This is a genomic window from Burkholderia sp. Nafp2/4-1b (genome assembly GCF_003635165.1).
GTDB lineage: Bacteria > Pseudomonadota > Gammaproteobacteria > Burkholderiales > Burkholderiaceae > Burkholderia.
Window position 1 is genome coordinate 1 of the sequence record NZ_ML058605.1, and the last position, 57,108, is coordinate 57,108.

The window sequence follows — 57,108 nt, forward strand, 5'->3', positions numbered from 1 at the left end:
GTGCATCGGCGGCGGGATGGGTGTCGCGCTCGCGGTCGAACGCGACTGAGCAGCGTCTGAGGATCGTGTACGCGTGCGGCGCCGGCCTGCGCCGCACACGCGCGAAGCACGCTTCGCGCGGGGCAGGCTCCAACAACAAGCATGATGTCCCGATGTGCTCGGCGTCCGCATAGCGGGCGCCAGCGCATCGCAGCGGTGGGGCCGGCGGCATGTGCGATGTCGCCGCTTCGCATCATTGATCAAATTATTTACCGGTGAATAATAGGATGACTAAGCGAATTGCAGTTGTGACGGGCGGGATGGGCGGTCTGGGCGAAGCGATCAGCATCCGGTTGAACGATGCGGGTTACCAGGTCGTCGTCACGTATTCGCCGAACAATACCGGCGCCGATCGCTGGCTGACCGAGATGCATGCGGCCGGCCGCGAATTCCACGCGTATCCGGTCGACGTGGCCGATTACGATTCGTGCCAGCAATGCATCGAGAAGATCGTCCGGGACGTCGGCCCGGTCGACATCCTGGTGAACAACGCGGGCATCACGCGCGACATGACGCTGCGCAAGCTCGACAAGGTCAACTGGGATGCGGTGATCCGCACGAACCTCGATTCCGTGTTCAACATGACGAAGCCGGTAGCCGAAGGCATGGTCGAGCGCGGCTTTGGACGCATCGTCAACATCGCGTCGGTCAACGGCTCGAAGGGCTCGGTCGGCCAGACCAACTACGCGGCCGCGAAGGCCGGCATGCACGGCTTCACGAAATCGCTCGCGCTCGAAGTCGCGCGCAAGGGCGTGACGGTGAACACGGTGTCGCCGGGCTATCTCGCGACGAAGATGGTGACGGCGATTCCGCAGGACATCCTCGATACGAAGATCCTTCCGCAGATTCCGGCGGGACGGCTCGGTCAACCCGAGGAAGTCGCGGCGCTGGTCGCGTATCTGTGCTCGGAGGAGGCCGGCTTCGTGACGGGCTCCAACATCGCGATCAACGGCGGCCAGCACATGCACTGACGCGCGGCGGCCCGGACGGCGTTCGCGCGTGCGTCCGGGCCGTGCTCCCGCGGTATCCAGCGCCGGGGCAGCGTGCATGCGCGCGGTGACGGAGCACGGACGCAGCAGGTTCGCCGCGCAGGCGGCAGGCCTCATGCGCCCGCGCGCCGGCTACCGTGTCGCCGCACGCACGCCGCACCGGCCTCACATTCCGGAGGAGGCATGGGTGACACCTGGATGGGACTCGCGATCGGCGGCTCGGCACTGACCGTCGCGCTGACGATGGCGATCGCGCTTCACTGGCTCGAGCGGCGCCGCGCGCGGCTGCTGCGAAACTTCGATCATCGCGATTGCTGGCTGGTCGCGTACGGCAGGTGCTTCGCGCGCCGGCCGGCGCGCCGCACGCGCAGCCGCGCGCGATGACGGTGGCGGTGCGGCACCGGCGCGTTCGCGCGTCGTGCCGCATCCCGCGCATGCAATCCGCGGCGTGCGGGACGGCCGCACTCAATCGCTGCTTTTCTCCGAGCTTTCGCTCGAACCATTCTTGTGGAAGATCCGCTTTGTCGTGCGCTTGGTGGCATCCCAGCCCTCGCGCGACGCGTGCGCGATGCCGTGCCCGACCGTCTTCGCGGCGCTCGCGGTCGCATGGCCGAAGCTGCGCGCGGCCTCGCCCGTCTTGTGCGCGGCTGCCTTCGAATCGCGCTTGATGTCCTGCTTCACTTCGGACATGTCCGCATGCGCGATCGGGCTGATCAGCGCAACAACGAACGCGGTACAAATGAACTGACGTGCTTTCACGGCCTGATTTCCTTGAGGCAAATTCATCGAGGGCCCGCGCGGCCCGCAGCCGGCGGAACGAGTGTGCCGGCCGCCGATGCATCGAGCATCACCGCGGCGCGGCCGCTGAGCAGCACGCGCTCGCCGCAGCGCAGCGCGAAGCCGTACAGCACGGAGCGATCGTCGCCGCCGATCCGTTCGGCATCGACGGTGAGCGGCAGCTCGAACGTGTCGAGCCGGTCGACGAACGCGTCGACGTTGCGCACGCTCGCAAGATAGCCGGCGCGCGGTCGAGCAGGGGGCGTCGGCGCCGGTTGCGTATCAAGCAGCGCACCGAGCAACGCGCCATGCACGGCCATCGCCTGCGCCGCATATTCGATCCCGCAGACCGACGCGAGCCGGCCGCGCGAGCGCAGCGGGTTGTGCGGATCGCGGTGGCTCGTCGCGCTGCAGCGGATGCGCACGGCGTCCCAGGCTTCGACGCGATCGAGCACGCACATCGCGCCGTCGTGCGGAATGTGCGCGGCGATCCATGCTCGATCGAGCGTCGGAGTCTGCGTCGGTGTCGGCGGCAACACGAGCGTCTTCATTGCGCGTGCCCCGGGCCGGCATCCGACGGCGCGATATCGACCTGCACACGCGCGTCTTCCAGATAGTCGAGCACGACACGCGTCGCGCGCCGGGCGGCGAGCGCGTCGAGCAGCGGCAACGCCCGCGCGGCTGGATTGCCGGTGCGCAGCGCGTCGAGTTCCGGGTTCGAAAGCGTCGTCGCGGGCGCGTCGGTGAGTTGCACGTCGATGCGCGCGAGCGTGCGTTCGCTCGCGTCGGGTGCGAACACGAGCGCGACGCCGAACGCGTCGACGATCGGCCGCACCGCGCGCAGCGGCTCCGGATAGTCGGTGTCGTACGCGATCAACAGGCTCGGCACGCGATCGACCGCGACCTGGCACAGGCTCTCGAGCAGCCCCGCAGCGAAGCTGCCGTCGTGCGCGCACAGCACGTTCGACGTGGCCATCGCGCGGGTCGCGATGCTCCAGTAGCCGGCCGGCGCGTTGTGCACGGAATTGTGGAAGCGCGTGGGCGACAGCTGGCGATCGTCGCCGGCGAGCGTCTCGCAGATCGCGTGACAGTTCTGGCCGTCGCCGCCGGACGCGCTGAACACCGTCGCGAGCGTCGCGGCATCGCGCCCGCTCGCGGCCGCCGCTGCGAGGCCGACCGCGAGCGCGACGCGCACGACGGGGCCGGTGCGGCGGCGCTCGGCCGGCGGCAGGCCGGTGGGCGGCGGCAGCACGGTGCGTGCGCTCGCATAGGGCGCGCGGCCCGCGAGCACGTCGGCCGCGTGCGGCCAGTCGTTCAGTCCCGGCCCGACGAGGCCGACGCTTTCGATGAAGGCGCTGAGTGTCATGCCGGCTCCCGGCGGTTCGCATGCTCGGCGCGGCCGAGGATCAGGCTGCAATTCGTGCCGCCGAAGCCGAACGAATTGGACAGCACCGCACGCACGCGCGCATCGCGGCTCGCGAGCACGTAGTCGGCGGCCAGCGCCGGATCGGGTTGCGTCGTGTTGACGCCGGCCGGCACGAACTGCTCGCGCAGCGCGAGCGCGGCGACGACCGCTTCGAGTGCGCCGGCAGCGCCGAGCGTGTGCCCGGTCGCACCCTTCGTCGAGCTGCACGGCGTGCGCGCGAGCAACGCGCCCACTGCGCGGCTTTCGGCGGCATCGTTGCTGGGCGTCGCGGTGCCGTGCAGGTTCACGTAGTCGATGTCGGTTGCGGCGAGGCCGGCCATCGCGAGCGCCTGCTCGATCGCGAGGCGTGCGCCGAGCCCCTCCGGATGCGGTGACGACATGTGATGCGCATCGCTCGATTCGCCGATGCCGAGCAGCAGGATTGCGTCGTCGTCGAGCGCGGCGGGCGCATCCGGCATGCGTTCGAGCAGCGCGAATGCCGCCGCTTCGCCGATCGAGATGCCGTCGCGCGCGACGTCGAACGGCCGGCACGGCTGGCGCGACAGCAGTTCGAGCGAATTGAAGCCGTACAGCGTCGTCAGGCACAACGAATCGACGCCGCCGACGACGGCCGCATCGATCAGCCCGGCCTCGATCATCCGGCGCGCGGAGCCGAACACCTTCGCGCCGGACGAGCAGGCGGACGAGATCGCCATCGCCGGCCCGCGCAGCGCGAAATACGCGCGCACGAACGCAGCCGGCGAATACGGGTTGTGCGTGTGCGCGTAGCGGAACCCGGCGGGCAGCGCGCCGCTTGCCGGATCGCGCTGCTCGTACGCGCGTTCGGTCTCCAGGATGCCGGACGTGCTGGTGCCGACGAACACGCCGACGCGCGCGGCGCCGTAGCGCGACACGGCCGCCGCGACGCGCGCGTCGAAACCGTCCTGCATGAGGCCGAGTTGCGCGAGGCGGTTGTTGCGGCACTCGAAGTCGGCGAGCTCCGCGCGCACGGGCTGCGCATCGACACCGTCGACGGCACCGATCCAGGTGTCGAGATCGGCGCGTTCGAAGTCGCACGGCGTGAGCCCGCCGCGCGCGTCGCGCAGCGCGTCGAGCGTCGCGTCGAGGCCGCGGCCGATGCAGCTGGTGGCGGTGAAGTGCGAGAGCAGGAGAGGTTTCACGAGGGTCGTATCCGGTGGCCGGAACGGGCGCCGCAGCGGGGCTGGCGGGCGCGCCGGACGTGGTCAGATTTTATCAAACGGCGGTGCCGGGAGGCCCGGCTCGCCGGGCGGTTCGAACGGCTCGGGCGCGAGCGCGGCGCGCAGCGTGGTCCACTGCAACTGCGCGTCGGCGGCCGCGCGCAGCAGCGCCGGCAGTACCTCGAGCACGACCGGTTCGTCGCGCGCGTCGCGTGCCGCGTGGCCGTCGTGTACGAGCAGGATGTCGCGCGCGGCGAGGCCGTTCAGCAGGCGGCGTGTGACGGTGCGCGCATCGTGCGCACGGGTGTCGAAGCCGCGCCGCGTCCAGCTCGCGAGTTGCAGGCCCAGCTCGCACAGCACCGGCTCGAGAAACGGATTGCGCAGCCCGGCCGGCGCGCGGAAGAAGCGCGGGCGCGTGCCGGCGAGCTCGGTCAGCGTCTGCTGCGCGGCCGCGATTTCGCGCCGCAGCGCGGCCGGCCCGGACAGCGAAAACGTATGCCGGTGCCGCTGGCTGTGATTCTCGACCGCATGCCCGCGTGCGACGATCGCCTCGATCCAGCGCGGATGACGGCGTGCGAGATCGCCGATGCAGAAGAACGTCGCGCGCGCGTCGTGGCGATCGAGCAGGTCGAGCACGCGCGGCGTCACGTCGGGGTCGGGGCCGTCGTCGATGGTCAGCGCGATCCGGCGGCCGGCGTCGGCCGGCAGGCGCGTCCAGTTCGGCCCGAGCAGCGCGCTGCGCGGCCACAGGCCGGCGGCCGTCAGCGCGAGATGCGACGCGACCACGCCACCGGCGGCCCACGGCCACGCGGCTGGCTGCGCGACGACGGCCGCGAGCGCGCCCGCGTGCAGCGCGGCCGTGCCCGCGATCAGCGGCGTCGGTTTCCAGCGGCGCGCGTCGCCGGGCTGGCGCGGCGGAACGGACGACGGTGCGTTCATGCGCGACCTCCTGTCGGATCACGATGCGCATTATTCGCGGGCGCGGCTGCGGCCGCACCACGCGGCGCGAGAATCGCCGCGAACGCGAGCGCGAGCATCGCGCCGGGGCCGACGGTCAGCCCGAAGGTTTCGAGCAGCGGCACGCGCGACAGCGCGAGCAGCCCGAAGCCGGCGACCGTCGCGAGATTCGCGATCAGCAGCGACACGAGCGTGTACGGCGTGACCGGCTGCGCGTCGTCGCGCTTGCAGAAGAACAGCGCGTAGTTCGAGCCGACCGCGACGATCAGCAGCATCCCGACGAGGTGCAGGATCGTCAGCTGCACGCCGGCCAGCGCGAAGCCGGCCGTCACCACCAGCACGGCCGCGACGAGCGGTGCGAGCGCGCGCACGACCCGGCGCGGCGAGCGCAGTGCGATCAGCAGCAGCACGGCGATCGCCGCGAATCCCGCAAGCGACAGCCGGATGTCTTCGTGCACGTAGTTCACGTACAGGCGGTCGGCTTCGGCCTTCATGTCGACGAACAGCGCGTCGGGCACGCCGGCGCGCGCGACGGCCGCGCGGATCGGCTCGGCATCGAGCGCCGGCGTTGCCGCCGACGCGGTGCGTGCGGCGTTCGGCGCGCGCAGCGGCAGCATCGCGCTCCAGCGGCCCGCGCGTTCGGTCAGCAACGCATCGACCGCGAGCGCCATCGACGTGCCGCGCAGGTCCGCGCGCGTGAGCAGCGGTGCGTGGCGCGCGGCTTCGACATCGGCGATGAACGGTGCGAACAGCTCGGGCCTGACCGCGATCGACTGGTTCGCGACGGCCTCGCGCATTCGCGCGGCGAGCGCGTCCGCACTCGGCAGGCTCGCCTGGCGCGCGCGTTGTGCAGCGTCGCTCGGCAGGTAGCGCGCGGGACTTTCGAAGCCCGCGAGCGCGCCGCGCTCGACGAGCGGCTGCAACTGCGCGGCGACTTTCTCCGCGCGTTCGAGCGCGGCCTGTTCGGTCGGCGCGGAAATCACGACGAGGTAGCGCACGTCCGGTGCGCCGACATCGGCGCGCAGGCGCGCATCGAGGGCCTGCGCGCGGGCGGGAACGGGGCTCAGTGCGGCGAGCTCGCGGCTCCACAGGCCGTCGCGATGCAGCGCGAGCGTCGCGCATGCGGCGAGCACGAGCACGGCGAGCGGCCAGCGCAACCGCGGCGCCGCAGCGGCCGCCCGTGCGAGCACCGCGCCGACGCGCGACACGTCGCGAATCGCGACGTGCTCGCCGCGCAGGTGCGGCAGCACGAAGCGCGTGATGAGCGCGGCGGCCGTCAGCCCGGCGATCGAGTACAGCCCGAGCTGAACGAGGCCCGGAAAGCCGGAGAACAGCATCGACGCGAAACCGCACACGGACGTCAGCACGCCGAGCCGGATCGTCGGCCAGTAGGCCGCAACCCATGCACGCGTTGCGTCGGCGGGCCGCATGCCGCCGCGCGAGCCGGCCTGCGCCGATTGCACGAACAGATAGATCGAATAGTCGACGGCCTCGCCGATCAGCGTCGTGCCGAAACCGAGCGTCAGCCCGTGAACCGTGCCGAACGCGACGCTGACCGCCGCGATTCCGGCCGCGATGCCGGTGAGTACCGGCAGCAATCCGAGCGCGAGCGTGCGCGGCGAGCGGTACAGCGTCAGCAGCAGCGCGACGATCAGCACGACGCTCGCGGTCGACAGCCGCTCGACGTCGTGCCGGATCGTGTCGCGCGAGTCGACCGAGAACACGCCGGGGCCGGTCATCGCGAGCGTGTACGCGGCCGGGTTCGGCAGCGTGCGCGTCGCAGCGGAAAACGCGCGGCGCACCGCGTCGATCGCGCGTGCCTGCGCGTCGGTGTCGGAGCCGGCCGCGGCCGTCTGGACGACGAGGACCGCGCGCGCGCCGTCGCGCGACGCCCATACGCCGTCGCGCATCGCGGGCTGCGTACCGCTGTCGAGCTGATCGACGAGCGCCGTCACTTCGCCGGTCGGGTCGCGCGGCAGCATCGCCTTCGCGACGAGCCCCGCCGACGAGCTCAGCAGGTCGAGGCTGTCGCCGAGCGCCTGGTGCAGGCCGTCCGCGCTGAAGCGCCGCGGCGTGACGGCCGGGCTCAGCAGGTAGCGATGGTCGAACACGAACTGCTGGTCGCGCGCGTCGTTCACGGCTTCGCCGTTGTTGATCGCCGAGAATTGCGGATCGGCGCGCAGCGTGCCGGCGACGCGCTTCGACAGTGCGGCCCGCGTCGTTGCATCGCCGCCGTCGATCGCGACGAGGATCAGCCGCGACACGATGCCGTCGCGCAGTTGATCGACGAGCACGCGCTGCCCGGCGCTCGGCGCGCGCGGCAGGAACGCGGACAGGTCGGCCGTGAAGTTCGCGCGCGCAACCGCGATCCCGCATGCGACGAGCGCGAGCAGCCACACGAGCACGGCGCGCTGCCGCCACGCGGGCAGGTGGCGCGTGGCGGCGGCGGGCGGCCGGGTAGGTTGGTCCATCAGTTCGCCGGGACGGGTTGCAGGCGCATCAGCGAATGGTCGCCGTCGGCCTGCCGGATCGCGACGCTGCGCAACACGTCGCGCGTGCCGTCGAGCGTGATCGTGCTGACGACCTTCAGCATCCGCGAGTCGAGCGGCGTGAGCGTCAGGGTCCAGTCGTCGCCGCGCCCGGCGAGCGCGACCTTGTAGACCTGCTCGAGCGCGTAGCGGTTGCCGGCGAGCGTCGCACGGATGCTGTCGATGAACGCGCCGAGTTCCGGATAGCGCGCGAGCGCGAGCGTGTACTTGCGGTTGTTGCGCTCGACGGTGAGCATGTCGCCGTCGACGACCAGGTGTTCGGGCTTCGGGCTCAGCGTGTGCTTCTCGAGATGGTCGGGTGCGACGAACACGAGCTCGCCCGACGATTCGACCGGTTGCGTGGCGATCGACAGCGTCTTCGTCTCGGTGAACGTCGCGCGCCCGGACTTGTGCTGCGCGAGCGTCGACATCAGCCGGTCGAGGGTCCACGCCGAAGCGGTGTCGGCCGCGTGCGCGGGCAGCGCGAGCGCGACGGCGGCCGTGACGGCCAACAGGCGCGCGGCGCGGCGCGGCGCAAGTGCGCGCCGAAGCGTCGGCGGGAACGGCAACAGGAAGCGGCGAATGGCGGTCATGCGTCGGAATCTCTCACGGCGGACAGGTCGGCGCACGCGTGCGCCGCGTCGCGGTGCGTGGCGGCCTCGCCGGTCTGCCAGAAATCGAAATAGTTGAACCAGTTGTACGGTGCCGCGCGACAGTATCGGTCGACCAGCGCGACGTAACGCTTGAGCGCCGCATCGACGGCCGCCGCGCGCGTGTCGCGGCGCACGTCGGAGAAGTCGGCGAGCGTCTCGAAGTGCACATCGTAGCGGTTGCCGTCGCGATAGAGGCCCGTCATGAACAGCACCGGACGCCGCAGCATCGCGGCCATGTACAGCGGCCCGAGCGGGAACGCGGCCGGCGCGCCGAGCAGCGGCAGCCGCCGCAGCGACGCGGCCGCGTCGTCGAGCAGCGTGCGGTCGGCGAGCATCCCGACCATGCAGTTCGCGTCGAGGCGCTCGCGCACCTTCAGCATCGAGTCGACCTGCCCGAGCGGAATCACTTCCGGCTTCGCGGCGGGATTCACCGCGGCGAGCGTCGCGTTGATCTTGCGCGCGTTCTCTTCGAACATCGTGACGACGACGCGCAGGTCCGGACGCGTGCGGCCGATTGCGCGGACGACTTCGAAGCTGCCGAGATGCGCGCCCATCAGGAACACGCCGCGCCCGCCGGCGAGCGCGTCGTCGACGCGCGTCTCGCCGTGCAGCCGGATGTCGAACAGGTCGAAGCGGCCGTTCATCAGGTAGAGGCGGTCGTGGATCGTCGCGGCGAACGTGAACACGTGCCGGTACACGTCGCGCCAGCGCGCGGGACGGCCGAGCACGCGGCGCAGGTAGTCGCGCGACGCCGCGCATGCGACCGGCGAGAACAGCACGAAATAGATCGCAATGGCATGCAGCACGACGCGCGACGGCCGCCGGCCGAACCGCAGCGAGATCCAGGTCATCGCGCGCAGCAACCCCGCGTTGCTGCGTTCCTGGCGCTCGGCCCACGCAGTCCGCTTCATGGCTGCGCGCCGTCCTGCGCGGCAGGCGGCGCGGACAGCACGCCGGTCGCGACGTCGCGCGCGCCGGCGCGCAGCGTGAAGCGGATCGCACCGCCTGCCGCCGCATCGAACGCGAGGTCGAGCGGTTCGCCGGGCGCGACCGGGCTCAGGAATTTCGCGGACGCGAGCCGCCACGTATCGAGCGGGCGCTTCAGCGACGCACCGAGCGCGGCGATCGCATGATCGAGCAGTACGACGCCCGGCACGATCGGATGACCGGGGAAATGGCCGGGCAGCGCCGGATGATCGGCCGGAATCGTGAACGCGAGCGGCGCGTCGGGCGCGGTGTGCTCGCGCGCGTCGGCCGCCGCGGCGCGCGTGTGACGTGCCACCAGCGCGGCGAGCACGTCGCGCGGCAGCTTGCCGGTTTCGTTGCGCGGCAACGCGTCGACGAACACGAGCGGACGCGGCATGAACGCCGGATCGATCCGCTCGCGCAGCGCGCGCTGCAGGTCGGCCGCGGCGAGCGTCGGCGCGACCACCAGCGCGACGAGGCGCGTGACCGGCTCGCGGGTCGCGTCGGCATCGGCCGCCGCCGCTTCGTCCGGCATGAAGAACACGCCGTCGACGACGTCGGCAATCGCGTTCAGCTGATGGTTCAGATACGCGAGCGACGTGCGCTTGCCGGCGATGTTGACGAGGTCCGCCTTGCGGCCGTGCAGCAGGAACCGGCCGTCGCCGAGCAGTTCCAGTGCATCGCCCATCGGCACGGGCGCTTCGACGTGCCCGCCCGACACCCATACGGTCGGACCGCTGTCGTCGTTCGCGGCTTCGTGGTCCGCTGCGTGATCGACGTCATCGGCGTCGCGCGCGTCGAGCCGGATCCCCGGGAACAACTGCCACGCTGCGCCTTGCGACGTGCGGCGCGTGGCGATCTGGCCGGTCTCGGTGCTGCCGTAGATCTCGACGAGCGGTGCGTCGAGCGCGGCCTCGGCTTCGCATGCGAGCTTTTCCGACAGCGGCGCGGTGGCCGACAGCACGAGCGCGGCCGGCGGCAGCGCATGGCCGGCCGACAGCAGCGCGCGCAGGTGGATCGGCGACGTGACGAGCACGCGCGGCTGCGGGATCGCGTCGAGTTCGTCGCGAATGTCGACCGGGTAGAACGGCTGGCGGTTGCCGAACGCGAGGCCGCCGATCAGCGCGAGCAGCACCGTCGATTCGAAGCCGTACATGTGCTGCGCGGGCACGGTGCCGATCAGCGTCGCCGCGCGGCCGTCGAGCAGGCCGAGCCGCTCGGCCGCCGCGCGCACGCAGCCGACCAGGAAGCCCCAGGTCTTGCGGTGCGGCACCGGTGCTCCGGTCGAGCCGGACGTGAACACGTACGCCATGATCCGCGCTGCGTCGATTTGCGGCACGACGCACGGTGCATCGTCGCCGCGGCCGGCTGGTGCGGCCGGTTCAGCGGAGGCCGCGTCCGGATACGCGAAGCGCGGCAGGTCGATCGTGCAGTCCTGCGTGTCGTGCAGGCAGAACGCGTCCGGCGCGAACGTCGCGAGCTGGCGCACCATTTCCGGCGTGTGCGTCGACGGCAGCAGGCTGATCTTGCCGGCGACGAGCGCCGCGCACAGGCTGACCGCGAAGCGGTAGCGGTCGCGGCACACGTTGAACACGTGGCCGCCGGCGGGCAGCAACGCCGCGACGCGCGCGACGTCGGCGACGAACGTGCGCACGGTGACGGGCGTGCCGTCGCGCCAGGCGATCGTCTGGTCCGGCGAGGAGTGGAATACCAGCGGGTGAGTCGGCATAAATCGTTCAAGGCGGAAGGCAAGCGCCGGCGCGGCCGCGATGCGGCGCCGCGCCGGCCATGAATTCATCGTGACGGCTGCGTCGATGCGCGATACGCGCGCACCGCGTCGACCATCCGCGGCCGTGCGTCGTGCGGCAGCGCGAAGCGCCGGCACGCATGTTCGGCGGCGAACATCACGGCGACGAGCGGCAGCGACAGGTAGTTCGCGAACGTGGACCACGTGACGATCGGCGCGGTCGCGAACAACAGCGTCGACACGGCGGCGGTCGCGACGAAGAACAGCGTCCACGCGAGCGTGATTTGCCGCGTGTAGCGCGCGACGGCCGGCGAGATCGTGCCGTGGATCACCGTCGCGAAGCGCGTGCACAACGGCACCTGGCCGGCCGCGAGGGTGCGGCCAAACAGCAGCGCCATCGCGAGGTTGAAGCTCGCATGCTCGAGATACAGGCCCCATTCGAAATGACGCGCGAGCGGAATGCGCGCGGCCCACAGCGCGACGGCCGCGAGCAGCCACGCCGGCACGAGCCATGCACGCCGCGGCGAGCGCAGCGCCGCGCCGAGCGCGAGCAGCAGCGGCGGCACGAGCGCCATCGCGAGGCCGAAGCCGTGCGCGCCGGGCGTCGCGGCCGCGTAGTGCGCGCCAATCTGGTACGCGGCCACCGCAGCGACCGCGCCGGCTCCGCGCGCGATGCCGAGCGGCGAGTTCATCGCGGCGCTCCGGGTGCGGGGCGCCGCTGCGGCCGCGGGCGCTGATGCGGGCACGCGAGGCCGCCGACTGTCGCGGCACGGCGGCAAACGCGCGGACAAACCATAGCGGGACGAATGGACGGAAGCGGCATGGCTGCTGAAAACATCGGGCGAATCGTAGGCCGGACGCGGGGGTCAAGCCGTCAAACATCATATGAATGGTGACCGGGACGCAGTTCCGGCCGGCTGTCGTGCACGCACATTTTAGGGCCCCGACGCGACGGTTCGAGGCGGGCGCGATCGGGTTTTGTAACCGAATGTATGGCAGCGCACCGACGCTTTCGTCGCGGCGATTCATTTCCATCCGAAGCGGCTCAAGCGTCTGGTGCGTTCCGGTCCCGAAACCGGCTGCGGCGGGGGCCCTTCAGTCTGTAACCATTCACGGTATACGCACCGATACCCATCGTCTAGAATCCGCGTAACTTTTACAAATGATCCCCAATAACGCAGGCGGGGACGCCGGCAGACGCCGGAGGGACGGAGATTCGCTCGCGCGTCGCACCCGCCGGGCGTGCACGACAGTGACCGTTTCCGCGCGCCTTCCGCTGCCGTGGGCCGCCTGCCCGCAAGCATGATGAACGCACTCGAACAAGAGCTCGCCACGCTGATCATCGGCGAACTGAATCTCGAAGACGTCCCGCTCGACACGGTGACGGCCGGGACCCCGCTCTATGGCGAGGGCTTCGGGCTCGACTCCATCGACATCCTGGAAATCGCGCTGCTGATCTCGAAGAAGTACGGCTTCGAGCTGCGCTCGGACAATCCGGACAACCAGAAGATCTTCGCGACGCTCGGCGCGCTTGCCGAATACGTCGCCGCGCATCGCACGAAGTGACGGCGCGCATGCGAGTGCGATGCGTCGCGTCGCGTCGCATCGCGTAGAAGAGGAAGGCACGTGGCGGCGGTCGCTGGACGATACGCCGCCGCGTCGATCGAGGTGAAACGCGATGAACGGAGCAATTCGATGCGGGCGCTCGTAACGGGCGGCAGCGGCGCACTCGGGCAGGCGATCTGCACGATGCTCGCGCAGGCCGGCCACGAAGTCTGGGTGCACGCGAACCGGAATCTCGCGCAGGCCGACGCGGTCGCGCAGCAGATCGTCGCGGCCGGCGGCACCGCGCATGCGATCGCGTTCGACGTGACCGATGCGGACGCGACGCGCGCCGCGCTCGCGCCGTTCATCGACGACGCGCCGGTGCAGATCCTCGTCAACAACGCAGGCATTCACGACGACGCGCCGATGGCCGGCATGTCGCGCCAGCAATGGCACAGCGTGATCGACGTGACGCTCAACGGCTTTTTCAACGTCACGCAGCCGCTGTTGCTGCCGATGATCCGCACGCGGCGCGGACGGATCGTCAACATCGCATCGGTCGCCGGCGTGACCGGCAACCGCGGGCAGGTCAACTACGCGGCCGCGAAGGCGGGGCTGATCGGCGCGACGAAGTCGCTGTCGCTCGAACTCGCGTCGCGCGGCATCACCGTGAACGCGGTCGCGCCGGGCATCATCGAATCGCCGATGGCCGAGCACGCGTTTCCCGCGGAACGGATCAAGCAGCTCGTGCCGGCGCAACGCGCGGGCCGGCCCGACGAAGTCGCGGCGATGGTCGCGTATCTGGTATCCGATGCGGCCGCCTATGTGACGGGACAGGTGCTGTCCGTCAACGGCGGGCTCGCATGACGACGACGCGCGCTGCGTCGGCTTGACGCGCAGCGACCACGTGGCTCCCGTGCCGCGAGGCCGCGCAGCATAGTGAGGAAATCGAAGTGTCAGTGCATTCAGTCGACGCCGAACGGCGCGCGTGTTCCCGGTCGTCCGCTACGAGCGCGGTCGCGCACGCACCCATCGACGCCGAACCCGCCGCGGAGCGCGGCAACCATGCGTTGCGACTCGTCCGGATCGATCGCGCGCGGCTGGCGGCGCGGCTGCACGATGCGCAACGCCGCGGCGACGCATTCGACCACGTGTTTCCCGGCGCACTGGGTGCGGTGTGCATCGGCGCGGCCGCTTCGTCGGACGATTCCACGGACGGTTCAACAGACGATTCGCCCGCGGATGCGATCGCGCGGATGCTGGCCGGCGCCGCGCCCGAGCTGCCCATCGCTCCGGTGCAGATGGCGCTGCTCGACGCGGGCAGCCACGCCCACGCAGGCGCGGTCTGCGAGATCTGGCAGTGCGACGCGCGCGATCTGCGCAGCGAACGGCGCGGTGCGCTGCAGTACCGCTACAGCGAAAGGGCCGGGCTCGTGTTCGGCAGCATCGTCGTGCAGGAAGCGGAAGCGCAACAGGCGGCCGATGCGGATCGCGACGGCGGCACGCCGCTCGAACGGGCGACCTACGATGCGTACCGCGCGCTGTTCGACGTGCTCGATACGCTCGGCACGCCGCATCCGCTGCGGATCTGGAACACCGTGCCGGCGATCAACTCGCAGCAGTTCGGGATCGAGCGCTATCGTCAGTTCAATATCGGCAGGCAGCGTGCATTCGACGCGTGCCGCCGCGCGCTGACGGGCGGCGTGCCGGCCGCGTGTGCGCTCGGTTCCGTCGTGCCGGTCGCGGGCGACATGCCGCCGGCCGCGCCGCTCGCGATCCATTTCATCGCGAGCCGCACGCCGGCCGATCCGGTCGAGAATCCGCGCCAGGTCAGCGCGTATCACTACCCGGCCGAGTACGGCCCGCGGGCGCCGACGTTCGCGCGCGCGGCCGCATGGCGCGACGGCGCTGCCGATGAGGCGGCGCTGCTGTTCGTGTCGGGCACCGCCAGCATCGTCGGGCACCGCACCGTGCATCGCGGCGACGTCGTCGCGCAAACGCGCGAGACGATCGCGAACCTGCAAGCCGTGCTCGAACAGGCCGCGCGGCAGGCGCACGGCCCGTTCACGCTCGCGGACCTGAGTTATCGCGTCTACGTGCGCGACGCGGGCGACGCCGCGGCGCTCGCCGCGATCGAGCGCGTGCTGCGCGAGGCGGCCGGCTCCGACGTGCGGTCGCTGTTTGTCCACGCGGACGTGTGCCGCGACGATCTGCTGGTCGAGATCGACGCGAGCGCCGGCCATCCGCTGGAGCAACTGTCGTGAAGCGCACGGGCCTGTCGCTGCGCGAACCGTCGCCGCGTGCGGGCGAGGCCGACGAAGCCTGTCGGCGGTCGCCGGCAGGTCATAAACTTTTGTCAGGATCATCGTCTTCGCAATCGGCCGTTCCCATGTCCAAGCTGCACGCCTCGTCCACCCATCTCGTGCTGATTCCGAGCTACAACCCGGGCGCCAAGGTCGACACGACCGTGCGCAATGCCCGTGCGCAGTGGAATCCGGTGTGGGTCGTCGTCGACGGCAGCACCGACGGCAGTGCCGAGCGGCTGCAGGCGATGGCCGACCGCGACCCGGGGCTGCGCGTGATCGTGCTGCCGGAGAACCGCGGCAAGGGCGCGGCGGTGCTCGCTGGGCTCGACGCGGCGACCGCGGCCGGCTTCACGCACGTGCTGACGATGGATTCCGACGGCCAGCATCCGGCCAACCTGATTCCCGAATTCATGGCCGTGTCCCAGGCGACGCCGGACGCGATGGTGCTGGGCCTGCCGAAGTTCGACGCGAGCGCGCCGCAGCTGCGCGTGCAGGGCCGGCGGCTGTCGAACGGATGGGCCGACCTCGAGACGCTGTGGGCCGGGATCGGCGATTCGCTGTACGGCTTTCGCGTGTATCCGATCGCGCCGCTCGCGGCGATCATGCACCGGCAGCCGTGGATGCGCGGCTTCGACTTCGATCCGGAAGCCGCCGTGCGGCTGTGCTGGGCCGGCGTGCAGCCGTTGCGCATCGAAGCGCCGGTGCGCTACTTCGGCGCGCACGAAGGCGGCGTGTCGCATTTCCACTATGGCCGCGACAACGCGTTGCTCGCATGGATGCACCTGCGGCTTTTCGCCGGTTTCGTGGTGCGGCTGCCGATGCTGGTCGCGCGACGCCTCACGCGCCGGTCGCGTTCCACGTTCAGCCGAGCGCCCGGTCACGGCGATTGATTGCACTTACTGAATCAATCGTGTGAATCGTTTCGCGGCCTGTTCCGGGCTGACGAGTAATCGACCTGTCATACGATGTAAACATCTGGTAATTTTCTGCCGGATTATGCAAAATCTCCGCTCCCAAATACTAACTACCGAGGGATCCGGGATGCATATCAAGAAAGCGGCGGCAGCGTGTGGCATGGCGTTCCTGTTGAGCGCATGCGGCGGCGTGCAGAGTCTCGACGCGAACAGCCTGACGTCGGCGGGGACCAACCTGTTCAAGGCAGCGACGCTGTCGGACAGCGACATCGCGGCACTGTCGAACGACTCGTGCAAGGCGAGCGACGCCGAATCGAAGATCGCCGCGCCGAACAGCGCATACGCGAAGCGCCTGACGAAGGTGATGAAGGGCTTCGGCGACATGACGCTGAACGGCCAGAAGATCAACTCCAAGGTCTACCTGACCAAGGACGTCAACGCGTGGGCGATGGGCAACGGCTGCGTGCGCGTGTACAGCGGCCTGATGGACATGATGAACGACGACGAGCTGCGCGGCGTGATCGGCCATGAGATGGGCCACGTCGCACTCGGTCACTCGAAGAAGGCGATGCAGACCGCCTACGCGGTGAGCGCGGCGCGTACCGCGGCCGGCGCGGCATCGCCGGGCGTCGCGGCACTGACGAGCTCGCAGCTCGGCGACATCACCGAGAAGTTCATCAACGCGCAGTTCTCGCAGACGCAGGAAAGCGCGGCCGACGACTACTCGTTCGACCTGATGAAGCAGAAGAGCATGAGCCAGAAGGGCCTCGTCACCGCGTTCCAGAAGCTTGCGCAGCTCGATGGCGGCAAGAGCTCGATGATGAGCTCGCACCCGTCGTCGGCGAGCCGTGCGCAGCACATCCAGGATCGCATCGCGAAGGGCAGCTGATCGCCGTTCGCGGCGCCTGGGTGATCCGGTGCCCGCGATGACGATGTCCAGGTAGAAACCCCCACGCTCTTGCGGGCGTGGGGGTTTCGTTTTCCAGCGGCCCGGAAAGCGGCCGCACCGCTTTGCTTATGGCACCATCCCCGGCAGCACATAGGCCTGCACGAGCGTGATCACGCCGACGATCACCGCGAACAGCAGGCTGTGGCGCACCGTGAAACGGAACAGTTCCGACTCGTTGCCGACGAGGCCCGTCGCCGCGCACGCGACCGCGATCGACTGCGGCGAGATCATCTTCGCGGTCACGCCGCCCGTGGTATTGGCGGCGACCGCGAGCGTCTCGGGCACGCCGAGCTGGTGCGCGGTCGCCTGCTGCAGCGAGCAGAAGAGGGCGTTCGACGACGTGTCCGAGCCGGTCAGGAACACGCCGAGCCAGCCGAGGAACGGCGAAAAGAACGGGAACGCGGCACCGCTCGCGGCCAGCATCAACGCGAGCGTCGACGACATCCCCGAGTAATTCGCGACGAACGCGAACGCCAGCACGAGACCGATCGACAGGATCGGGCGCGTGAGCTCCTTCAGCGTCTCGCCGAACGTGACCAGCGCGTCGCGCGGCTTCATCCGCAACAGCGCCATCGAGATCAGCGCGGTCACGAGGATCGCGCTTCCCACCGCCGACACGAGGTCGATCTTCAGCACGGCTTCGAGTGCCTTCGGCGTCGCGGCGATCGGCGCGGTCTTCACGACGAGCTGATCGAGCCCGGCCACGTGGAACTTCAGGACCGTCGACGCGAGCGCGCCGTGCGCGGCGAACAGCGCCTTGAACGGCGCGATGCTCCACACGGTGACCACGGCCGTCAGGATCAGGAACGGCGACCACGCGCGCACGGTCTGCGCGAGCGTGTACGGCGACGCCTGGCGGCGCGTGCCCGAACCGTTGCCGCCGGCGCCGAACCCGGCGAGCGCCGCACCGCCGCCCGATGCGACGATGCCGCCGGTCGCCTGCTTCGCGCTGCTCGGCTGCCAGACCTTCAGGAACGCGGCGAGCGACACGAGGCTGACGAGCGACGACGTGATGTCCGGCAGTTCGGGCCCGATGTGGTTCGACGTGAAGTACTGCGTGACCGCGAAGCTGCCGCCCGCGACGAGCGCGGCCTGCCACGTCTGCCGCACGCCGCGCAGCCCGTCCATCATGAACACGAGCCAGAACGGCACCGCGAGCGACAGCAGCGGCAGCTGGCGGCCGGCCATCGCGCCGATGTGGAACGCGTCGATGCCCGTCACCTGTCCGGCGACGATGATCGGAATGCCCATCGCGCCGAACGCGACCGGCGCGGTGTTTGCGATCAGACACAGTCCGGCCGCGTGCAGCGGCTTGAAGCCGAGGCCGACCAGCAGCGCGGCCGTGATCGCGACGGGCGCGCCGAAGCCGGCCGCGCCTTCCAGGAACGCGCCGAACGAGAAGCCGATCAGCAGCATCTGCAGCCGCTGGTCGTCGGTGATCGACAGCACCGATGCGCGAATGATGTCGAACTGGCCGGTCTTTACGACGATCTTGTACAGGAACACCGCCGCGACGATGATCCACGCGATCGGCCACAGGCCGTACGCGAAGCCGAAGCCGGCGGCCGCGAGCGCCTGCGGCACGGGCATCCCGTACGCGAGGATCGCGACGCCGAGCGCCAGCAGCAGCGTGATCGCGGCGGCGACGTGCCCCTTCATCCGCAGCGCGGCGAGCGCGACGAAAAAGAAGATGATCGGAATTGCGGCGACGAACGCCGACAGCCCGAGGCTGCCGAGCGGCGTGTAGATCTGATGCCAAACCTGCATGGTTGTCTCCTCCATGGATTTCTATCGGGACGGGTTTTGAAAGCGGATGGTCTATTCGGGCTGGCCGCGTGCGCGCAGCAGGTCGGACAGGCTGCGCGGCGCCGGCTCGAGCGGCGTGCGGTGCCGGGTCCAGCCCAGCTGCTTCGCGGGCGTCAGCGCGCGCAGCCGCGTCGCGGCCCAGCGGAACGCGCGGTACGCACGCGGATGCGCGAACGCGCCCGACCAGAAGCGCCACACGACGTCTTCCGCGCGGCTGTAGTTCGCGCCCTGGCCGCGCAGCCGATGCGCGACGGGTTCGTCGGGCTTGCGGTTCGCCTCGGTGCGCAGCCGCACGAGCAGCTGCGGAATCGGAATCCGGACCGGACACACTTCGCCGCAGGCGCCGCACAGCGTCGACGCGGTCGGCAGGTCGGCCGTCGCGTCGAGGCCGAGCAGGTGCGGCGAGATGATCTTGCCGATCGGCCCCGGGTAGGTCGTCCCGTATGCGTGACCGCCGATCCGCGTATAGACGGGGCAGTGGTTCATGCACGCGCCGCAGCGGATGCATTGCAGCGTCGCGCGCAGCTGTTCGTCCGCGTACGCCTGCGTGCGGCCGTTGTCGAGCAGCACGAGATGCAGCTCGCGCGGGCCGTCGCGCTCGCCGTCGCGGCGCGGGCCCGAGATCAGGTTGAAGTAGGTTGTGATCGCCTGGCCGGTGGCCGAACGCGTGAGCAGGCTCGACAGCGGCACGATGTGCTCGAGCTTCTCGACGACCTTCTCGATGCCCATGATCGCGACATGCGTATCGGGCACGGTGGTCGACAGCCGGCCGTTGCCCTCGTTCTCGACGAGCCACAGCGTGCCCGTGTCGGCAGCCGCGAAGTTCACGCCGGACAGGCCGATGTCCGCTTCCGCGAACGCGCGGCGCAGCGCGTGCCGGCCGGTCTGGATGAGTTCGTCGACGTCCTCCGTGTAGCGCGTGCCGGGGATGTGTTGCTCGAACAGCTCGGCGATGTCGCCGCGCGTCTTGTGGATCGCCGGCATCACGATGTGCGACGGCTTCTCGCCCGCGAGCTGCACGATGAACTCGCCCATGTCGGACTCGATGCAGTCGACACCGCGCTCCGCGAGGTAATGGTTCAGCTCGATTTCCTCGCTCGCCATCGACTTGCCCTTGATCACGCGGCGCGCGTTCCTTGCCTGCGCGATGCCGAGCACGATGGCATTGGCGTCGGCGGCCGTCTCGGCCCAGTGCACGTGTACGCCGGCCGCGGTCAGCTTCGCCTCCAGCCGCTCGAGCAGCGCGGGTAGTTGCGCGAGCGCGTGCTGCCGCACGGCTTCGCCGAGATCGCGCAGCTGTTGAAGCTCCGTGTCGTCGGGGAACTGGGTCGCGCGCTTGTCCTGCAGGAAGTCCATCGCGCCACGGAAGCTGCGGCGCAGCGCGGGATCGTCGAGCGCGGCGCGCGCACGGGCCTTGAAGTCGCCGGGGGCGACGAATTGCAGCGGTTGGTCGCTCATCGCGGCAGGTCCTCGCAGGCGGTTGCGTTCGGTTCGTCGGCCGGTTCGGTGACGATCACGACCCACAGGTTGCGCGGGCCGTGGGCGCCGTACGCCAGCGTCTGCTGGATATCGGAGGTTTTCGACGGGCCTGACACCAGCACGACGTTGGTCGGCATGCCGGCGTGCCAGCGCTCCGCGTGCACGGCCGCGTGAAGGTCCGCGTGCAGCGTGCTCGCATGCACGAGCGCGATGTGCAGCGGCGGCACCAGCGACACGGTGCGCGGCGTGCCGGGATCGGGCGCGAGCACCACGGTGCCGGTGGCCGCGATGCCCGAGCGCGCGACGGTGAAACCGGCATCGATCGTGTCGAAGAGTTCGGTTTTCCACGTGTCGATCGGCCGGTCGAACGGCACCGGCGCGACGGAGTCGGGCAGTGCTTGCACGAGGGCCGCGGATTCGGCCCGCGTCGGGTCGAGCAGCAGGCGGCGCACGCCGGCGTCGGCCAGACGCGCGGCAAGCTGCGCGGGCCACGCGTCGGCGCTCGCGCACCAGACGTCGGCATGCGATGCGGCGAGCGCGGCCTGCATTTTCTCCGCGAGCACGCAACGATCGAGGGCGTCTTGCGCGCGCCGGGCCGCGTAATGCGTGTCGATGCGCGCATCGAGCGCGGGCGCGGCATGCGTGGCGACACCGGGCGCGGCGGCGCGCAGGCGCGCGAGGATTGCGGCGCGCGCGCTCATTGCGAATCTCCGCGCAGCGAGCCGGCACCGGAGGTGCGACGCCACAGGAAGCTCGCGAGATGCTCGACGGGCAGTGCCGCGCCGGCCTGTGCCGCCGCGTGGCCGATATTCAGCAGACAGCCGCAGTCGGCCGACACGAGCCGGTCGCAGCCCGTTGCGCAGGCCGACGCGACCTTGTCGCGGACCATCGCACCCGAGATGTCGGGGTGCTTCAGCGAGAACGTGCCGCCGAAGCCGCAGCATTCCGATTCGCGTTCGTGTTCGACTCGCGTGACGCCCGGCAGTGCGTCGACCAGCGCGACGCCGTGCACGCGGGTGCCCATCTCGCGACGGGCCGCGCACGACGTGTGCAGCACCACGCGCTCGTCCGGGCCGGCGTTCGCGGCAATGCCGTCGAGCCGCACGTCGAGCACGTTCACGAGGAATTCGGTGAGTTCGTAGGTGCGCTCCGCGATCGCGCGGGCCTTCGGGCCGTGCACCGGATCGTCAGCGAACAGCGCCGGCCAGTGGTGCCGGATCATGCCCGCGCACGAACCTGACGGCACGATCACGGGCCACGCGTCGGCGAACAGGTCGAGCTGCGCGGCCGCGACGCGGCGCGCTTCGTCGGGATTGCCGCTGCTGTAGGCCGGCTGCCCGCAGCAGCTCTGGCCGCGCGGATAGTGGACGGTCAGCCCTTCGCGTTCGAGCAGGCGCACCGCGTCGAGCCCGGCTTCGGGGACGAACAGGTCGACCAGGCAGGTCGCGAACAGATACACGTGCGCGGGGGCGACAGCGGGGTAGTGCCTTTCGTTCATGTCTCGCTCCAGGGACGACGGCCCGGCATGCGAATGCGGGACGACGATTTCGCTGCATAATTCCCGCGTTGGCACCGCAGCTCAAATTGGTTGGGCCAATCGGCACCACGGGCATTCGGATGGAGACACGACGATGGCGGCGATGACGGCACGGGGCCGGACGGAATCGGTGATGCGCAAGATCGAGACGGCGCTGCTCGACGGCACCTGGCCGGCCGGCGCGCGGCTGCCGGCCGAGCGCGTGCTCGCGCAGCAGTACGGCGTGGCGCGCAACACGGTGCGCGAGGCGACCCAGCGGCTCGTTGCGCGCGGGCTGCTGCAGAGCCGGCGCGGCGCGGGCGTGTACGTGACCGACCAGTTGCGCGCGGGCATCGCGTCGCCGTGGGGTCAGCTGGTCGCCGACCACCCGGCGCTGCGCGACGACATTCTCGAATTCCGCCGCGTGCTCGAAGGCGCGACCGCGTATTTCGCCGCGCTGCGCGCCAACGCGATCGACCGGCGCCGGATCCGCACGCTGCTGCGCGAGCTCGAAACCGCGCATGCGAACGACGACGCGGCCGTCGAGGCGTCGACCGACGCGAAGCTGCACGAGGCGATCGCGCTCGCGTCGCACAACACGATGTTCCTGCACCTGCATACGAGCGTGATCGGGATGCTGCGCGAGCACATCTCGATCAACGTCGCCGGGATGACGACGTGCGACGAGCAGGCGTCCGAGCTGCTGTTGCAGCAGCACCGGGTGGTCTGCGACGCGATCTGCGCGCAGCGGCCCGAGGAGGCGCGCACCGCGATGCAGACCCATATCGACTACGTGCGCAGCCATTTCGAGCGAAGCGGCAACGCACCGTGAGATTGGTTGGGCCAGCGCCGCCACCGGCCCGGCGGCCGTTCGCACACCGCGGGCCCTGGTCCGCTGCCTGGGGGCCGTCACCCGCTGCCCGGCGCCCGCACCGGCCACCGGCCGCCCGTCGGCTGTCGGCTGTCGCCCGTCGCCCGCCACCCGCCGCCCCGAGCAACGGCTGCGCGTCGCCGCATGCGCGGCCCCGCGCGATTGACCTGGCCATCGGGCGCCCACTAGAATCGGCCGGAACCGCCCGTCAGCCGCGCGCCGCGGCGATTACGTGCCCATTGATGATCCGACTGTCGAGGAAGCTTCCGTGCTCACGTCCTTGATCCGGCGCGCGCCGGCCGCGCTGTCGTGGCGTGCCGCCTGCCGCCCGGCCCGCGCGCTGATCGTCTGCGCGCTGCTGCCGCTCGTCGCATGCGCGACGCATCCGCCCGCCACCTCGCTCGATCGCCCCGTCTCCCACGCGTTGTCGGCCGATACCGCGACGCCGCTGCGCGATGCGCTGGCCGGGCCGGAAGCCGCGCATCCGGGGCAGTCGGGCTTCCGGCTGCTGGCCGACGGCGCCACCGCGTTGCAGATGCGCATCGCGCTCGCCCGTGCCGCGACGAAGACGCTCGACATGCAGTACTACATCGCGACCGAGGACACGACCGGCAAGCTGCTGCTCGCCGCGGCGCTGTACGCGGCCGATCGCGGCGTGCGCGTGCGGATGCTGGTCGACGACCTGAACTTCCACGATATCGACCGCGTGATGGCCGCGCTGAATACGCACCAGAGCATCGAGATCCGCGTGTTCAACCCGTTCGGCGCGTCGCAGCGCGGCATGGTCGAGCGCACGACCAACTTCTTCACGAGCATCGACAGCTTCACGCGCCGGATGCACAACAAGGCGATGATCGCGGACAACCAGCTCGCGATCGTCGGCGGCCGCAATCTTGGCGACGAATACTTCAGTGCGAGCCCGACGCTGCAGTTTCGCGATCTCGACGTGCTCGCGGCCGGCCCCGTGACCCACGACATCTCCAAGAGCTTCGATGACTACTGGGCGAGCGCGAGCAGCTATCCGCTGCGCGCGCTGAATCATCAGACCTTCGCGCCGAAGGATCTCGACGCGATGCGCGACGAGCTGCGCGAGCACTGGCGCAAGAACGCCGACCCGTACAACGCGAAACCGCTGAACGCGACGCCGCTGGCACGGCAGATCACGCGCGACGAACTCGAGCTCGTATGGGCGCCGGCCGAATTCAAGGTCGATGCGCCGGACAAGGTCGCGCGGCCGACGGGCACTTACGTGAGCCCGCCGATGCAGCGCCTGGCCGACCTGACGCGCGGCGCGCGCAAGGAGTTCCTCGCGTTTTCGCCGTACTTCGTGCCGCACGATGCCGGCGTGAAGGTCCTCGGCGATACGGCCGCGCGCGGCGTGCGCGTCGCGATCGTGACGAATTCGCTCGCGGCGACCGACGCGGTTGCGGTGCAGGCCGGCTATGCGCCGTATCGCGTGCCGTTGCTGCAGCGCGGCGTCGAGCTGTACGAGTTCAAGTCGCAACCCGACCAGGCGCCACCGCGGCTGTTCGGTTCCCGCTCGCGCGCGAGCCTGCATGCGAAGGCGTACGTGATCGACCGGCAAATCCTGGTGATCGGCTCGCTGAACCTCGACCCGCGCTCCGCGAACCTGAACACCGAACTCGCGCTCGTGATCCACAGCCCGGTGCTCGCACAGCAGGCCGCGGCGATCTTCGCGCGCGTCACGCAGCCAGACGAAAGCTATCGGGTGACGCTCGCCAAGCAGGCGGACGGCAGCCCGCCCGCGCTCGAATGGACGAGTGCCGACGGCGGTCAGACCACCACCTACCACGTCGACCCGCATGCCGGGCTGCTGCGCAACGTGATGACGGGCATTTTCACGCTGCTGCCGGTCGACGATCAGTTGTAAGGGCGGGAACGTCTCAGGCCAAACCTGCGATACCGGTGCGCGAGGAAAGGTGATATGGTTGTGTGCGCAACGATATTCGTATCGTGAAGGGTGCCGCCGGACAGCACGCGCAATGCGGGCCGGAGCGGTGCCGAACGAGCGCCGCGCGAGCCGTACGCGCGATCCGCGCTGCCCATGCCGCGCGCGCCGCCAGGAGACGAGGGACGATGCGCGCCGCCGCCCATGCGGCCGCGCCCGCCCGCAACCGGAGTACCCCATGCAACGTGTACCGAACCAGCCGTTCACGCGTCCTGCCCGATTCTCCGAAGCCGAATGGCAGGCGCGCGTGCAGCTCGCGGCTGCCTACCGGATCTTCGACCATCTCGGCTGGACCGAACTGATCTACAACCATATCTCGCTGCGCGTGCCGGGCGGGGACGGCCATTTCCTGATCAACCCGTTCGGGCTTCATTACCGCGAGGTGTGCGCATCGAACCTCGTGAAGATCGACATCGACGGCAACGTGATCGGTCACTCCGACTGGCCGATCAATCCGGCGGGCTTCACGTTCCACAGCGCGATCCATGCGGCGCTCCCGGACGCGCACTGCGTGATGCACGTGCACACGACGCCGACGATGGCCGTGTGCTGCTCGCGTGACGGGCTGTCGTTCTCGAATTTCTATTCGGCGCAGCTGTACGGGAAGATCGCGTATCACGACTTCGAGGGCATTACCGTGCATCTCGAGGAAGGCCGACGCATCGTCGACAGCGCCGGCGGGCGGCCCGTGCTGCTGCTGCGCAACCACGGTCCCGTGACGATCGGCGCGACGCTCGCGCAGACCTTCTCGCTGATGTGGCTGCTCAATCGCGCATGCGAGGTGCAGGTCGCGACGCACGCGATCGGCGATGCGCTCGCGATCGCACCGCCCGTGCTCGAGGGCTGTGTACGCGATTCGTTGAATTTCGATCCGAAGCATGGTGCGGGGCAGGATGCGTTCGACGCGTTGCAGCGCATCGTCGATCGTATCGATCCCGGCTATCGCGCATGAGGGTGCGGTGTCGATGCGCTCTCGGCACGATATCGAATTCGATCGCCATGACGAACATTGATTCGTGATGCTCGGCGGCGGGGAAACAAGCGGAATTTGCCGGCCGCAGGTCGGCATGTCGGCATGCCGATATGTCGGGCGGTGCGGGCAAAAAAAACGCGGCCGGCTGGCCGCGTGAATACTCGCAGACTCCTTCGGACGAAGGAAACAAGCAACTGTGAGACGAAGTGTAGCGAAAGGCCGCGCGCGGATTCAGGGTTTCCGCTGCAAAGGTGTCTTCCAGGTTCAGGCAGGCTGGCGGATGACCGGCGGGCTGCCGGAACGGCGGCGATCGACTACCATCATGAAGCGTCCCCGGCCGGGCGGCGCACCACGTCGTACAAGGAGGATTCATGCCGAAGTTGCGTTTGCTCCAGCTGGCGTTGCTCGCGGGCGTGCTCGCTGCCGGCGGTGCCGCCGCCGAAACGGTGCGCCTGTCCGCCAGCCTGCAACCGTCGAGCGAGGTGCCGCCCACCACGACGAAGGGCTCCGGCGGAGTCGCCGCGACCTACGACACGGCCACCCACATGCTCGAGTGGACGGCGACTTACGAACACCTCACGGGGCCGGCCACTGCCGCGCACTTCCACGGGCCCGCGCCGGTCGGCCAGAACGCCGGCGTGCAGGTGCCGATTCCGAAGGACCAGCTCGCGAGCCCGATCAAGGGTTCGAAGGAGCTCACCGATGCGCAGGTCACCGACCTGATGGGCGGCAAGTGGTACTTCAACGTGCACACGAAGGAGCATCCGTCCGGCGAGATTCGCGGGCAGATGATGCCGGCGAACTGACGCCGGTGAATCGAACGGCCGGCGGCCCGCGCGCCGGCGTTTGATATAGAGGCTCCCGTCGAGCGGCGCGGCGACGATCGCACGTACCATCGTCGCACTGCGATCACGGAGTACGTTCGATGAGTTGGCAAAGCAAGTTCGCGTGCTGGCTGCTGCGCTGGCAGTTTCGCCCCGAGACCACGCGCCCGGTGCTCGATCCTGCGCGTGCGCGCCGCTTCACCGACCTCAGAATGTACGTGCCGCGCCGCGCGCCGTCGGGTTACCGGCTGCGCGAATGCTACGGCGCCGCCGACGCGCCGCTGCGCGGCGAATGGCTCGAACGCACCGATACGGTCGCGTCGCGCGGGCCGGGCCGCACGCTGCTGTATTTCCACGGCGGCGGCTATTACTTCTGTTCGACGAAAACCCATCGGCCGCTCGTGTTCGGGCTCACGAAGCGCGCGGGCGTGCGCTCGTTCTCGCTCGACTACCGGCTCGCACCCGAGAACCGCTTCCCGGCCGCGCTCGACGACGCGCTTGCCGCCTACCGGCAACTGCTCGCGCTCGGCACGCCGCCCGAATCGATCGTGGTCGGCGGCGATTCGGCGGGCGGCGGCCTCGCGCTCGCGACGCTCGTCGCACTGCGCGACCGCGGCGAACCGCTGCCGGCCGGCGCGATCCTGTTCTCGCCGTGGACCGATCTGGCCGGCACCGGCGGCACGATGCGCAGCAACGACGGCCGCGACCCGATGTTCTCGGCCGCGGCGCTGCCGAAGGCGGCGAAGCTGTATCTGGGGGACGCGTCGCCGACGCATCCGTACGCGTCGCCGCTCTATGCGGATTTTGCCGGGCTGCCGCCGCTCTTCATCCAGGCCGGCAGCACCGAGGTGCTGCTCGACGATGCGCGCCGCGTGGCGGACCTTGCGAAGGCGGCCGGCGTGCCGGTCGAGCTCGAGGTGTGGCCCGACATGCCGCACGTGTGGCAGCTGTACACGCCGATGGTGCCGGAGTCACGCGCCGCGCTCGACCGGGCGGCCGCGTTCCTGCGCGGCGTCGCGGTCGAGCGGGCGGTTCAGCGCGCGGGCGAGCCGTCGATCGCCTGATACGCGGCCTTCACGGCGACCGAGCCGTACTTGCGCTCGAGCCGGCGCACGGTGAAGTGGCCGTGCGCCATCTGCTGGAAGTGGTCGATGAACAGCGTGTTGACGGTCGCGCCAAGCACCGCGCCAATCGCCGGGATCGACTTCGCGGCCATCTGCTCGGTGACCTGCACCGAGAAGCGCGATGCGACCGTCTGCACGAGCTTGAACACCGCCGCCGAGCCGTGCGCGGCGATTCCTTTCGTCGTGATGTCCGACGACGCCTTCGAGATCGCCTGCGCGAGCGCGCCGCGCAGCACGAAATAACCGAGATCGGCGTCTTCCGCGTCCTTGTCCGGGGTGCCGCCCATCCCGAGCACGGCGAGGCACTGCAGCTGCGTATCCACCGAAGCGAGATCCTCGCCCTCGCTGCGCGCGATGTCGCACACCGACCGGAAGATCAGCGTCGTCGTCACCGGCAGTTCGACCGGCAGCGCGAGGAAGCCGAACGCACCGCCCGCGGCCCCGGTGGTCGCGACCGCGAGCTTGTGCAGCAGGTTGCTCGGCTTCTCGGGCTCCGCGTCGGGGGTCTGCGGCTTGCCGAGCGTGCGCAGCGCGATGTTCAGGCACTTGCGCAGCGCGAGCTGCGTCGCGTCGTTGATCTTGCCGGTCGCGAAATCGGGCAGCCGCGCGATCATCTTCTCGACCGGCGCGCCCAGCACCTTCGTCAGCTTCATCGTCAACGACGGGCTTTCCAGCACCTGTTTCGCGCGCCGCAGCGCGTCCTGGTCCTCCGGCGACAGCGTCGCGGCAGGCGTGATTGAAATCGGTTCCATCACTCTCCTTTGCGGCCGAAGCGGCCCCAGAATCGGCCCCAAACCGTCGCCAGCCTAGATTACTCCGGCGTGCTAGAATTTTGAGATTGTTTGACTCGTCAAAAGTTGCGTCGACAAAAAATGGCCGTCCATACTGCCGCCCACCATTCGAGCGGGCAACTCCTGCCGTTCCGCGAATCGCTGCTGGCGATGATCGGGATCTCGTTCGTCACCATGCTGGTCGCACTCGACCAGACCGTCGTCGGCACCGCGTTGCCGACTATCGTCGCCGAACTCCGTGGCTTCGACCTGTACGCGTGGGTCGCGACCTCGTACCTGCTCAGTTCGGTGATTACCGTGCCGATCTTCGGCCGCCTCGGCGATTATTACGGCAGAAAGCCGTTCGTCATCGCGTCGATCGTCGTGTTCACCGCCGCGTCGGTGCTGTGCGGGATGGCGAACGACATGCTGTATCTGGTGCTCGCGCGCGGCCTGCAGGGGATCGGCGGCGGGATGCTGGTCGGCACCGCGTTCGCGTGCATTCCCGACCTGTTTCCCGATTCCGTCGTACGGTTGCGCTGGCAGGTGCTGATGAGTTCCGCGTTCGGCATCGCGAACGCGGTCGGACCGTCGCTCGGCGGATTCCTGACCCAGTCGTTCGGCTGGCGCTCGGTGTTCTACGTGAACCTGCCGATCGGCGTCCTGTCGCTGTTCTTCGTGTGGCGCTATCTGCCGCACCTGCGGCACGTCGAACACGAGCGCAAGATGCGGCTCGACTGGCCCGGCGCGCTGCTGATCGCGCTGTCGCTCGGCGCACTGCAGCTGTTCGTCGAATGGCTGCCGAAGTACGGCGTGATGAGCTGGGCGTCGCTGCTGCTGGTCGTCGCGGTCGGCGCCGGCATCGGGCTGTGGCAGTGGGAAAAGCGCTGCGCGCAGCCGATTCTGCCGTTCGACATGTTCGGCAACCGCGCGCTGTCCGCGCTGTTCGTGCTCGCGATCCTCGCCGGCTTCTCGATGTTCTCGCTGCTGTTCTACGCGCCGCTGCTGTTCCAGGGCGGCTTCGGGATGTCGCCGAAGGAGGCCGGGCTCGTGATCACGCCGCTCGTCGTGTTCATCACGATCGGCAGCATCATGAACGGCCGCGTCGTCACGCGCATCCGCAATCCGAACGCGATGCTGCACGTCGGCTTCGTGCTGTTCGCGATCGCGTGCGCGGGAATCGTCGTGTCGACCCACACCACGCCGACCTGGGTGCTGATGGCGCTGATGGTCGCCGGCGGAATCGGCCTCGGCTTCGTGCTGCCGAACCTCACCGTGTTCGCGCAACAGACGGCCGGCCGCGAGCACCTCGGCATTGCCACCGCGCTGCTGCAGTCGCTGCGGATGGTCGGCGGGATGGTCGGCACCGCGCTCACGGGCACGCTCGTCAACCAGCTGTATTCGAGCGGCGTGCGCGATGCGCTGTCGAGCGACCACGCACTGCAGTGGCATGCGCGGCTCGCCGATCCGCAGATCCTGATCGACCGCGCCGCGCAAGGCGGTCTGGTCGCGGAGCTGACCCGCGCCGGGCATAATGGCGCGCTGCTGCTGGAAGCGGCCCGCGAATCGCTGGTCGGCGCGATCCACCTGGGTGTCGCGATGGCGGCCGTCGTCGCCGTGGTGTCGGTGTGGCAGTGCCGCCGCGTGCCGCCGATCGCGCTGCGGCGCAAGATCGAACCGCATGTCGCGGCCGATTGACCGATTCACCGATTGAACGAGTAGAAATCAGCGCATGGAAGAACAGGACCGCGTCGCGATCTTGCAGCAATTCGGACGCACGTATCGCGCGTTCATGACCGCATTCGAAACGCAGGTCGGGCAGCCGATGCCCCGCTGGCGGATCATGGTCGCGCTGGACACGATGGGCGGGCATTCGTCGCAGAAGAAGCTCGTCGAGGTGCTGCGCATCGATCCGGGCGCGCTCACGCGCCAGCTGAAGTCGCTCGATGCGCTCGGCTGGATCGAGCGCGCATCCGATGCCCGCGACAACCGCGTGACCAACGTCACGCTGACCACCGCCGGCCGCGCCGCGTTCGACGCGTGCCTGCCGCGCCGCCAGGCGTTTCTCAACCAGACGGTGGCGCAGTTGCCGGATGACGTACTGAATGCGCTGTCGGGTGCGCTGGCGATGCTGGAATCGCGGATTGCGGATGCCGGCTCGACGCCGGCATCGCACTGAAGCGCGGGAACGGCAGGAAGGGCGGGAAGGCAGGAAGGGCGGGAAGGCAGGAAGGGTGCGACGGGGCACGCCCGTCGGCCGATCGCGACCGGCGGCGCGGGTTGCGGGCTGCTTGAACCCGCTGCCGGCCGCCGCTTCACTTCATCTCATTTCACTTCAACGCGATTCACAGCTCGATGCGCGTGCCGAGCAGCACGAGGAACTGCGCGAGCCATGCAGGATGCGCGGGCCACGCGGGCGCGGTGACGAACGGCGCATCGGTCACGGCTGCATCGACCGGGATGTCCGCATATTCGCCGCCCGCGAGCTTCACTTCGGGTGCGCAGGCCGGGTAGGCCGAGATGCGCTTGCCGCGGATCACGTCGGCGGCCGCGAGCAGCTGCGCCGCGTGGCAGATCGCGGCGATCGGCTTGCCGGCTTCCGCGAACGCGCGCACCAGCGCGATCACCTTTGAATCGAGACGCAGGTATTCGGGTGCGCGGCCGCCGGCGATCGCGAGCGCGTCGTAGCCCGACGCGTCGACGTCGTCGAACGTCGCGTTCAGCGTGAAGTTGTGGCCGGGCTTTTCGGTGTAGGTCTGGTCGCCTTCGAAATCGTGGATCGCGGTCTTGATCTTGTCGCCCGCGCGCTTGCCCGGGCAGACTGCATCGACGTGATGGCCGACAGCTTGCAGCGCCTGGAACGGCACCATCGTTTCGTAGTCTTCGGCGAAATCACCGGTCAGGAACAGGATCTTCTTCGCGGCCATGGCTTTCTCCATTGAACAGCGTTGAGGGTCCGTTCGCGCCGCGAGCGGCAGACGATGCACCGGCGGCGAAGCGGCCCCGAGGACGAATGCGCAGTGTACTCCGGCAGATTGAAGCGCGCGTGACGGCCGCCCCGCGCGGCGGCGGGGCGGCGCGTGCGATGCGTCAGAAGAAGGTTTCGACGACTTCCGTCACGCGGAACTGCGGATCGAGGACGAGCAGCTGGCGCCACTTGTCGAACGTCAGGCACGGGTGCGAGATGTCGAACGCGACCATGTCGCCGACCTTCACGTCCGCACCGGGCGGAATCTGCAGGTACGCGTGCTGGTCCATCATCCCGGTGACGGCCCAGCCTTCGCTCGCGGCGACGTCGCGCGGCGCGCTGTCGCGGCCCGGGCGGAAGTGGCGCGCCGGCTCGGGCAGGCCGGCGTCGAACGCCGCGTCGCGCTTGCCGAGCGCGATGATCGCGCGGTCGGGTTCCGGCACCGACTGCACGTACGCCCACAACTGCAGCGCGGGCAGCAGGCCCTCGCCCATCCTGCGTGCGATCGGGTTGCGCGCGAACACGTCGGTCTGCGCCTTCTTGTAGATGCCGACGTCGTGCGTCAGGTAGCAGCCCGGACGCAGCACGACTTCCGCGAAACCGGCGTCGGACGCCTTCGCGAATTCCTCCGCGACCACGTCGTACCACGCCGAGCCGGCGCCCGACAGGATCGCCGGCGTGCGCGCGAAGCGGCCGGCTTCGGCCAGCTCGCGCGTGAGTGCGACGGCGTCCTGCAGGAACGCGCGGATCTCGCCTTCCTCCTTCAGCACGCCTTCGTACAGTTCGATGCCGGCCAGCTTCAGCGTGTCCGGATAGCGCGCGATCGCGTCGAGCACGGCGGTGCGCTGCGCGGCATCGCGCACGCCCGCTCGGCCGCCCGGCACGCCGAGTTCGATCAGCACGTTCAGCGTCTTTTTCGCGTCGCCGAAGAAGCGGCCGAGCTGGTCGACGCTGTCGGCGGAATCGACGAGACAGAAAAACTCGAATTCGGGATCGGACAGCAGCCCCGCGATGATCGTCATGTTCTGGCGGCCAACCAGCTGGTTCGCGAGCAGCACGCGGCGCACGCCGCCGTGATACGCGGCCTGCGTCTGGTGCGCGGTCGCGAGCGTGATGCCCCAGGCGCCGGCGGCGAGCTGGCGGCGGAACAGTTGCGGCGCCATCGTCGTCTTGCCGTGCGGCGCGAACTGCACGCCGTACTGCTGGACGAACGCCTGCATCCAGTTCAGATTGTGTTCGATGCGATCCGCGTACAGCACCGCTGCCGGCAGGCTGACGTCTTCCGCGAGCAGGCTCCACTCGAGGCGGCCTGCGTCGTCGAGCGGCACGCTCGCGCTCGGCAGGTTGCCGAGACCCTTGCCCAACGGATTGATTGTCGGTTCCTGATAGTTTGTAACTTTCATCTCACTCCGCTCCATCATCACTATGCATTGCACTGAAGTTGACATGCAGATGGTACAGAAAGTAGCATCGGCGCGGTGATGTTATTTAGTAACATGAAGCGCCGCACCCGCTGCCATACCCGGCGCCACACCCTTTTCAGCAGATGAATACGCCCGCCACCCCGTCCGTTCCGTTCGCAGCCGAGCAGGCCCCGGCCGCCCAGCCGGTCCTCGATATCGTCGCGCGGATCGCCGAATGCGCGCCCGAGCTGCGCGAAGCCGAACGCAAGGTCGCCGCGTTCATCCTGGCCGATCTGGCGCGCGCCGCGCATGCGAGCATCGGCGCGCTGGCGCGCGACGCGGAGGTCAGCGTCGCGACGGTCACGCGCTTCGCGAAGGCCGTCGGCTGCCGCGACGTGCGCGAACTGAAGGTGCTGGTCGCGCAGGCAGCGGCCGTCGGTCAGCGCTTCCTCGTGCCGTCCGACGAGCAGGCCGACGACGACGCGAGCCCGGCATCGGTCGTCTACGACGAGATCCGCGTGGCGCTTGCGCACAATCACCAGTTGCTGCGCAACACGTCGTTCGACGCGGCGGCCGATCTCCTTGCCGGCGCGAAGATGATCTATGTGTACGGGCAGGGCGGCGGCTCGACCGCGCTCGCCGACGAACTGCGCTTCCGGCTCGTGCGCTTCGGCCGGCCGGTCGCCAGCTACCAGGACAGCCTGCTGCAGCGAATGGTGTCGGCGACGCTGTCGCGCGATGCCGTGGTCGTCGCGTTGTCGGTGAGCGGCCGCGTGCCCGAGCTGCTCGAGAGCTGCCGCCTCGCGAAGCGCTACGGCGCGCAGCTGATCGCGATCACCGCGCCGGCGTCGCCGCTCGCGAAGCTGGCCGATCACCTGATCCCCGTCGTCGCGTTCGAAACCGATTTCATTTACAAGCCGTCGACCTCGCGCTACGCGATGATGATGGCGATCGACGTGCTCGTCACCGGAGTCGCGCTGCGGCTCGGCGATGCGGGCCGAGAATCGCTGCGCCGCATCAAGCATGCGCTCGATGCGCACCGCGGCGGCGGAGACCGTCAACCGGTAGGAGACTGACCATGCATTCGCATCCCGAAGCCGCCGATACGCTGATCGTCGGTGCGCAGCTGTACGACGGCACCGGCGCGCCGCCCGTCACGCGCGACGTCGCGATCCGCAACGGCGTGATCGCCGCGATCGGCAACCTGTCGAACTGGCTCGCCGAGACCGTCGTCGATGCGAACGGCCGCGCGCTCGCGCCCGGGTTCGTCGACGTGCACACGCACGACGACACGCACGTGATCCGCGCGCCGGAGATGCTGCCGAAAATTTCGCAGGGCGTGACCACCGTGATCGTCGGCAACTGCGGGATCAGCGCATCGCCGGTGACGCTCGCGGGCGACCCGCCCGACCCGATGAACCTGCTCGGCGAGCGCGACGCGTTCCGCTATCCGACCTTCGCCGCCTATGTCGCGGCGGTGAACGATGCGCGCCCGGCGGTGAACGTCGCGGCGCTCGTCGGGCACACCGCGCTGCGCAACAATCAGATGGACCGTCTCGACCGCGCGGCAACTGACGGCGAGATCGCCGGCATGCGCACGCAGCTCGAGGAGGCGCTCGCGAACGGTGCGCTCGGGCTGTCGTCGGGTCTCGCTTACGGCTCCGCGTTCGCGGCGCCGGCGGAGGAAGTGATGGCGCTCGCCGAGCCGCTCGCGAAGGCCGGCGCGCTGTACACGACGCACATGCGCACCGAGTTCGACGCGATCCTCGATGCGATGGACGAGGCGTACCGCGTCGGCCGTCACGCGCAGGTGCCGGTCGTGATCTCGCACCTGAAGTGCGCGGGCCCGTCGAACTGGGGCCGCAGCGCCGAGGTGCTCGCGTCCCTCGAAGGCGCGCGCCGGTACCAGCCGGTCGGCTGCGACTGCTATCCGTACAGCCGCAGTTCGTCGACGCTCGACCTGAAGCAGGTGACGGGCGACATCGACATCACGATCACGTGGTCGGAGCCGCATCCGGAAGTCGCCGGCAAGCTGCTGAAGGCGATCGCGGCCGACTGGGGCGTGACCGAACAGGAGGCCGCGCAGCGGATCCGCCCGGCCGGCGCCGTGTACCACAACATGTCCGAGGACGACGTGCGGCGGATCCTGTCGCACCCGGCGACCATGGTCGGTTCGGACGGCCTGCCGAACGATCCGCTGCCGCACCCGCGGCTGTGGGGCGCGTTCCCGCGCGTGCTGGGTCATTACGTGCGCGACACGAACCTGCTGCCGCTCGAGGAAGCGATCCGCAAGATGACGTCGCTGTCCGCGCGCCGCTACGGGATCGCGCGGCGCGGCGAAGTGCACGTCGGTTATCACGCGGATCTCGTGCTGTTCGATCCGGCACGCGTGATCGACGCGGCGACGTTCGACAAGCCGCAGCAGCCCGCGCACGGGATCGACGCCGTGTGGGTGAACGGCGTGCTGACTTACGAAAACGGTCAGCCGACCGGCGAGCGTGCGGGCGGTTTCGTCGCGCGCGGCGAACGCGTGCCGGCGAGTGCCGAAGCGGCGTTCTGAGCGCACGGCGTCCGCCGATATTCCGCGTGCGCCGCGTCCGGCGCGCGCATTCGCAACGAAACGGAACTGAAACAGGAGTGAATACGATGAAGCGATATGGCGTGGGCGAAGCGAAGGGCACCGGCGGCCAGGTGATGCCGTTTGCGCGTGCGGTCGAGGCCGACGGCTGGCTGTACGTGTCGGGCCAGACGCCGATGGTGAACGGCGAGGTGGTCGAAGGCGGGATCGTCACGCAGTCGAAGCAGACGATCGAGAACGTGATCGCGATCCTGAAGGAAGCCGGCTACGGGCTCGAGCACGTCGTGCGCTGCGGCGTGTGGCTCGACGACGCGCGCGATTTCGCGTCGTTCAACAAGGTGTTCGTGTCGTACTTCGGCGAGCATCCGCCGGCGCGTGCCTGTGTTCAGTCGAGCATGGTCATCGACTGCAAGGTCGAGGTCGATTGCATCGCTTACAAGGCGCCGGCGAAGTAACGCGCCCGCGCATCCTCTGCGCACAGTGAAACAGCCCCGTCGGCGCGAGCCGGCGGGGCTGTTTCGTTTCGGGCGGGCCGCGGCCGCTGGCCGCTATCGTCTGCTTGCGACCCTCACTGCCGCGCCGTCCGCGCGTTATCCGGCATCGGCTGGTTGTAATTCGTACGGAACGGATTGATGTCGAGCCCGCCGCGGCGCGTATAGCGCGCATACACCGCGAGCTTCACCGGTTTGCACGCATGCAGGATGTCGAGAAAGATGCGCTCGACGCACTGCTCGTGAAAGCCCGTGTGATTGCGGAACGAGATGATGTAGCGCAGCAGCCCCGCGTGATCGATCTGCGGCCCCACGTAGTGAATCTGCACGCTGCCCCAGTCCGGCTGGCCGGTGACCGGGCAGTTCGAGCGCAGCAGGTCGGACACGAGCGTTTCCTCGACCGGCGCTTCGATCTCGGCGTCAGCCGCCGACAGCAGCGACGGATCGGGTTCGTACACGTCGGTGTCGAGGTCGAGCCGGTCGAGCGACAGCCCGTCGAGCTCTTCCATCTCGAGCTTGCCGAAATCGTGCGGCGACACGAGCTGCACCGACACGGTCGCGCCGCATGCGGCCGACACGTCGCGCTTCAGCACGTCGCGCACCGCGTCGACGGAGTCGAATTTCGATTGCGCGAACGAGCCGAGATACAGCTTGAACGACTTCGATTCGACGATGTTCGGCGATTCGGCCGGCACGTAGAACGTCGCGACCGCGAGCTGCGGCTTGCCGCGCGCGTTGAGCCACGACAGCTCGTATGCGTTCCAGATGTCGGTGCCGAAGAACGGCAGCGCCGACGTGATGCCGAGCTGCTCGCGCGCCCCGGCGCGCGGGATCGGGAACAGCAGCGCCGCGTCGTACTGCGCCGCGTAGACGGTGGCCTTGCCGAGCGGGGAATGTTCGGGATTCATTGCACGAAACCTTTACGACAGGAAGAGACGGTACGCCGGATTGGCGCTCTCTTCGACATACGGATAGCCGAGCGCCGCGAGGAAGCGTTCGAACTCGGCACGATCGGCCTGCGGCACCTGCAGCCCGACGAGGATCGAGCTGTAGTCCGCGCCCTGGTTACGGTAGTGGAACAGGCTGATGTTCCAGTCCGGCGCCATCGACGACAGGAACTTCATCAGCGCGCCCGGCCGCTCCGGAAATTCGAAGCGGAACAGGCGTTCGTCGAGCGCGAGCGGCGAGCGGCCGCCGACCATGTAGCGGATATGTTCCTTCGACAGCTCATCGTGCGTCAGGTCGACGGTCTTGAAGCCGTGCGACTCGAAGTTCGCGGCGATCTCGGCCGATTCGCCGCGCCGCTTGATCTGCACGCCGACGAAGATATGCGCGGACTTCTCGTCGGCGATCCGGTAGTTGAACTCGGTGACGTTGCGATCGCCGACCAGCGAGCAGAAGCGCTTGAAACTGCCGCGCTCCTCGGGAATCGTGACGGCGAACACGGCTTCGCGCGCCTCGCCGACTTCCGCGCGCTCCGCGACGAAGCGCATCCGGTCGAAGTTCATGTTGGCGCCGGACGTCACGGCGACGAGCGTCTGGTTCTCGATCCCTTCCCGTTCCGCGTAGCGCTTCGCGCCTGCGACCGCGAGCGCGCCGGACGGTTCGAGCACGCTGCGCGTGTCCTGGAACACGTCCTTGATCGCCGCGCACAGTGCATCGGTGTCGACCGTCACCACGCCGTCGAGGAATTCGCTGCAGAGCCGGAAGGTTTCCTCGCCGACGAGCTTCACCGCGGTACCGTCGGCGAACAGGCCGACTTCGGCAAGCTCGACGCGCTTGCCCGCCTGCAGCGACTGCGCCATCGCGCACGAATCCTCGGCCTGCACGCCGAACACCTTGATCTCCGGACGCACGGCCTTCACGTAGGCCGCCACGCCGGACGCGAGGCCGCCGCCGCCGATCGGCACGAAGATCGCGTGAATCGGGCCCTGGTGCTGGCGGAGGATTTCCATCGCGATCGTGCCCTGGCCGGCGATCACGTAAGGATCGTCGAACGGGTGGACGAAGGTCAGGTCGCGCTCGGCCTGCACCTTCACCGCGTGCGCGTACGCATCGCTGTACGACTCGCCGGCCTGGATCACCTCGACGCTCGGGCCGCCGTGCGCGCGCACCGCGTCGACCTTCACCTGCGGCGTCGTGACGGGCACGACGATCACGGCCTTGATGCCCATCCGCGCCGCAGAGAACGCGACGCCTTGCGCATGGTTGCCGGCCGACGCCGTAATCACGCCGCGCGCGAGCGCGTCGGCCGGAATGTGCGCCATCTTGTTGTACGCGCCGCGCAGCTTGAACGAGAACACCGGCTGGTTGTCCTCGCGCTTCAGGTACACGGGGTTGCGCAGCCGGGCCGACAGGTTGCGGGCGGGTTCGAGTTCCGTCTCGAGCGCGACGTCGTAGACGCGCGCGGTGAGGATTTTCTTCAGGTAATCGTGGGATGCCATGGGCGCTCGCGTGCGGTGCGGAAGCTGACGGTAAAGGATCAATGATAGCGCCAAGGGTCCGCCCGCATGCAAGCGGCATGCCGGCGCGCGGCCGCGGAGCCGCGCCGGCGGGCGTGTTTGTCGCGCGGCGCGTCCTTTTTTACCGGTTTAACCGCGCGGTTACCGACCGGACGGACGGCGAATGGCGGCGCAAAACCGCGCCGAGCCAGGCCTGGCGCGGGTTGCGCCGAAAGCCCCACGACCTGTCCGGCGTGTCACGGACGGCCCGATCATGGGTTAGAATTCCGTTTTGAATCAAGGATCGGAAGATGCAGAGGCACCCTCGGATCGCCCCGTTGAAGCCGTCGCCGCGCGCAGCCAGTCCCGCGGCGGAACGGCATGCGCGCCGCGCGCGATCGTGCTGATGGCTCCGAGTGCCGCCAGGCCCTGCCGGCCAGGAACGGTGAGTGAAGACCCGCTCCGGCCCCATGCGAGATAGTCGCCGGCCTGGCACGAGAACAGATTTCCCCAAGATTGCGCCTACGCGCTTGCCGACGCCCGTGCACGGTGTATCGGCCCTCCGAGTCGTCCGAACATGAACGCACCACAAGTTTTCGATCCGCATGGCGCGGCCGCCGCCGTCGCCGCCGACCCCGCGCCCCGTCTGCGCGAGATTCCCTACAACTACACGTCCTTCTCCGATCGCGAGATCGTGATCCGCCTGCTCGGCGCGGAGGCGTGGTCGGTGCTCGACGAGCTGCGCGCGGAACGCCGCACGGGCCGCTCGGCACGGATGCTGTATGAAGTGCTCGGCGATATCTGGGTCGTACGCCGCAACCCGTATCTGCAGGACGACCTGCTCGACAACCCGAAGCGCCGCGCGCTGTTGATCGAGGCGCTGAATCACCGCCTGACGGAGATCGGCAAGCGCCGCCGCGCCGATCTGACCGCGCACCGCGACGACGCCGGCCGCGAACGCGCCGAACGCGTCGAGATGCTGGAAGCCGCCGCGCAGCGCGCGGTCGACGAATTCGCCGATGAATTCGACAAGATGGCCGACCTGCGCCGCCGCGCGACCAAGGCGCTCGGCCGCTGCACGCAGAAGGACAACATCCGCTTCGACGGGCTGTCGCGCGTGTCGCATGTGACCGATGCGACCGACTGGCGCGTCGAATACCCGTTCGTCGTGCTGACCCCCGATACCGAAGCCGAGATCGCCGCGCTGATCAAGGCATGCTTCGAACTCGGCCTGACCGTGATCCCGCGCGGCGGCGGCACGGGTTACACGGGCGGCGCAGTGCCGCTCACGCCGTTCTCCGCGGTGATCAACACCGAGAAGCTCGAACAGCTCGGCGCGGTCGAGCTGACCGAACTGCCGGGCGTCGCGCACAAGGTGCCGACGATCTTCTCAGGCGCGGGCGTCGTCACGCGCCGCGTGACCGAAGCGGCCGAAGCGGCCGGCTACGTGTTCGCGGTCGATCCGACCTCGCTCGACGCATCGTGCATCGGCGGCAACGTCGCGATGAACGCGGGCGGCAAGAAGGCCGTGCTGTGGGGCACCGCGCTCGACAACCTGGCCTGGTGGCGGATGGTCGACCCGGACGGCAACTGGCTCGAAGTCACGCGCCACGAGCACAACCAGGGCAAGATCCACGACATCGCGGTCGCTCGCTTCGAGCTGAAGTGGTTCGACGGCGCGTATGCGCCGGGCGAGAAGCTGCTCAAGACCGAAATGCTCGAGATCGAAGGCCGCCGGTTCCGCAAGGAAGGCCTCGGCAAGGACGTGACCGACAAGTTCCTCGCCGGCCTGCCGGGCGTGCAGAAGGAAGGCTGCGACGGGCTCATCACGTCCGCGCGCTGGGTGCTGCACAAGATGCCCGCGCACACGCGCACCGTCTGCCTCGAATTCTTCGGCCAGGCGCGCGAGGCGATCCCGAGCATCGTCGAAATCAAGGACTACCTGTTCGAAACGTCGAAGCAGGGCGGCGCGATCCTCGCGGGTCTCGAACACCTCGACGAGCGCTACCTGCGCGCGGTCGGCTATGCGACCAAGAGCAAGCGCAATGCCTTCCCGAAGATGGTGCTGATCGGCGACATCGTCGGCGATGACGCCGATGCGGTCGCGCACGCGACGTCCGAAGTGATCCGGATGGCGAACGGCAAGAGCGGGGAAGGGTTCGTCGCGATCAGCGCGGAGGCGCGCAAGCGCTTCTGGCTCGACCGCAGCCGCACGGCCGCGATCGCGAAGCACACCAACGCGTTCAAGATCAACGAAGACGTCGTGATCCCGCTGAACCGGATGGGCGAGTACACCGACGGCATCGAGCGGATCAACATCGAGCTGTCGCTGAAGAACAAGCTGCAGCTGGTCGATGCGCTCGAAGCGTTCTTCCGTGCCGGCAACCTGCCGCTCGGCAAGACCGACGACGCGAACGAGATCCCGAGCGCCGAACTGCTGGAAGACCGCGTGCAGCAGGCGCTGGAGTTGCTCAAGCGCGTGCGTGCGCGCTGGGAGTTCGTGCGCGACCGGCTCGACCAGCCGCTGCGCGAGGCGCAGCACTACCTCGTGCAGCTTGGCTACGAGGCGCTCGCCGAGAAGTTCGCCGATCGCGCGGACGAGCAGCCGGGCGCGACCGTGTTCCACATCACGCAGGACCGCACGGTCCGCATCTCGTGGAAGCAGGAGATCCGCGCGGAACTGCGCGCGATCTTCAACGGCGGTGCGTTCAAGCACATCCTCGACGAAGCGCAGGCGATCCACAAGCGGGTGCTGCGCGGCCGCGTGTTCGTCGCGCTGCACATGCACGCGGGCGACGGCAACGTCCACACCAACATCCCGGTCAACTCCGACAACTACGAGATGCTGCAGGACGCCCACGCGTCGGTCGCCCGCATCATGACGCTCGCGCGCTCGCTCGACGGCGTGATCTCCGGCGAACACGGGATCGGCATCACGAAGCTCGAGTTCCTGACCGACGACGAGATCGCCGAATTCCGCGCGTACAAGCAGCGCGTCGACCCGAACGGCCGCTTCAACAAGGGCAAGCTGCTCGACGGCGCCGACCTGCGCAATGCGTACACGCCCAGCTTCGGGCTGATGGGCTACGAGTCGCTGATCATGCAGCAGTCCGACATCGGCGCGATCGCCGATTCGGTGAAGGACTGCCTGCGCTGCGGCAAGTGCAAGCCGGTGTGCGCGACCCACGTGCCGCGCGCGAACCTGCTGTACAGCCCGCGCAACAAGATCCTCGCGACTTCGCTGCTGGTCGAGGCGTTCCTGTACGAAGAGCAGACGCGCCGCGGCGTGTCGATCAAGCACTGGGATGAGTTCAACGACGTGGCCGACCACTGCACGGTGTGCCACAAGTGCGCGACGCCGTGCCCGGTGAAGATCGACTTCGGCGACGTCACGATGAACATGCGCAACCTGTTGCGCAAGATGGGCAAAAAGAAGTTCAACGCCGGCAATGCGGCGGGCATGTTCTTCCTGAACGCGACCAATCCGCAGACGATCAACGCCGCGCGCAGCGTGATGATGGGCGTCGGCTACAAGGTGCAGCGTTTCGCGAACGACATGCTGAAGAAGGTCGTGACGAAGCAGACGCAGCACCCGCCCGCGACGACCGGCAAGCCGCCGGCGGTCGAGCAGGTGATCCACTTCGTCAACAAGAAGATGCCGGGCAACCTGCCGAAGAAGACGGCGCGTGCGCTGCTCGACATCGAGGACAACAAGATCGTGCCGATCATCCGCAACCCGAAGTCGACGACCGTCGATTCGGAAGCGGTGTTCTACTTCCCGGGCTGCGGCTCCGAGCGCCTGTTCTCGCAGGTCGGGCTGGCGACGCAGGCGATGCTGTGGGAAGCGGGCGTGCAGACCGTGCTGCCGCCGGGCTACCTGTGCTGCGGTTATCCGCAGCGCGGCTCGGGCCAGTACGACAAGGCCGAGAAGATCGTCACCGACAACCGCGTGCTGTTCCACCGGGTCGCGAACACGCTGAACTACCTCGACATCAAGACGGTGGTCGTGTCGTGCGGCACCTGCTACGACCAGCTCGCCGGGTATGAATTCGACAAGATCTTCCCGGGCTGCCGGATCATCGACATCCACGAGTTCCTGCTCGAGAAGGGGATGAAGCTCGACGGCGTGACGGGCACGCGCTACATGTATCACGACCCGTGCCACACGCCGATCAAGACGATGGATCCGGTCAAGCTCGTCAACGAGCTGATGGGTGCGGAGAAAGACGGCTACAAGATCGAGAAGAACGATCGCTGCTGCGGTGAGTCGGGCACGCTCGCGGTCACGCGTCCGGACATCTCCACGCAGGTCCGCTTCCGCAAGGAAGAGGAACTCCGCAAGGGCGCCGCGAAGCTGCGCGCGATTCCCGTCGTGGCCGGCGACGTGCCGCCGCCGGCCGCCGCGAGCGCGACCGGCCCGGACGTGAAGATCCTCACGAGCTGCCCGTCGTGCCTGCAGGGCCTGTCGCGCTACAACGAGGACGCGAACATCGAGGCCGACTACATCGTGGTCGAAATCGCGCGCCAGGTGCTCGGCGAGAACTGGATGGCCGATTATGTCGCACACGCGAACAATGGCGGGATCGAGCGCGTGCTGGTCTAATGCGGGCATGACGACCGTCCGGTCGGGCAACGGATGAGAGCGGGCGCCGGCGCTGATGCGCCGGCGCCCGTGCACATGGGAGCGACGATGGAATGCGTGTTTTGCCGTGAAGACGGCGGCGAGGTGCTCTGGCACGACGACTTGCTGCGCGTCGTCCTCGCGACGGGCGAGCACGACTACCCGGGCTTCTGCCGGGTGATCTGGGGCACGCACGTGGTCGAGTTCTCCGATCTCGGCGAGCCCGAGCGGGCACATCTGATGCGCGTCGTGTACGCGGTGGAGCGGGCCGTGCGCCGCGTGATGCAGCCGAACAAGGTGAATCTCGCGAGCCTCGGCAACATGGTGCCGCACGTGCACTGGCACGTGATCCCGCGCTTCTCGAACGATGCCCATTTTCCGCAGCCCGTCTGGGCGCCGCGCCAGCGCAGCGTGTCCGAGGCGCTGCTGCGCTCGCGCGCGGCGCAGGCCTCGCTGCTGCACAATGCGGTGCGCGAGGAAATTCAACGAACGACCGATTCGAGGCAGCCATGAGCGGTTTGACTTCCACGACGCCGATTCCGTCCGGCGTCGTCGTGCACGCGGTGTCGCGCGTGCTCGAATTGCAGTACCCGAACGGCGAAAATTACCGGATTCCGTTCGAGCTGATGCGCGTCTATTCGCCGTCGGCCGAGGTGCGCGGCCACGGGCCCGGCCAGGAGACGCTGCAGACGGGCAAGCGCGAGGTGACGATCACCGCGCTCGAGGGCGTGGGCAACTACGCGCTGCAGCCGACGTTCTCCGACGGCCATTCGACCGGCATCTACTCGTGGGATCTGCTGTACGAACTGGCGACGCAGCAGGATTCGTTGTGGCGCGACTATTTCGACAAACTGAAGGCGGCGGGCGTCGAGCGCGACGCGCCGATGCAGGCGGCCTCCGCGCCGCACGGCCACTGCCACTGAAATCGACGGCGCCCGCTCGGCGCCGTCTTGCCATTTACTGAGGATCAACGCGATGAGCAAAACCCACTTCGGCTTCGAAAGCGTCGAAGAAACCGAAAAAGCGAAGAAAGTGGCGGGCGTGTTTCATTCGGTCGCGAGCAACTACGATCTGATGAACGACCTGATGTCGGCCGGCATGCACCGCGCATGGAAGGCGTTCACGATCGCGCAGGCGAACGTGCGTCCCGGCTTCAAGGTGCTCGACATCGCGGCCGGCACGGGCGACCTGACCAAGGCGTTCGCGAAGGCGGCCGGCCCGACGGGCGAAGTCTGGCACACCGACATCAACGAATCGATGCTGCGCGTCGGCCGCGACCGCCTGCTCGACAAGGGCATCGTGACGCCGTCGCTGCTGTGCGACGCAGAGAAAACACCGTTCCCCGACAACTACTTCGACGTGGTCACGGTCGCGTTCGGGCTGCGCAACATGACGCACAAGGATGCCGCGCTCGCCGAGATGCGCCGCGTGACGAAGCCCGGCGGCCGCGTGATGGTGCTGGAATTCTCGAAAGTATGGGATCCGCTGAAAAAAGCGTACGACCTGTATTCTTTCAAAGTATTACCGTGGCTTGGCGACAAGTTCGCGAAAGATGCTGAAAGTTACCGGTATCTTGCTGAATCTATCCGGATGCACCCCGATCAAGACACGCTGAAGACGATGATGGAACAAGCGGGCCTCGATGCCGTCAAATATTACAATTTGTCAGGTGGCGTGGTAGCTTTACACCTCGGAACCAAGTACTAAGGGGTTCTTTCCATACATTCGCCTTACATCTGGAGAAGCTGATGTCCGAATCGCGTTCGTTGTTCAACCGTAGCAAGCCGTCGAAGCCGTGGGCTCGACGGGTCGGCACGCTGCTGATGGTCGGCCTGCTCACGGCCGGCACGTTCGCATCGCTCGACGCCGAAGCCAAGCGCATGGGCGGCGGGCGCAGCATCGGCCGTCAGAGCTCCACCGTCACGCAGCGCCAGGCTACGCCGCCGGCGCAGCAGCCGATGCAGCAGGCCGCGCCGTCGCAGGCCCAGCGCGCGAATCCGGCCGCACCGGCACCGGCCGCGCAGCCGAACCGCTCGCGCTGGCTCGGGCCGATCGCCGGTCTCGCGGCCGGCCTCGGCATCGCGGCGCTGCTGTCGCACTTCGGCCTCGGCGGCGCCTTCGCGAGCATGATGGCGAACGTCATCGTGATTGCACTGCTCGCGATGGTCGGCATCTGGCTGGTCCGCAAGTTCATGAACCGTCGTCGCCCGCACGAGCCGGCGTACTCGGTCGGCGGCTCGTCGTCGGCGTCGGGCGGCTACTCGCAAAGCCCGTCGTTCCAGCAGGGCAGCACCGGCAACAACTACGCCGGCAGCGGCAGCAGCTATGCGAACGAGGCGCAGGGCGTGTTCGGCGGCGGCGCTGCGGCCGCGGGCGCGGCAGGCGCGATGGCGGCCGCACCGCTCCAGGTGCCGGCCGGCTTCGACACCGAAGCGTTCCTGCGCAGCGCGAAGGTCTACTTCGTGCGCCTGCAGGCGGCGTGGGACCAGGGCAACCTGGCCGACATCCGCGAGTTCACGACGCCGGAAATGTTCGCCGAGATCAAGATCGACCTCGATTCGCGCGGCAACGAAGCGAACCAGACCGATGTCGTGCAGCTCGACGCGGAACTCGTCGCGATCGAGGATCGCGGCATCGAGCAGTCGGCGAGCGTGCGTTTCCACGGGCTGATCCGCGAGTCGGCGAATGCGTCGGCGGCGCCGTTCGACGAGGTGTGGAACCTGTCGAAGTCGGGCAGCCAGGGCTGGCTGCTCGCGGGTATCCAGCAGATCAACACGCACTGAGCGTGACCGGCGGCCGGCCTGCCGGCTGCCCGGGCGACGGCCGCCGCACTGCGACCGCTTGCCGCCCGGGTGTGCGGTTGGCCGCGGTCTGCCGACGATCCGACGTTACAATAGAAACCCGCGTGGGCGCCCGGCCTGCGCGGGTTTTTTCTTTCCCAGCCCGATGACCTTTGCCGCCAAGCCTTTTGCTGCTGCTGTCAATCACCTGCTCGCGCGCGAATCGTGGGCGCGCGACCGCCTGATCCCCTACGCGGGCAAGACTGCCCGGCTCGACGTGCCGCCCGTCACGCTCACGCTGCTCGTGCAGCCCGACGGCTATCTGTCCGCGGTCGACGCGCACGATGCGCAACAGGTCGACGTGTCGATCGCGCTGGCGGGCGATACCGTCGCCGCATTCCTGCAGGGCGGCCAGGCGGCCGTGATGAAGCACGTGAAGATCGAGGGCGATGCGGAGTTCGCGACGCAGATCGCGAAGCTGGCCGAGCATCTGCGCTGGGAACCTGAGGAAGATCTCGCGAAGCTGGTCGGCGACGCGGCGGCGTACCGGATCGCGACGGTCGTGCGCGACGCCGGCGCGCGCGCGCGCCGCACCGGCCGCAACGTGCTCGATTCCGTCGCCGAATACTGGCTCGACGAAAACCCGCAAGTCGTCCGGCGCACGGTGCTCGGCGGCTTCGACGCCGAACTGGCGCGTGCGCGCGATGCACTCGCGCGGGTTGAAAAGCGGGTCGAGCGACTCGAACAAAAAATTGGCGCGCGCACGGGCTCCAGCCCGCGCGGCGCGCACTGAGGGCCGCAGGGCATGCGCATTTTCCGTTTCATCAAGATTGTCTACACCGTCATCCGCTTCGGCCTCGACGAGGTGATGCTGTCCCGGATCGACGACCCGCGCGTGAAGCTGCTGCTGCGGGTCACGACGATCGGCCGCCGCTATTCGTCGCCGCCCGCGGTGCGGCTGCGCCACGCGCTCGAAAGCCTCGGCCCGATCTTCGTGAAGTTCGGCCAGGTGCTGTCGACGCGCCGCGACCTGCTGTCGGTCGATTTCGCGAACGAACTCGCGAAGCTGCAGGATCAGGTGCCGCCGTTCGATTCGGCGGTCGCGATCGCGATCATCGAGAAGTCGCTCGGCGCGCCGGTCGACGAGCTGTTCGACGAATTCGAGCGCGAGCCGGTCGCGAGCGCGTCGATCGCGCAGGTGCACTTCGCGAAGCTCAAGCAGGGCGTGCATGCGGGCAAGGCCGTCGCGGTCAAGGTGCTGCGTCCGAACATGCTGCCGGTGATCGATTCCGACCTCGCGCTGATGCGCGACATCGCGACGTGGACCGAGCGCATGTGGGCCGACGGCCGGCGCCTGAAGCCGCGTGAAGTCGTCGCCGAATTCGACAAGTACCTGCACGACGAGCTCGACCTGATGCGCGAGGCCGCGAACGGCAGCCAGCTGCGCCGCAACTTCGCGGGCCTCGACCTGCTGCTCGTGCCCGAGATGTTCTGGGATTTCTCGACGTCGCAGGTGCTCGTGATGGAGCGCATGACCGGCGTGCCGATCAGCCAGGTCGAGACGCTGCGCACCGCGGGCGTCGACATCAAGAAGCTCGCGCGCGAAGGCGTCGAGATCTTCTTCACGCAGGTGTTCCGCGACGGTTTCTTCCATGCGGACATGCACCCGGGCAACATCCAGGTGAGCCTCGACCCGAAGACCTTCGGCCGCTATATCGCGCTCGATTTCGGGATCGTCGGCGCGCTGTCGGATTTCGACAAGAACTACCTCGCGCAGAACTTCCTCGCGTTCTTCAAGCGCGATTACCACCGCGTCGCCACCCTGCACCTCGAGTCCGGCTGGGTGCCGCCCGAGACGCGCGTCGAGGAACTCGAAAGCGCGATCCGCGCGGTGTGCGAGCCGTACTTCGACCGCGCGCTGAAGGACATCTCGCTCGGCCAGGTGCTGATGCGCCTGTTCTCGACGTCGCGCCGCTTCAACGTCGAGATCCAGCCGCAGCTCGTGCTGCTGCAGAAGACGATGCTGAACGTCGAAGGGCTCGGCCGCTCGCTCGACCCCGAACTCGATCTGTGGAAGACCGCAAAGCCGTATCTCGAGCGCTGGATGACCGAGCAGATCGGCCTGCGCGGCTGGTACGAGCGCTTCAAGGTGGAGGCGCCGCAGTGGAGCAAGACGCTGCCGCAGCTGCCGCGCCTGATCCACCACGCGATGGCCGCGCGCCACGATGCGCCGCGCGCGGCGAGCGAGGACCTGATGCGTCAGGTCCTCATCGAACAGAAACGCACCAACCGGCTGCTGCAGGCACTGCTGGTGTTCGGTCTTGCCGTCGGCGTCGGGGCGCTCGTCGCGCGCGTGCTCCTCGCGCTCGCATACGGCGCGTGACCGAAAGGATTCGAGCGATGTCCGAATCGAAGCAACCGTCCGCCCCCAGCGCCGCCGATTTCGCGACGCGCGACCCCGGCAACGCGTCGTTCTGGGATGAACGTTTCGCACGCGGCGTGACGCCGTGGGAATTCGGCGGCGTGCCGGACGGGTTTCGCGCGTTTGCGCAGCGGCGCGCGCCGTGTGCGGTGCTGATCCCCGGCTGCGGCAGTGCGCGGGAGGCCGGCTGGCTCGCGCAGGCAGGCTGGCCGGTGCGCGCGATCGATTTCGCCGCGCAAGCCGTGGCGGCGGCGAAGGCGCAGCTCGGCGCGCATGCGGACGTCGTCGAGCAGGCCGATTTCTTCACGTACCGGCCGCCGTTCGACGTGCAGTGGGTGTATGAGCGCGCGTTCCTGTGCGCGCTGCCGCCGGGCTTGCGCGCCGGCTATGCGGCACGGATGGCCGAGCTGCTGCCCGCCGGTGCGGTGCTGGCCGGTTATTTCTTCGTGACGAGGAAACCGAAGGGGCCGCCGTTCGGCATCGAGCGTGCCGAGCTCGATGCGCTGCTCGCGCCGCACTTCGAGCTGATCGAGGATCTGCCGGTGACCGATTCGCTGGCCGTGTTCGACGGGCACGAGCGCTGGCTCACGTGGCGCCGTCGCTGAAGCCCGCGCGTCGCGTCCGTTGCCGGAGCGCGCCGGGGTTTCGGCTATAATTCAAGGTTTTGCAAGCCGTTTCCAGTTTCCGCGGGAAAAATATCATGCCGATCTACGCCTATCGATGCGAAGCGTGCGGTTTCGCCAAGGACGTGCTCCAGAAGATGAGCGACGCGCCGCTGTCGCAGTGTCCCGAATGCGGGAAGGATGCTTTTCGCAAGCAGGTCACCGCCGCCGGCTTCCAGCTGAAGGGTTCCGGCTGGTATGTCACCGATTTCCGCGGGGGCTCGGGCGGCGCCAGTGCGCCGGCGACTGCGTCCGGCGACGCGAGCGCTGCCGCACCGTCCGCCGCGGCGCCGGCAGCCGCCGCGCCTGCTGCGACCAGTTCCGAAAGTACGACGACGAGCGCTGCGCCGGCCCCGGCTGCCGCGCCCGCCGCCGGCAGTTGACAGTCGCGGCCCGGTCGGGCCGCGCTCACACCGCGCTCCTGGCGCGGTTCATTGACGGCAGATGATGAAAAAGACGACCCTGAAAACGGTGTTCCTGACCGGCTTGCTGGTTCTCGTCCCGCTCGCGATCACGCTGTGGGTGCTCGGCCTCATCATCGGCACGATGGACCAGACACTGCTGCTGCTGCCCGAATCGTGGCAGCCGGAGCGGATGCTCGGCTTCCACCTGCCGGGGATCGGCGCGGTGCTGACGCTCGCGTTCATCTTCGTCGTCGGGCTGGCCACGCAGAACTTCATCGGCCAGAAGCTCGTCACGTGGTGGAACGCGGTCGTGCGTCACATCCCCGTCGTCGGACCGATCTACACGAGCGTCAAGCAGGTGTCGGACACGCTGCTGTCGAGCAGCGGCAACGCGTTCCGCAAGGCGCTGCTGATCGAATACCCGCGTCGCGGCTCGTATACGATCGCGTTTCTGACCGGCGCGCCCGGCGGCGACGTGGTCAACCATCTGACGGAAGAGTACGTGAGCGTGTACGTGCCCACGACGCCGAACCCGACGTCCGGCTTCTTCCTGATGCTGCCGAAGAGCGAAGTCATCGAACTCGACATGTCGGTCGATGCCGCGCTCAAGTACATCGTCTCGATGGGCGTCGTGGCGCCTTCGGCGCCGGTTCCGGCGCCCGCCCGCCGTCCCGTCGAGCCGCCGCTGTAAGTAAAGAATCATCGCCCGGGCCGCGCGTTGCGGCGCCCGTTGATCAAACCGAACGAAAGCAAACATCATGTCGATGCGTACTGAATACTGCGGTCTCGTGACCGAACACCTGCTGGGCCAAACCGTGTCGCTGTGCGGCTGGGTGCAGCGCCGCCGCGATCACGGCGGTGTGATCTTCATCGACCTGCGCGATCGTGAAGGCCTCGTGCAGGTGGTGTGCGACCCGGACCGCGCGGAAATGTTCGCGACCGCCGAAGGCGTGCGCAACGAGTTCTGCGTGCAGATCAAGGGTCTCGTGCGCAACCGGCCGGAAGGCACGGTCAACGCCGGCCTGAAGAGCGGCAAGATCGAAGTGCTGTGCCACGAGCTGATCGTGCTGAACGCGTCGGTCACGCCGCCGTTCCAGCTCGACGACGACAACCTGTCGGAAACGACGCGCCTCACGCACCGCGTGCTCGACCTGCGCCGTCCGCAGATGCAGCACAACCTGCGCCTGCGCTATCGCGTAGCGATCGAAGCGCGCAAGTACCTCGACGAGCAGGGCTTCATCGACATCGAAACGCCGATGCTGACGAAGAGCACGCCGGAAGGCGCGCGCGACTACCTCGTGCCGTCGCGCGTGAACGCGGGCCAGTTCTTCGCGCTGCCGCAGTCGCCGCAGCTGTTCAAGCAGCTGCTGATGGTCGCGAACTTCGACCGTTACTACCAGATCACCAAGTGCTTCCGCGACGAAGACCTCCGCGCCGACCGTCAGCCGGAATTCACGCAGATCGACTGCGAGACGTCGTTCCTCGGCGAGCAGGAAATCCGCGATCTGTTCGAAGACATGATCCGTCACATCTTCAAGACGACGATCGACGTCGAGCTCGACGCGAAATTCCCGGTGATGCCGTACTCGGAAGCGATGGCGCGTTTCGGTTCGGACAAGCCGGACCTGCGCGTGCAGCTCGAATTCACCGAACTGACCGACGCGATGAAGGACGTCGACTTCAAGGTGTTCAGCACGCCGGCCAACGCGAAGGACGGCCGTGTCGCGGCGCTGCGCGTGCCGAAGGGCAGCGAACTGTCGCGCGGCGACATCGATGGCTACACGGAATTCGTGCGCATCTACGGCGCGAAGGGCCTCGCCTGGATCAAGGTCAACGAGAAGGCGAAGGGCCGCGACGGCCTGCAAAGCCCGATCGTCAAGAACCTGCACGACGCATCGATCGCGGCGATCCTCGAGCGCACCGGCGCTGAAGACGGCGACATCATCTTCTTCGCGGCCGATCGCGCGAAGGTCGTCAACGACAGCCTCGGCGCACTGCGCCTGAAGATCGGTCATTCGGAATTCGGCAAGGCGAACGGTCTCGTCCAGGCCGGCTGGAAGCCGCTGTGGGTCGTCGACTTCCCGATGTTCGAATACGACGACGAAGATGCGCGCTACGTCGCCGCGCACCACCCGTTCACGAGCCCGAAGGACGAGCACCTCGAGTACCTCGAGACCGACCCGGGCCGCTGCCTCGCGAAGGCATACGACATGGTGCTGAACGGCTGGGAAATCGGCGGCGGCTCGGTGCGTATCCATCGTGAAGAAGTGCAGAGCAAGGTGTTCCGCGCGCTGAAGATCGGTGCGGAAGAGGCGCAACTGAAGTTTGGCTTCCTGCTCGACGCGCTGCAGTACGGCGCGCCGCCGCACGGCGGTATCGCGTTCGGTCTCGACCGCATCGTCACGATGATGGCCGGTGCCGACTCGATCCGCGACGTGATCGCGTTCCCGAAGACGCAGCGTGCGCAGGATCTGCTCACGCAGGCGCCGAGCCCGGTCGACGAGCGTCAGCTGCGCGAGCTGCACATCCGTCTGCGCCAGCCGGAACAGCCGAAGGCGTAACACTTGTCAAAGGTCGTGTGTGCGGCAACGTGCGCACGGCACCAACGAAAAAGGCGCCGTGGTGCGCCTTTTTCATTTTTTGCGGTACAGTCGCAGCACTTGCCGCACGTTCGGGCACAGCCCGGCGCACGGCCCTGCGCCGCATGAAACAAAGATGACGAAGCCGCCGAAAATCCCCGAATCCGTTCTCGTCGTGATCTACACGCCCGAACTCGACGTGCTGGTGATCAAGCGTGCCGACCAGGCCGATTTCTGGCAATCGGTGACCGGATCGAAGGACACGCTCGACGAGCCGCTCGCGCTCACGGCCGCGCGCGAAGTCGCCGAGGAAACCGGCATCGTGGTCGGGTCGCACGACGTGCCGCCCACCGCACTGATCGACTGGCATCACCGGATCGAATACACGATCTATCCGCAATACCTGCATCGCTATGCACCGGGCGTCACGCGCAACGTCGAGCACTGGTTCGGCCTGTGCGTGCCGCATCGTATGGACGTGACGCTGTCGCCGCGCGAGCATGTCGACCATGCGTGGCTGCCGTTCCGCGAGGCGGCCGCGCGCTGCTTCTCGCCGTCGAACGCCGAAGCGATCCTGCAATTGCCCGTGCGCGTGGCGCTCGCGCGGGCGCCGCACGGCTCGTCCGCATGAATGCGGAAGCCCGCAAGCGCTTCGCGCAATTGCGGCAGATGTTCCTGCAGGAGCGCGGCTCCGCGTCGCGGCTCGCGTTCACGACCGGCAACACGGTGCGGCTCTGCGAAACCGGCAGCGAATTCTTCCACGCGCTGATCGAGCGGATCGATGCGGCGCGCGAGCAGGTGATGCTCGAAACCTACATCTACTGCGACGATGCAGCCGGCCGCCCGGTGTCGGATGCGCTGATCCGCGCGGTGCAGCGCGGCGTGCGCGTGCGCGTGATCACCGACGGCGTCGGCACCGCGCGCCTGCCGCTGTTCGACACGTGGGCCGAGGCCGGCGTCGAGCACTGCATCTACAACCGCTACCTGTTCGGCCGCTTCGGCTTCTCGCGCACGCACCGCAAGCTCGCGGTGATCGATCATGCGGTCGCGTTCTGCGGCGGCATCAACATCGTCGACGACTACACGCAGGGCAGCGCGACGCTGCCGTTCGCGCGCTGGGATTTCGCGGTCGAGATGGCCGGGCCGGCGGTGTCGGACGTGCGCGCGGCGTTCGAGCTGCAGTGGCACCGGATCCAGTTCGGCCACAAGCCGTATGCGCAGTACGCGGCCGGCCTGCACGGCGGCGAAGCGTTCCCCGAGATGTTCCGGCGCTGGATGCGCAGCCACCGCTGGATCAAGGCTGGCGCACTGCGGGTCGTGACCGAGCCGAGCGTCGCGTTCGTCGCGCGCGACAACGTCGTGAACCGCCGCGCGATCGAGAAGGCCTATCTCGCCGCGATCGGCCGGGCGCGCCAGCGGGTCCTGCTCGCGAATCCGTACTTCATGCCGGGCCGCAAGCTGCGCCGTGCGCTGACGGGCGCGGCGCGCCGCGGCGTCGACGTGCGGGTGCTGATCGGCCGCAAGGAATTCACGGCGCTCGATACGGCCGTGCCGTTCCTGTATCACGCACTGCTGCGCGCGGGCGTGCGCGTCGCGGAATACGACAAGACGATCCTGCACGGCAAGGTGGCCGTGATCGACGACAACTGGGCGACGGTCGGCTCGTCGAACCTCGACGCGCTGAGTCTGATGTTGAACAATGAGGCCAATGTCGTGCTGGTGCGTTACGACGACGTGACCAACGCGCTGCGCGACGCGATCGCGGCTGCGTTTTCCGAAGGCCGCGAAATCGACGCCGCGCGGTACGCCGCACGGCCGCGCATCGAGCGTATGCTGAACTGGCTCGCGTACAACACGTACCGCATCCTGATGAAGGCGCTGACGGTCGGCGGTTACGACTAAGCGTTCGCTTCAAAAATCTGTCCGCACGTTCGTGCGGAAAAGCCGCTCCGGTCCCGCCGGAATCGCGCAAAATAGCGGCTCGGTTAGACACCGGTTTCTAATAATTTCCTTGTTTCGCGAGCGGCCGCACTCAATAATAGTACGGCCGTTCGATTTTATTCGAACCCCCGAACGGTTACAGAAATAGCTATGCGAAAAGGCGAACAGACGCGTGCCGCGATACTCGAAGCTGCTTTGGACCTCGCCAGCCGTGACGGGCTGGAGGGGCTGACGATCGGCCTGCTGGCCGAGCGCATGCAGATGAGCAAGAGCGGTGTGTTCGCGCACTTCGGATCGCGCGAAGACTTGCAGGTCGAGGTCGTCCGCGAGTATCACCATCGTTTCGAAAACGAGGTGTTCTTTCCGAGCCTGCGCGAGGCGCGAGGCTTGCCGCGCCTGCGGGCGATGCTGGCTCGCTGGACGGAGAAGCGCATCCAGGAGGTGACGACCGGATGCATCTACATCAGCGGGGCCGTCGAGTACGACGACCGGCCGGACAGCCCCGTGCGCGAGCAACTGATCGCGAGCGTGACGGCCTGGCGTGCCGCGATGCTGCGTGCCATTTCGCAGGCGAAGGAAGAAGGCCATCTGCGTGCGGATACCGATCCGGACCTGATGCTCTTCGAGTTGTACAGCTTCACGCTCGGCCTGCATCACGACGCACGCTTCCTGCATTCGCCGGATGCGGTGCGCCTCACGTGGGCCGCGCTGGAAAAGACGATCGTTTCGTATCAGAGCGAGAGCCGTTAGCGGCGCGTAACCCGCCCGCCAGGAGCTCGAGCCGTTTTGCCCACCTTTGGAGAGAGTCATGGGACAGTACGCCGCGCCGCTGCGCGACATGCAATTCGTGTTGCACGAGCTTCTGAACGTCGAAGCCGAGGTCAAGCAAATGCCGCGGCATGCGGACCTCGACGCCGACACGATCAACCAGGTCCTCGAGGAAGCGGGCAAGTTCTGCTCCGAGGTACTGTTCCCGCTGAACCAGGTCGGCGACCGCGAAGGCTGCACGTATGAAGGCGACGGCGTCGTGAAGACCCCGACCGGCTTCAAGGAAGCCTACCAACAATACGTCGAGGCCGGCTGGCCGGCGCTCGGCTGCGATCCGGACTACGGCGGCCAGGGCCTGCCCGCGTTCGTGAACAACGCGCTCTACGAAATGCTGAACTCGGCGAACCAGGCATGGACGATGTATCCGGGCCTGTCGCACGGCGCGTACGAATGCCTGCACGCGCACGGCGCGCCGGAACTCCAGCAGCAATACCTGCCGAAGCTCGTGTCGGGCGAATGGACGGGCACGATGTGCCTGACCGAGCCGCACTGCGGCACCGACCTCGGCATCCTGCGCACCAAGGCCGAACCCAACGGCGACGGCTCGTACTCGATCAGCGGCACGAAGATCTTCATCTCGAGCGGCGAGCACGACATGTCGAAGAACATCGTCCACCTCGTGCTCGCGCGCCTGCCGGACGCGCCGCAAGGCACGAAGGGGATCTCGCTGTTCATCGTGCCGAAGTTCATTCCGGACGCCGCGGGCGAGCCGGGCGAGCGCAACGGCATCAAGTGCGGCTCGATCGAACACAAGATGGGCATCCACGGCAACTCGACGTGCGTGATGAACCTCGACAACGCGAAGGGCTGGATGGTCGGCGAGCCGAACAAGGGCTTGAACGCGATGTTCGTGATGATGAACGCCGCGCGTCTGGGCGTCGGCATGCAGGGCCTCGGCCTGACGGAAGTCGCATACCAGAACTCGCTCACGTACGCGAAGGAACGCCTGCAGATGCGCTCGCTGACGGGCCCGAAGGCACCCGACAAGCCGGCCGACCCGATCATCGTGCACCCGGACGTGCGCCGCATGCTGCTCACGCAGAAAGCCTACGCGGAAGGCGCGCGCGCGTTCACGTACTGGTCGGCGCTGCAGATCGACAAGGAGCTGTCGCACGGTGACGAAGCGGTGCGCAAGGAAGCGGCCGACCTCGTCGCGCTGCTCACGCCGATCATCAAGGCGTTCCTGACCGACAACGCGTTCGAGTCGACCAACCACGCGATGCAGATCTACGGCGGCCACGGCTTCATCTCCGAGTGGGGCATGGAGCAGTACGTGCGCGACGCGCGGATCAACATGATCTACGAAGGCACGAACTCGATCCAGTCGCTCGACCTGCTGGGCCGCAAGGTGCTCGGCGACATGGGCGCGAAGCTGAAGAAGTTCGGCAAGCTCGTCACCGAATTCGCGGAAGCCGAAGGCGTGAAGCCCGAGATGGCCGAGTTCATCAACCCGCTCGCCGACATCGGCGACAAGGTGCAGAAGCTGACGATGGAAATCGGCATGAAGGCGATGCAGAACCCGGACGAAGTCGGCGCCGCCGCCGTGCCGTACCTGCGCACCGTCGGCCACCTGGTGTTCTCGTACTTCTGGGCGCGCATGGCGCGTCTCGCGCTCGATAAGGAAGCGTCGGGCGATCCGTTCTACAAGTCGAAGCTCGCCACCGCCCGTTTCTACTTCGCGCGTCTGCTGCCGGAAACGGCATCGACGATCCGCGCCGCGCGCGCCGGTTCGAAGACGCTGATGGAAGTCGACGAATCGCTGTTCTGACGCGAGTCCGGGCGGTGCGCGCCGCGCGCCGCCCGAACCCAACGGTTCCTGGTACTCACTTCGCCGTGCAGCCCTCCCAATCCGTGCTGCACGACATTATCCGGAGACATCCCGTGAGCAATTTCCTGATTCGCAAGGTCGCCGTGCTGGGCGCCGGCGTGATGGGCGCGCAGATCGCCGCGCATCTCGTCAACGCGCGCGTGCCGGTGCTGCTGTTCGACCTGCCGGCCAAGGAAGGCCCGAAAAACGCGATCGCGCTGAAGGCGATCGAGAACCTCAAGAAGCTGTCGCCCGCGCCGTTCGGCGTGAAGGACGACGCGAAATACCTCGAAGCCGCGAACTACGAAGACGACATCGCGAAGCTCGCCGAGTGCGACGTCGTGATCGAAGCGATCGCCGAGCGGATGGACTGGAAGCACGACCTGTACAAGAAGGTCGCGCCGCACATCGCGCCGAACGCGATCTTCGCGACCAACACGTCGGGCCTGTCGATCACGAAGCTGTCCGAAGGTTTCTCCGACGAGCTGAAGTCGCGCTTCTGCGGCGTGCACTTCTTCAACCCGCCGCGCTACATGCATCTCGTCGAGCTGATCCCGACCGCGCACACGCGCCCGGAAATCCTCGACCAGCTCGAAACCTTCCTGACGAGCATCGTCGGCAAGGGCGTCGTGCGCGCGAAGGACACGCCGAACTTCATCGCGAACCGCGTCGGCATCTTCTCGATCCTCGCGGTGATTACCGAGGCCGCGAAGTTCGGCCTGCGCTTCGACGAAGTCGACGATCTGACGGGCAGCCGCCTCGGCCGCGCGAAGTCGGCGACGTTCCGCACCGCGGACGTGGTCGGCCTCGACACGATGGCGCACGTGATCAAGACGATGCAGGACAACCTCGCCGACGATCCGTTCTTCCCGGTCTA

52 protein-coding genes (1 of these 52 only partly in view) are annotated in these 57,108 nt (G+C 68.3%); 33 read left to right on the top strand and 19 right to left on the bottom strand.

The features are described 5' to 3' along the window. Positions 1–266 precede the first annotated feature (266 nt). Entirely contained in the window at positions 267–1,010 is a 744-nt protein-coding gene (gene phbB / locus C7H84_RS14040; RefSeq protein ID WP_121859352.1) for an acetoacetyl-CoA reductase, read from the top strand. Positions 1,011–1,211: 201 nt separating this feature from the next. Then, entirely contained in the window at positions 1,212–1,412 is a 201-nt protein-coding gene (locus C7H84_RS14045; protein ID WP_121859353.1) for a hypothetical protein, read from the top strand. A gap of 81 nt (positions 1,413–1,493) precedes the next feature. Here C7H84_RS14045 and C7H84_RS14050 read toward each other — a convergent pair whose 3' ends face one another. The 10 genes from C7H84_RS14050 to C7H84_RS14095 form a co-directional block, all read right to left on the bottom strand. Next, positions 1,494–1,814, bottom strand: coding sequence for a hypothetical protein (locus C7H84_RS14050; RefSeq protein ID WP_121859354.1), 321 nt, complete (start codon positions 1,812–1,814; stop codon positions 1,494–1,496). Then, positions 1,811–2,356 (bottom strand): hotdog family protein, encoded by a 546-nt coding sequence (locus C7H84_RS14055; RefSeq protein ID WP_121859355.1) that lies wholly within the window; start codon positions 2,354–2,356, stop codon positions 1,811–1,813. The genes C7H84_RS14050 and C7H84_RS14055 overlap by 4 nt, the downstream gene beginning before the upstream one ends. After that, on the bottom strand, positions 2,353–3,171 hold the full coding sequence (locus C7H84_RS14060; protein WP_121859356.1) for a beta-ketoacyl synthase chain length factor: 819 nt from the start codon (positions 3,169–3,171) through the stop codon (positions 2,353–2,355). Before C7H84_RS14060 ends, C7H84_RS14055 begins: the two co-directional genes overlap by 4 nt. Further along, positions 3,168–4,391, bottom strand: a complete 1,224-nt coding sequence (locus tag C7H84_RS14065; RefSeq protein ID WP_121859357.1) for a beta-ketoacyl-[acyl-carrier-protein] synthase family protein — start codon at positions 4,389–4,391, stop codon at positions 3,168–3,170. Before C7H84_RS14065 ends, C7H84_RS14060 begins: the two co-directional genes overlap by 4 nt. A gap of 63 nt (positions 4,392–4,454) precedes the next feature. Continuing rightward, positions 4,455–5,348, bottom strand: coding sequence for a polysaccharide deacetylase family protein (locus tag C7H84_RS14070; RefSeq protein ID WP_121859358.1), 894 nt, complete (start codon positions 5,346–5,348; stop codon positions 4,455–4,457). Further along, the gene (locus tag C7H84_RS14075) at positions 5,345–7,837 is read right to left on the bottom strand and encodes an MMPL family transporter (protein WP_121859359.1); all 2,493 of its coding nucleotides are present in this window, start codon (positions 7,835–7,837) and stop codon (positions 5,345–5,347) included. Before C7H84_RS14075 ends, C7H84_RS14070 begins: the two co-directional genes overlap by 4 nt. Next, a complete protein-coding gene (locus tag C7H84_RS14080) occupies positions 7,837–8,487 on the bottom strand; it encodes an outer membrane lipoprotein carrier protein LolA (RefSeq protein WP_121859360.1) in 651 nt (216 codons plus the stop codon). The genes C7H84_RS14075 and C7H84_RS14080 overlap by 1 nt, the downstream gene beginning before the upstream one ends. Beyond that, complete coding sequence (locus C7H84_RS14085) at positions 8,484–9,458, bottom strand: acyl-CoA synthetase (RefSeq protein WP_121859361.1); 975 nt, start codon at positions 9,456–9,458, stop codon at positions 8,484–8,486. The genes C7H84_RS14080 and C7H84_RS14085 overlap by 4 nt, the downstream gene beginning before the upstream one ends. After that, entirely contained in the window at positions 9,455–11,242 is a 1,788-nt protein-coding gene (locus C7H84_RS14090; RefSeq protein WP_121859362.1) for an AMP-binding protein, read from the bottom strand. Before C7H84_RS14090 ends, C7H84_RS14085 begins: the two co-directional genes overlap by 4 nt. Before the next feature lie 65 nt (positions 11,243–11,307). Beyond that, positions 11,308–11,952, bottom strand: coding sequence for a hypothetical protein (locus C7H84_RS14095; RefSeq protein ID WP_121859363.1), 645 nt, complete (start codon positions 11,950–11,952; stop codon positions 11,308–11,310). A 589-nt stretch (positions 11,953–12,541) separates the two neighbouring features. Between C7H84_RS14095 and C7H84_RS14100 the strand changes: the two genes are divergently transcribed. The 5 genes from C7H84_RS14100 (at position 12,542) to C7H84_RS14120 (ending at position 16,914) form a co-directional block, all read left to right on the top strand. After that, complete coding sequence (locus C7H84_RS14100; RefSeq protein WP_121859364.1) at positions 12,542–12,826, top strand: phosphopantetheine-binding protein; 285 nt, start codon at positions 12,542–12,544, stop codon at positions 12,824–12,826. A gap of 129 nt (positions 12,827–12,955) precedes the next feature. Then, the gene (fabG, locus tag C7H84_RS14105; protein ID WP_121859662.1) at positions 12,956–13,672 is read left to right on the top strand and encodes a 3-oxoacyl-ACP reductase FabG; all 717 of its coding nucleotides are present in this window, start codon (positions 12,956–12,958) and stop codon (positions 13,670–13,672) included. A gap of 86 nt (positions 13,673–13,758) precedes the next feature. Further along, positions 13,759–15,069, top strand: a complete 1,311-nt coding sequence (locus tag C7H84_RS14110) for an endoribonuclease L-PSP (RefSeq protein ID WP_121859365.1) — start codon at positions 13,759–13,761, stop codon at positions 15,067–15,069. A 125-nt stretch (positions 15,070–15,194) separates the two neighbouring features. After that, entirely contained in the window at positions 15,195–16,001 is an 807-nt protein-coding gene (locus C7H84_RS14115) for a glycosyltransferase family 2 protein (RefSeq protein ID WP_121859366.1), read from the top strand. A 151-nt stretch (positions 16,002–16,152) separates the two neighbouring features. Further along, on the top strand, positions 16,153–16,914 hold the full coding sequence (locus tag C7H84_RS14120; RefSeq protein ID WP_121859367.1) for a M48 family metalloprotease: 762 nt from the start codon (positions 16,153–16,155) through the stop codon (positions 16,912–16,914). A 126-nt stretch (positions 16,915–17,040) separates the two neighbouring features. On the opposite strand, the gene C7H84_RS14125 is transcribed toward C7H84_RS14120, so the two are convergent. Genes C7H84_RS14125 through C7H84_RS14140 form a run of 4 tightly spaced genes read right to left on the bottom strand, consistent with a single transcriptional unit; the run spans position 17,041 to position 21,757 of the window. Further along, positions 17,041–18,741: a lactate permease LctP family transporter gene (locus C7H84_RS14125; protein ID WP_121859368.1), complete on the bottom strand. Its 1,701-nt coding sequence runs from the start codon at positions 18,739–18,741 to the stop codon at positions 17,041–17,043. Between the two features lie 51 nt (positions 18,742–18,792). Next, complete coding sequence (locus C7H84_RS14130; RefSeq protein WP_121859369.1) at positions 18,793–20,238, bottom strand: LutB/LldF family L-lactate oxidation iron-sulfur protein; 1,446 nt, start codon at positions 20,236–20,238, stop codon at positions 18,793–18,795. Further along, a complete protein-coding gene (locus C7H84_RS14135) occupies positions 20,235–20,960 on the bottom strand; it encodes a lactate utilization protein C (RefSeq protein WP_121859370.1) in 726 nt (241 codons plus the stop codon). Before C7H84_RS14135 ends, C7H84_RS14130 begins: the two co-directional genes overlap by 4 nt. Then, positions 20,957–21,757 (bottom strand): (Fe-S)-binding protein, encoded by an 801-nt coding sequence (locus tag C7H84_RS14140; RefSeq protein WP_121859371.1) that lies wholly within the window; start codon positions 21,755–21,757, stop codon positions 20,957–20,959. Before C7H84_RS14140 ends, C7H84_RS14135 begins: the two co-directional genes overlap by 4 nt. 133 nt (positions 21,758–21,890) lie before the next feature. Here C7H84_RS14140 and C7H84_RS14145 point away from each other — a divergent pair, with 133 nt between their 5' ends. The 5 genes from C7H84_RS14145 (at position 21,891) to C7H84_RS14165 (ending at position 27,476) form a co-directional block, all read left to right on the top strand. Continuing rightward, a complete protein-coding gene (locus C7H84_RS14145) occupies positions 21,891–22,607 on the top strand; it encodes a FadR/GntR family transcriptional regulator (RefSeq protein WP_121859372.1) in 717 nt (238 codons plus the stop codon). 307 nt (positions 22,608–22,914) lie between these two features. Then, the gene (locus C7H84_RS14150; protein WP_121859373.1) at positions 22,915–24,537 is read left to right on the top strand and encodes a phospholipase D family protein; all 1,623 of its coding nucleotides are present in this window, start codon (positions 22,915–22,917) and stop codon (positions 24,535–24,537) included. A gap of 256 nt (positions 24,538–24,793) precedes the next feature. After that, complete coding sequence (locus C7H84_RS14155) at positions 24,794–25,567, top strand: class II aldolase/adducin family protein (RefSeq protein WP_121859374.1); 774 nt, start codon at positions 24,794–24,796, stop codon at positions 25,565–25,567. A 392-nt stretch (positions 25,568–25,959) separates the two neighbouring features. Continuing rightward, complete coding sequence (locus C7H84_RS14160; protein ID WP_121859375.1) at positions 25,960–26,394, top strand: CHRD domain-containing protein; 435 nt, start codon at positions 25,960–25,962, stop codon at positions 26,392–26,394. 119 nt (positions 26,395–26,513) lie between these two features. Continuing rightward, positions 26,514–27,476 carry an alpha/beta hydrolase gene (locus tag C7H84_RS14165; RefSeq protein ID WP_121859376.1) on the top strand — a complete coding sequence of 321 codons (963 nt, stop codon included), beginning with the start codon at positions 26,514–26,516 and terminating at the stop codon, positions 27,474–27,476. Here C7H84_RS14165 and C7H84_RS14170 read toward each other — a convergent pair. After that, positions 27,446–28,288, bottom strand: a complete 843-nt coding sequence (locus tag C7H84_RS14170) for an EcsC family protein (protein WP_121859377.1) — start codon at positions 28,286–28,288, stop codon at positions 27,446–27,448. The two genes, C7H84_RS14165 and C7H84_RS14170, sit on opposite strands and share 31 nt — an antisense overlap. A 120-nt stretch (positions 28,289–28,408) precedes the next feature. Between C7H84_RS14170 and C7H84_RS14175 the strand changes: the two genes are divergently transcribed. Both C7H84_RS14175 and C7H84_RS14180 read left to right on the top strand, forming a co-directional pair. Then, positions 28,409–30,004, top strand: a complete 1,596-nt coding sequence (locus C7H84_RS14175) for an MDR family MFS transporter (protein ID WP_121859378.1) — start codon at positions 28,409–28,411, stop codon at positions 30,002–30,004. A gap of 34 nt (positions 30,005–30,038) precedes the next feature. Then, positions 30,039–30,485 carry a MarR family winged helix-turn-helix transcriptional regulator gene (locus tag C7H84_RS14180; protein WP_121859379.1) on the top strand — a complete coding sequence of 149 codons (447 nt, stop codon included), beginning with the start codon at positions 30,039–30,041 and terminating at the stop codon, positions 30,483–30,485. Between the two features lie 166 nt (positions 30,486–30,651). Here the strand turns inward: C7H84_RS14180 and C7H84_RS14185 are convergent, their stop codons facing one another. Both C7H84_RS14185 and C7H84_RS14190 read right to left on the bottom strand, forming a co-directional pair. Then, positions 30,652–31,233 carry a DJ-1/PfpI family protein gene (locus C7H84_RS14185; RefSeq protein ID WP_121859380.1) on the bottom strand — a complete coding sequence of 194 codons (582 nt, stop codon included), beginning with the start codon at positions 31,231–31,233 and terminating at the stop codon, positions 30,652–30,654. Positions 31,234–31,396: 163 nt separating this feature from the next. Beyond that, positions 31,397–32,677, bottom strand: coding sequence for an amino acid deaminase (locus tag C7H84_RS14190; RefSeq protein ID WP_121859381.1), 1,281 nt, complete (start codon positions 32,675–32,677; stop codon positions 31,397–31,399). Between the two features lie 143 nt (positions 32,678–32,820). Between C7H84_RS14190 and C7H84_RS14195 the strand changes: the two genes are divergently transcribed. From C7H84_RS14195 to C7H84_RS14205, 3 genes are all read left to right on the top strand, one after another. Continuing rightward, positions 32,821–33,753, top strand: coding sequence for a MurR/RpiR family transcriptional regulator (locus C7H84_RS14195; RefSeq protein ID WP_121859382.1), 933 nt, complete (start codon positions 32,821–32,823; stop codon positions 33,751–33,753). A gap of 2 nt (positions 33,754–33,755) precedes the next feature. Further along, positions 33,756–35,237 (top strand): D-aminoacylase, encoded by a 1,482-nt coding sequence (locus tag C7H84_RS14200; protein ID WP_121859383.1) that lies wholly within the window; start codon positions 33,756–33,758, stop codon positions 35,235–35,237. A gap of 86 nt (positions 35,238–35,323) precedes the next feature. Continuing rightward, on the top strand, positions 35,324–35,710 hold the full coding sequence (locus tag C7H84_RS14205; RefSeq protein ID WP_006751946.1) for a Rid family hydrolase: 387 nt from the start codon (positions 35,324–35,326) through the stop codon (positions 35,708–35,710). A 113-nt stretch (positions 35,711–35,823) separates the two neighbouring features. Here C7H84_RS14205 and queF read toward each other — a convergent pair whose 3' ends face one another. Next, complete coding sequence (gene queF, locus C7H84_RS14210; protein WP_121859384.1) at positions 35,824–36,654, bottom strand: NADPH-dependent 7-cyano-7-deazaguanine reductase QueF; 831 nt, start codon at positions 36,652–36,654, stop codon at positions 35,824–35,826. Between the two features lie 12 nt (positions 36,655–36,666). Next, positions 36,667–38,190 (bottom strand): threonine ammonia-lyase, biosynthetic, encoded by a 1,524-nt coding sequence (gene ilvA, locus C7H84_RS14215; RefSeq protein ID WP_121859385.1) that lies wholly within the window; start codon positions 38,188–38,190, stop codon positions 36,667–36,669. Between the two features lie 574 nt (positions 38,191–38,764). Here ilvA and C7H84_RS14225 point away from each other — a divergent pair. The 16 genes from C7H84_RS14225 to C7H84_RS14300 all read left to right on the top strand — a co-directional run. Beyond that, positions 38,765–42,790, top strand: a complete 4,026-nt coding sequence (locus C7H84_RS14225; protein WP_121859386.1) for an FAD/FMN-binding oxidoreductase — start codon at positions 38,765–38,767, stop codon at positions 42,788–42,790. 87 nt (positions 42,791–42,877) lie between these two features. Further along, positions 42,878–43,321 carry an HIT family protein gene (locus C7H84_RS14230; RefSeq protein WP_121859664.1) on the top strand — a complete coding sequence of 148 codons (444 nt, stop codon included), beginning with the start codon at positions 42,878–42,880 and terminating at the stop codon, positions 43,319–43,321. Further along, positions 43,318–43,731, top strand: coding sequence for a DUF971 domain-containing protein (locus C7H84_RS14235; RefSeq protein ID WP_121859387.1), 414 nt, complete (start codon positions 43,318–43,320; stop codon positions 43,729–43,731). The genes C7H84_RS14230 and C7H84_RS14235 overlap by 4 nt, the downstream gene beginning before the upstream one ends. A 52-nt stretch (positions 43,732–43,783) precedes the next feature. Further along, entirely contained in the window at positions 43,784–44,515 is a 732-nt protein-coding gene (gene ubiE / locus C7H84_RS14240; protein ID WP_105832908.1) for a bifunctional demethylmenaquinone methyltransferase/2-methoxy-6-polyprenyl-1,4-benzoquinol methylase UbiE, read from the top strand. Positions 44,516–44,556: 41 nt separating this feature from the next. After that, on the top strand, positions 44,557–45,591 hold the full coding sequence (locus C7H84_RS14245; protein ID WP_121859388.1) for a TIM44-like domain-containing protein: 1,035 nt from the start codon (positions 44,557–44,559) through the stop codon (positions 45,589–45,591). A gap of 163 nt (positions 45,592–45,754) precedes the next feature. Then, on the top strand, positions 45,755–46,381 hold the full coding sequence (locus tag C7H84_RS14250) for an SCP2 sterol-binding domain-containing protein (RefSeq protein ID WP_121859389.1): 627 nt from the start codon (positions 45,755–45,757) through the stop codon (positions 46,379–46,381). Positions 46,382–46,393: 12 nt separating this feature from the next. Then, positions 46,394–47,971, top strand: coding sequence for a ubiquinone biosynthesis regulatory protein kinase UbiB (ubiB, locus tag C7H84_RS14255; RefSeq protein ID WP_121859390.1), 1,578 nt, complete (start codon positions 46,394–46,396; stop codon positions 47,969–47,971). 17 nt (positions 47,972–47,988) lie between these two features. Further along, a complete protein-coding gene (locus C7H84_RS14260; RefSeq protein WP_121859391.1) occupies positions 47,989–48,615 on the top strand; it encodes an SAM-dependent methyltransferase in 627 nt (208 codons plus the stop codon). A gap of 95 nt (positions 48,616–48,710) precedes the next feature. Beyond that, positions 48,711–49,055, top strand: a complete 345-nt coding sequence (locus C7H84_RS14265; RefSeq protein WP_121859392.1) for an FmdB family zinc ribbon protein — start codon at positions 48,711–48,713, stop codon at positions 49,053–49,055. A 61-nt stretch (positions 49,056–49,116) separates the two neighbouring features. Continuing rightward, a complete protein-coding gene (locus C7H84_RS14270; protein WP_162999279.1) occupies positions 49,117–49,767 on the top strand; it encodes a DUF502 domain-containing protein in 651 nt (216 codons plus the stop codon). Positions 49,768–49,834: 67 nt separating this feature from the next. Beyond that, a complete protein-coding gene (aspS, locus tag C7H84_RS14275; RefSeq protein ID WP_059233228.1) occupies positions 49,835–51,637 on the top strand; it encodes an aspartate--tRNA ligase in 1,803 nt (600 codons plus the stop codon). 154 nt (positions 51,638–51,791) lie between these two features. Continuing rightward, complete coding sequence (nudB, locus tag C7H84_RS14280) at positions 51,792–52,286, top strand: dihydroneopterin triphosphate diphosphatase (protein ID WP_121859393.1); 495 nt, start codon at positions 51,792–51,794, stop codon at positions 52,284–52,286. After that, positions 52,283–53,557: a cardiolipin synthase ClsB gene (clsB, locus tag C7H84_RS14285; RefSeq protein WP_121859394.1), complete on the top strand. Its 1,275-nt coding sequence runs from the start codon at positions 52,283–52,285 to the stop codon at positions 53,555–53,557. Before nudB ends, clsB begins: the two co-directional genes overlap by 4 nt. Positions 53,558–53,746: 189 nt before the next feature. Continuing rightward, the gene (locus C7H84_RS14290; protein ID WP_014896084.1) at positions 53,747–54,346 is read left to right on the top strand and encodes a TetR/AcrR family transcriptional regulator; all 600 of its coding nucleotides are present in this window, start codon (positions 53,747–53,749) and stop codon (positions 54,344–54,346) included. Positions 54,347–54,404: 58 nt separating this feature from the next. Beyond that, positions 54,405–56,192 (top strand): acyl-CoA dehydrogenase C-terminal domain-containing protein, encoded by a 1,788-nt coding sequence (locus C7H84_RS14295; protein WP_121859395.1) that lies wholly within the window; start codon positions 54,405–54,407, stop codon positions 56,190–56,192. Positions 56,193–56,305: 113 nt separating this feature from the next. Then, on the top strand, positions 56,306–57,108 hold the 5' portion of the coding sequence (locus C7H84_RS14300) for a 3-hydroxyacyl-CoA dehydrogenase/enoyl-CoA hydratase family protein (protein WP_121859396.1). Its footprint extends 1,633 nt past the window's final position; only the first 803 of its 2,436 coding nucleotides appear in the window; it begins with the start codon at positions 56,306–56,308; its stop codon lies off the right edge, out of view.

Coding starts and splice junctions, on each gene's coding strand:
- phbB (WP_121859352.1), top strand. CDS start 267: ATGACTAAGCGAATTGCAGTTGTGACGGGCGGGATGGGCGGTCTGGGC.
- C7H84_RS14045 (WP_121859353.1), top strand. CDS start 1,212: ATGGGTGACACCTGGATGGGACTCGCGATCGGCGGCTCGGCACTGACC.
- C7H84_RS14050 (WP_121859354.1), bottom strand. CDS start 1,814: ATGAATTTGCCTCAAGGAAATCAGGCCGTGAAAGCACGTCAGTTCATT.
- C7H84_RS14055 (WP_121859355.1), bottom strand. CDS start 2,356: ATGAAGACGCTCGTGTTGCCGCCGACACCGACGCAGACTCCGACGCTC.
- C7H84_RS14060 (WP_121859356.1), bottom strand. CDS start 3,171: ATGACACTCAGCGCCTTCATCGAAAGCGTCGGCCTCGTCGGGCCGGGA.
- C7H84_RS14070 (WP_121859358.1), bottom strand. CDS start 5,348: ATGAACGCACCGTCGTCCGTTCCGCCGCGCCAGCCCGGCGACGCGCGC.
- C7H84_RS14075 (WP_121859359.1), bottom strand. CDS start 7,837: ATGGACCAACCTACCCGGCCGCCCGCCGCCGCCACGCGCCACCTGCCC.
- C7H84_RS14080 (WP_121859360.1), bottom strand. CDS start 8,487: ATGACCGCCATTCGCCGCTTCCTGTTGCCGTTCCCGCCGACGCTTCGG.
- C7H84_RS14085 (WP_121859361.1), bottom strand. CDS start 9,458: ATGAAGCGGACTGCGTGGGCCGAGCGCCAGGAACGCAGCAACGCGGGG.
- C7H84_RS14090 (WP_121859362.1), bottom strand. CDS start 11,242: ATGCCGACTCACCCGCTGGTATTCCACTCCTCGCCGGACCAGACGATC.
- C7H84_RS14095 (WP_121859363.1), bottom strand. CDS start 11,952: ATGAACTCGCCGCTCGGCATCGCGCGCGGAGCCGGCGCGGTCGCTGCG.
- fabG (WP_121859662.1), top strand. CDS start 12,956: ATGCGGGCGCTCGTAACGGGCGGCAGCGGCGCACTCGGGCAGGCGATC.
- C7H84_RS14115 (WP_121859366.1), top strand. CDS start 15,195: ATGTCCAAGCTGCACGCCTCGTCCACCCATCTCGTGCTGATTCCGAGC.
- C7H84_RS14120 (WP_121859367.1), top strand. CDS start 16,153: ATGCATATCAAGAAAGCGGCGGCAGCGTGTGGCATGGCGTTCCTGTTG.
- C7H84_RS14125 (WP_121859368.1), bottom strand. CDS start 18,741: ATGCAGGTTTGGCATCAGATCTACACGCCGCTCGGCAGCCTCGGGCTG.
- C7H84_RS14130 (WP_121859369.1), bottom strand. CDS start 20,238: ATGAGCGACCAACCGCTGCAATTCGTCGCCCCCGGCGACTTCAAGGCC.
- C7H84_RS14135 (WP_121859370.1), bottom strand. CDS start 20,960: ATGAGCGCGCGCGCCGCAATCCTCGCGCGCCTGCGCGCCGCCGCGCCC.
- C7H84_RS14140 (WP_121859371.1), bottom strand. CDS start 21,757: ATGAACGAAAGGCACTACCCCGCTGTCGCCCCCGCGCACGTGTATCTG.
- C7H84_RS14145 (WP_121859372.1), top strand. CDS start 21,891: ATGGCGGCGATGACGGCACGGGGCCGGACGGAATCGGTGATGCGCAAG.
- C7H84_RS14155 (WP_121859374.1), top strand. CDS start 24,794: ATGCAACGTGTACCGAACCAGCCGTTCACGCGTCCTGCCCGATTCTCC.
- C7H84_RS14160 (WP_121859375.1), top strand. CDS start 25,960: ATGCCGAAGTTGCGTTTGCTCCAGCTGGCGTTGCTCGCGGGCGTGCTC.
- C7H84_RS14165 (WP_121859376.1), top strand. CDS start 26,514: ATGAGTTGGCAAAGCAAGTTCGCGTGCTGGCTGCTGCGCTGGCAGTTT.
- C7H84_RS14170 (WP_121859377.1), bottom strand. CDS start 28,288: ATGGAACCGATTTCAATCACGCCTGCCGCGACGCTGTCGCCGGAGGAC.
- C7H84_RS14175 (WP_121859378.1), top strand. CDS start 28,409: ATGGCCGTCCATACTGCCGCCCACCATTCGAGCGGGCAACTCCTGCCG.
- C7H84_RS14180 (WP_121859379.1), top strand. CDS start 30,039: ATGGAAGAACAGGACCGCGTCGCGATCTTGCAGCAATTCGGACGCACG.
- C7H84_RS14185 (WP_121859380.1), bottom strand. CDS start 31,233: ATGGCCGCGAAGAAGATCCTGTTCCTGACCGGTGATTTCGCCGAAGAC.
- C7H84_RS14190 (WP_121859381.1), bottom strand. CDS start 32,677: ATGAAAGTTACAAACTATCAGGAACCGACAATCAATCCGTTGGGCAAG.
- C7H84_RS14195 (WP_121859382.1), top strand. CDS start 32,821: ATGAATACGCCCGCCACCCCGTCCGTTCCGTTCGCAGCCGAGCAGGCC.
- C7H84_RS14200 (WP_121859383.1), top strand. CDS start 33,756: ATGCATTCGCATCCCGAAGCCGCCGATACGCTGATCGTCGGTGCGCAG.
- C7H84_RS14205 (WP_006751946.1), top strand. CDS start 35,324: ATGAAGCGATATGGCGTGGGCGAAGCGAAGGGCACCGGCGGCCAGGTG.
- queF (WP_121859384.1), bottom strand. CDS start 36,654: ATGAATCCCGAACATTCCCCGCTCGGCAAGGCCACCGTCTACGCGGCG.
- ilvA (WP_121859385.1), bottom strand. CDS start 38,190: ATGGCATCCCACGATTACCTGAAGAAAATCCTCACCGCGCGCGTCTAC.
- C7H84_RS14225 (WP_121859386.1), top strand. CDS start 38,765: ATGAACGCACCACAAGTTTTCGATCCGCATGGCGCGGCCGCCGCCGTC.
- C7H84_RS14230 (WP_121859664.1), top strand. CDS start 42,878: ATGGAATGCGTGTTTTGCCGTGAAGACGGCGGCGAGGTGCTCTGGCAC.
- C7H84_RS14235 (WP_121859387.1), top strand. CDS start 43,318: ATGAGCGGTTTGACTTCCACGACGCCGATTCCGTCCGGCGTCGTCGTG.
- ubiE (WP_105832908.1), top strand. CDS start 43,784: ATGAGCAAAACCCACTTCGGCTTCGAAAGCGTCGAAGAAACCGAAAAA.
- C7H84_RS14245 (WP_121859388.1), top strand. CDS start 44,557: ATGTCCGAATCGCGTTCGTTGTTCAACCGTAGCAAGCCGTCGAAGCCG.
- C7H84_RS14250 (WP_121859389.1), top strand. CDS start 45,755: ATGACCTTTGCCGCCAAGCCTTTTGCTGCTGCTGTCAATCACCTGCTC.
- ubiB (WP_121859390.1), top strand. CDS start 46,394: ATGCGCATTTTCCGTTTCATCAAGATTGTCTACACCGTCATCCGCTTC.
- C7H84_RS14260 (WP_121859391.1), top strand. CDS start 47,989: ATGTCCGAATCGAAGCAACCGTCCGCCCCCAGCGCCGCCGATTTCGCG.
- C7H84_RS14265 (WP_121859392.1), top strand. CDS start 48,711: ATGCCGATCTACGCCTATCGATGCGAAGCGTGCGGTTTCGCCAAGGAC.
- C7H84_RS14270 (WP_162999279.1), top strand. CDS start 49,117: ATGATGAAAAAGACGACCCTGAAAACGGTGTTCCTGACCGGCTTGCTG.
- aspS (WP_059233228.1), top strand. CDS start 49,835: ATGTCGATGCGTACTGAATACTGCGGTCTCGTGACCGAACACCTGCTG.
- nudB (WP_121859393.1), top strand. CDS start 51,792: ATGACGAAGCCGCCGAAAATCCCCGAATCCGTTCTCGTCGTGATCTAC.
- clsB (WP_121859394.1), top strand. CDS start 52,283: ATGAATGCGGAAGCCCGCAAGCGCTTCGCGCAATTGCGGCAGATGTTC.
- C7H84_RS14290 (WP_014896084.1), top strand. CDS start 53,747: ATGCGAAAAGGCGAACAGACGCGTGCCGCGATACTCGAAGCTGCTTTG.
- C7H84_RS14295 (WP_121859395.1), top strand. CDS start 54,405: ATGGGACAGTACGCCGCGCCGCTGCGCGACATGCAATTCGTGTTGCAC.